The sequence below is a fragment of the Candidatus Omnitrophota bacterium genome (assembly GCA_028712255.1).
In the GTDB taxonomy this organism is placed as follows: domain Bacteria; phylum Omnitrophota; class Gorgyraeia; order Gygaellales; family Profunditerraquicolaceae; genus UBA6249.
This window is the reverse complement of the sequence record JAQTQJ010000012.1, coordinates 1-44,921: the sequence shown is the minus strand read 5'-3', so window position 1 is coordinate 44,921 and position 44,921 is coordinate 1. Positions and strand designations below refer to the sequence as shown.

The 44,921-nt window shown below is 39.3% G+C and carries 43 protein-coding genes, 3 tRNA genes and 1 pseudogene; 2 read left to right on the top strand and 45 right to left on the bottom strand.

What is annotated here, in order from left to right; translation table 11 throughout:
• The 36 genes from PHC29_06540 to PHC29_06365 form a co-directional block, all read right to left on the bottom strand.
• Positions 1-305 (bottom strand): methionine synthase (locus tag PHC29_06540; protein MDD5109146.1); only part of this gene is annotated, 305 nt, incomplete at its 3' end.
• Positions 302-691 carry a hypothetical protein gene (locus PHC29_06535; protein ID MDD5109145.1) on the bottom strand — a complete coding sequence of 130 codons (390 nt, stop codon included), beginning with the start codon at positions 689-691 and terminating at the stop codon, positions 302-304. The genes PHC29_06540 and PHC29_06535, both read right to left, overlap by 4 nt.
• A gap of 120 nt (positions 692-811) precedes the next feature.
• Entirely contained in the window at positions 812-1,279 is a 468-nt protein-coding gene (locus tag PHC29_06530) for a TlpA disulfide reductase family protein (GenBank protein MDD5109144.1), read from the bottom strand.
• Positions 1,279-1,947: a cytochrome c biogenesis protein CcdA gene (locus tag PHC29_06525; protein ID MDD5109143.1), complete on the bottom strand. Its 669-nt coding sequence runs from the start codon at positions 1,945-1,947 to the stop codon at positions 1,279-1,281. Before PHC29_06525 ends, PHC29_06530 begins: the two co-directional genes overlap by 1 nt.
• Positions 1,931-2,242 (bottom strand): divalent-cation tolerance protein CutA, encoded by a 312-nt coding sequence (locus tag PHC29_06520; GenBank protein MDD5109142.1) that lies wholly within the window; start codon positions 2,240-2,242, stop codon positions 1,931-1,933. The genes PHC29_06525 and PHC29_06520 overlap by 17 nt, the downstream gene beginning before the upstream one ends.
• A 140-nt stretch (positions 2,243-2,382) precedes the next feature.
• Positions 2,383-2,613: a hypothetical protein gene (locus PHC29_06515; GenBank protein ID MDD5109141.1), complete on the bottom strand. Its 231-nt coding sequence runs from the start codon at positions 2,611-2,613 to the stop codon at positions 2,383-2,385.
• The gene (gene pgeF / locus PHC29_06510; protein ID MDD5109140.1) at positions 2,610-3,341 is read right to left on the bottom strand and encodes a peptidoglycan editing factor PgeF; all 732 of its coding nucleotides are present in this window, start codon (positions 3,339-3,341) and stop codon (positions 2,610-2,612) included. Before pgeF ends, PHC29_06515 begins: the two co-directional genes overlap by 4 nt.
• Complete coding sequence (locus tag PHC29_06505) at positions 3,328-3,552, bottom strand: DUF167 domain-containing protein (GenBank protein MDD5109139.1); 225 nt, start codon at positions 3,550-3,552, stop codon at positions 3,328-3,330. Before PHC29_06505 ends, pgeF begins: the two co-directional genes overlap by 14 nt.
• 114 nt (positions 3,553-3,666) lie before the next feature.
• On the bottom strand, positions 3,667-4,596 hold the full coding sequence (locus PHC29_06500) for a DNA recombination protein RmuC (GenBank protein ID MDD5109138.1): 930 nt from the start codon (positions 4,594-4,596) through the stop codon (positions 3,667-3,669).
• A 31-nt stretch (positions 4,597-4,627) separates the two neighbouring features.
• Entirely contained in the window at positions 4,628-5,347 is a 720-nt protein-coding gene (locus tag PHC29_06495) for an ATP-binding protein (protein MDD5109137.1), read from the bottom strand.
• Positions 5,348-5,363: 16 nt separating this feature from the next.
• Complete coding sequence (gene malQ, locus PHC29_06490; GenBank protein ID MDD5109136.1) at positions 5,364-7,253, bottom strand: 4-alpha-glucanotransferase; 1,890 nt, start codon at positions 7,251-7,253, stop codon at positions 5,364-5,366.
• Positions 7,254-7,337: 84 nt separating this feature from the next.
• A complete protein-coding gene (locus PHC29_06485; GenBank protein MDD5109135.1) occupies positions 7,338-8,150 on the bottom strand; it encodes a prepilin peptidase in 813 nt (270 codons plus the stop codon).
• Positions 8,151-8,164: 14 nt separating this feature from the next.
• Entirely contained in the window at positions 8,165-9,067 is a 903-nt protein-coding gene (gene aroE / locus PHC29_06480) for a shikimate dehydrogenase (protein MDD5109134.1), read from the bottom strand.
• Positions 9,064-10,569: a 2-isopropylmalate synthase gene (locus PHC29_06475; protein ID MDD5109133.1), complete on the bottom strand. Its 1,506-nt coding sequence runs from the start codon at positions 10,567-10,569 to the stop codon at positions 9,064-9,066. The genes aroE and PHC29_06475 overlap by 4 nt, the downstream gene beginning before the upstream one ends.
• A gap of 145 nt (positions 10,570-10,714) precedes the next feature.
• Positions 10,715-11,152 carry a prepilin-type N-terminal cleavage/methylation domain-containing protein gene (locus PHC29_06470; GenBank protein ID MDD5109132.1) on the bottom strand — a complete coding sequence of 146 codons (438 nt, stop codon included), beginning with the start codon at positions 11,150-11,152 and terminating at the stop codon, positions 10,715-10,717.
• A 56-nt stretch (positions 11,153-11,208) separates the two neighbouring features.
• Positions 11,209-12,201 carry a ketol-acid reductoisomerase gene (gene ilvC, locus PHC29_06465; protein ID MDD5109131.1) on the bottom strand — a complete coding sequence of 331 codons (993 nt, stop codon included), beginning with the start codon at positions 12,199-12,201 and terminating at the stop codon, positions 11,209-11,211.
• A gap of 143 nt (positions 12,202-12,344) precedes the next feature.
• On the bottom strand, positions 12,345-12,815 hold the full coding sequence (gene ilvN / locus PHC29_06460; protein ID MDD5109130.1) for an acetolactate synthase small subunit: 471 nt from the start codon (positions 12,813-12,815) through the stop codon (positions 12,345-12,347).
• Entirely contained in the window at positions 12,815-14,482 is a 1,668-nt protein-coding gene (gene ilvB, locus PHC29_06455; GenBank protein MDD5109129.1) for a biosynthetic-type acetolactate synthase large subunit, read from the bottom strand. The genes ilvN and ilvB overlap by 1 nt, the downstream gene beginning before the upstream one ends.
• Before the next feature lies 1 nt (position 14,483).
• On the bottom strand, positions 14,484-16,136 hold the full coding sequence (gene ilvD / locus PHC29_06450) for a dihydroxy-acid dehydratase (protein MDD5109128.1): 1,653 nt from the start codon (positions 16,134-16,136) through the stop codon (positions 14,484-14,486).
• Between the two features lie 68 nt (positions 16,137-16,204).
• Entirely contained in the window at positions 16,205-17,527 is a 1,323-nt protein-coding gene (locus tag PHC29_06445) for a class II fructose-bisphosphate aldolase (GenBank protein MDD5109127.1), read from the bottom strand.
• A 20-nt stretch (positions 17,528-17,547) separates the two neighbouring features.
• Positions 17,548-18,510, bottom strand: coding sequence for a 6-phosphofructokinase (pfkA, locus tag PHC29_06440; GenBank protein ID MDD5109126.1), 963 nt, complete (start codon positions 18,508-18,510; stop codon positions 17,548-17,550).
• A 107-nt stretch (positions 18,511-18,617) separates the two neighbouring features.
• Positions 18,618-19,874 (bottom strand): adenosylhomocysteinase, encoded by a 1,257-nt coding sequence (ahcY, locus tag PHC29_06435; GenBank protein ID MDD5109125.1) that lies wholly within the window; start codon positions 19,872-19,874, stop codon positions 18,618-18,620.
• A gap of 96 nt (positions 19,875-19,970) precedes the next feature.
• On the bottom strand, positions 19,971-21,140 hold the full coding sequence (gene metK / locus PHC29_06430) for a methionine adenosyltransferase (protein MDD5109124.1): 1,170 nt from the start codon (positions 21,138-21,140) through the stop codon (positions 19,971-19,973).
• A gap of 62 nt (positions 21,141-21,202) precedes the next feature.
• Positions 21,203-21,940 (bottom strand): nucleotidyltransferase family protein, encoded by a 738-nt coding sequence (locus PHC29_06425; protein ID MDD5109123.1) that lies wholly within the window; start codon positions 21,938-21,940, stop codon positions 21,203-21,205.
• A 78-nt stretch (positions 21,941-22,018) separates the two neighbouring features.
• A complete protein-coding gene (gene ptsP, locus PHC29_06420; protein ID MDD5109122.1) occupies positions 22,019-23,749 on the bottom strand; it encodes a phosphoenolpyruvate--protein phosphotransferase in 1,731 nt (576 codons plus the stop codon).
• Positions 23,746-24,015, bottom strand: coding sequence for an HPr family phosphocarrier protein (locus PHC29_06415; protein ID MDD5109121.1), 270 nt, complete (start codon positions 24,013-24,015; stop codon positions 23,746-23,748). The genes ptsP and PHC29_06415 overlap by 4 nt, the downstream gene beginning before the upstream one ends.
• Positions 24,016-24,017: 2 nt before the next feature.
• The gene (locus PHC29_06410; GenBank protein MDD5109120.1) at positions 24,018-25,259 is read right to left on the bottom strand and encodes a YvcK family protein; all 1,242 of its coding nucleotides are present in this window, start codon (positions 25,257-25,259) and stop codon (positions 24,018-24,020) included.
• Between the two features lie 99 nt (positions 25,260-25,358).
• Positions 25,359-25,829: a PTS sugar transporter subunit IIA gene (locus tag PHC29_06405; GenBank protein MDD5109119.1), complete on the bottom strand. Its 471-nt coding sequence runs from the start codon at positions 25,827-25,829 to the stop codon at positions 25,359-25,361.
• 55 nt (positions 25,830-25,884) lie between these two features.
• Positions 25,885-25,958: transfer RNA gene (locus PHC29_06400), tRNA-Gly, on the bottom strand.
• A 28-nt stretch (positions 25,959-25,986) separates the two neighbouring features.
• Positions 25,987-26,068: transfer RNA gene (locus PHC29_06395), tRNA-Leu, on the bottom strand.
• A 62-nt stretch (positions 26,069-26,130) separates the two neighbouring features.
• Positions 26,131-26,203, bottom strand: a tRNA-Lys gene (locus tag PHC29_06390).
• Between the two features lie 127 nt (positions 26,204-26,330).
• Entirely contained in the window at positions 26,331-26,891 is a 561-nt protein-coding gene (frr, locus tag PHC29_06385) for a ribosome recycling factor (GenBank protein ID MDD5109118.1), read from the bottom strand.
• A gap of 15 nt (positions 26,892-26,906) precedes the next feature.
• Positions 26,907-27,629, bottom strand: a complete 723-nt coding sequence (gene pyrH / locus PHC29_06380; GenBank protein MDD5109117.1) for a UMP kinase — start codon at positions 27,627-27,629, stop codon at positions 26,907-26,909.
• Positions 27,630-27,634: 5 nt separating this feature from the next.
• Positions 27,635-28,159 (bottom strand): elongation factor Ts, encoded by a 525-nt coding sequence (tsf, locus tag PHC29_06375; GenBank protein MDD5109116.1) that lies wholly within the window; start codon positions 28,157-28,159, stop codon positions 27,635-27,637.
• Between the two features lie 7 nt (positions 28,160-28,166).
• Positions 28,167-29,060: a 30S ribosomal protein S2 gene (gene rpsB, locus PHC29_06370; GenBank protein ID MDD5109115.1), complete on the bottom strand. Its 894-nt coding sequence runs from the start codon at positions 29,058-29,060 to the stop codon at positions 28,167-28,169.
• 153 nt (positions 29,061-29,213) lie between these two features.
• Positions 29,214-31,004, bottom strand: coding sequence for an ABC transporter ATP-binding protein (locus PHC29_06365; GenBank protein MDD5109114.1), 1,791 nt, complete (start codon positions 31,002-31,004; stop codon positions 29,214-29,216).
• 184 nt (positions 31,005-31,188) lie between these two features.
• Between PHC29_06365 and PHC29_06360 the strand changes: the two genes are divergently transcribed.
• Together PHC29_06360 and lpxB are read left to right on the top strand one after the other, a co-directional pair.
• Positions 31,189-32,106, top strand: a complete 918-nt coding sequence (locus tag PHC29_06360; GenBank protein ID MDD5109113.1) for a Gfo/Idh/MocA family oxidoreductase — start codon at positions 31,189-31,191, stop codon at positions 32,104-32,106.
• A complete protein-coding gene (gene lpxB / locus PHC29_06355; GenBank protein ID MDD5109112.1) occupies positions 32,094-33,230 on the top strand; it encodes a lipid-A-disaccharide synthase in 1,137 nt (378 codons plus the stop codon). The genes PHC29_06360 and lpxB overlap by 13 nt, the downstream gene beginning before the upstream one ends.
• Before the next feature lie 56 nt (positions 33,231-33,286).
• Here the strand turns inward: lpxB and PHC29_06350 are convergent, their stop codons facing one another.
• The 9 genes and pseudogenes from PHC29_06350 to PHC29_06310 form a co-directional block, all read right to left on the bottom strand.
• Complete coding sequence (locus PHC29_06350; GenBank protein ID MDD5109111.1) at positions 33,287-34,378, bottom strand: M48 family metallopeptidase; 1,092 nt, start codon at positions 34,376-34,378, stop codon at positions 33,287-33,289.
• Positions 34,379-34,627 (bottom strand): 50S ribosomal protein L27, encoded by a 249-nt coding sequence (locus PHC29_06345; protein ID MDD5109110.1) that lies wholly within the window; start codon positions 34,625-34,627, stop codon positions 34,379-34,381. It lies immediately after the preceding gene.
• Between the two features lie 70 nt (positions 34,628-34,697).
• Positions 34,698-36,092, bottom strand: coding sequence for an MBL fold metallo-hydrolase (locus PHC29_06340; GenBank protein ID MDD5109109.1), 1,395 nt, complete (start codon positions 36,090-36,092; stop codon positions 34,698-34,700).
• An 18-nt stretch (positions 36,093-36,110) separates the two neighbouring features.
• A complete protein-coding gene (gene carB / locus PHC29_06335) occupies positions 36,111-37,769 on the bottom strand; it encodes a carbamoyl-phosphate synthase large subunit (GenBank protein MDD5109108.1) in 1,659 nt (552 codons plus the stop codon).
• 71 nt (positions 37,770-37,840) lie between these two features.
• Positions 37,841-38,941 (bottom strand): glutamine-hydrolyzing carbamoyl-phosphate synthase small subunit, encoded by a 1,101-nt coding sequence (gene carA, locus PHC29_06330; GenBank protein MDD5109107.1) that lies wholly within the window; start codon positions 38,939-38,941, stop codon positions 37,841-37,843.
• 2 nt (positions 38,942-38,943) lie between these two features.
• Positions 38,944-40,545 carry a CTP synthase gene (locus PHC29_06325; GenBank protein ID MDD5109106.1) on the bottom strand — a complete coding sequence of 534 codons (1,602 nt, stop codon included), beginning with the start codon at positions 40,543-40,545 and terminating at the stop codon, positions 38,944-38,946.
• 146 nt (positions 40,546-40,691) lie between these two features.
• Positions 40,692-42,026, bottom strand: coding sequence for an HD domain-containing protein (locus PHC29_06320; protein ID MDD5109105.1), 1,335 nt, complete (start codon positions 42,024-42,026; stop codon positions 40,692-40,694).
• A complete protein-coding gene (locus PHC29_06315; protein ID MDD5109104.1) occupies positions 42,016-43,968 on the bottom strand; it encodes a hypothetical protein in 1,953 nt (650 codons plus the stop codon). The genes PHC29_06320 and PHC29_06315 overlap by 11 nt, the downstream gene beginning before the upstream one ends.
• Before the next feature lie 138 nt (positions 43,969-44,106).
• A pseudogene (locus PHC29_06310) lies at positions 44,107-44,921 on the bottom strand (glutamate synthase-related protein).

Sequence of the window (44,921 nt, the reverse complement as noted above, 5' to 3'; positions counted from 1 at the left end):
AAACCTCTTGCAAAATCCGGAGTTATCTTAAAATACTCCAGATCCTGAGCAATAATCTTCTCATAAAATAATTCTAACTCTTTTTCTTTGTCCCGTGCAACAAAACGTAATCCCGTATTATCGATTTTAAGCCCTGGAAGATTCTCGCTAAACTGCGCAATCATCCCTTCGCGGTTGTCAGCTTTAGGTAATTGAGGCCAGAAAGGAGCTTTAGGAAAATAATGTAAAACTAATTCTACCGCCTTTTGTGGATCAACCAAAGGAAGGCTGCCAATACCGGTTGCCAAGCCCTTCAAATTTATCATGCCTTTCCTCCAAGCCCAGCAATTACACAATCAACCAGAACATTGGCAAAAGTATCTTTAAAATCATAAACTGCCTTAAAATCCGCTAAAGAATCATCTTTTGTTTTGGATAAAAGCTTCATTTTAATCATATTAAAGACAATATTGCCGAAATCCTGCGTCTGGCTTATCCCCCAATATGCCAAGACCCTACAAGCCAGAGCCCCATATTGATTAATCGCATAATCCCGCAATCCACAGGTAAGCTCAGCACCTGAAACATGTGTTTTTCTTTTAAGCTTCTTCTGCGTGAAATTTAAGCCCTGAAGCACAAATTCGTAAGCATCCGGCTTATATCTTTTATCCTGGCTGCAGATTTCCTCAACTAAATCGTAAAATTTACTCATTATATTTAATCGTCATTCTGAGCCCGACATTGGTTCAGTGGCGAACGAAGAATCCCACTTGATTAGATTCTTCGTCGCTGACGCTCCTCAGAATGACACTATATGAATTATACATATCTTTCATTGAAATAATAACTTTTTATAGTCAACAGGTAAAACATGCTCATCCGAAATTACTTGCCCGGATTTAGTCATAAACACATAGGTTGGCACCCCAATAACATTATATTTGTTGGCAGCCTCCTCATCTGTATCCAAAAGCAATCCAAAACTAATAATGTGGCTCACAAAAAACTTACGTACTGCATAGCTTGGCTCTCCAACATTAACCGCAAAAACAGTTATCCCCTCTTTTTTCATCTGAGGATATAGCTGATTTAAAGTTTTTAACTCTTCGCGACAGTATGGGCACCAAGTAGTCCAAAAAAATAAAATTGTTGGCCTTCCTTTGTAGCTGGAAAGATTCACTGCTTTCCCATTTAGATCATTCAGTATAATATCTTGAGCAGAGGCTTTATTGAAAAAAGCTAAAACCAGAAAAATTAAGATAACTGAAATTAATACCCGGACTTTTTTAAAGAGCCCCACTAGAACCTCCTGATTGCAGTAAAAATAAAATATAGACCTGATAAAACAATAACTGAGGCGCAAATTCTCTTTATGCCAACCATCCAAACACCTGGCTTAGGTAATCTCGAAAAAACCGAACCAAAAGTTCCAATTAAAATAAATATCAAACCCATTCCATAAGAAAAACAAAATAATAAAAACCCTCCATAAAATATGTTTTTCTTAATCGACAAATATGCCAAAATTGAAGCCAAAACCGGCGTAAGACAGGGTGAGATCATTAATCCCGAAACAAGGCCCAATCCTAAAGCCGAAAGATAACTTCCTTTCTTAATAGCAGGGAGTTTTAAATTTGAGGCAAAATTAAAATGAAATATGTCAAACATAAAAAGCCCAAAAATCAATATGAAGACACCTGAAATAAGATTAACTATTGGGTTAGAGCTAAACTTACCAAAAATACTTCCGCTCAATACTGCAAGAATTCCCAAAGATGCATAAGTAATAGCAATACCTGTAACATAAGCTAGGCTTAAGAAAAATCCTTTGCTTCTCGAATTTTGCGCGTTACCGACAATAAAACCTGCACTAATCGGAATGAGTGGATAAACACACGGGGTAAGGCTAGCCAATACCCCTCCAAAAAAAGCAATCAGAAAATCAAACGGGCTACCTAAGAGATGCATCAATCCACCTTAAATATGACGAACTTCCGGTAACTATTGGAATGGCAATAATTTCCGGAACTTCATAACTATGCAGAGACTTAACTAATTTAATAATTTTGGATAATTTTGCCTTCTTGGACTTAATAACCAACAAGCATTCTTTAGCCCTGTCAATTTTACCTTCCCAGAAAAATAAAGAATCAACTTTATCTACAATATTGACGCAAGCAGCTAATTTAGAACTAATCAGGCTTATAGCTATGCACTGAGCCTCTTTTTTATTACTTGCAGTAACTAGAATAATGATATACATAATTTAAATTAATCTCCAATTTTTATAATCATATCATGAATAACTTCGGCATTCAAACAAATAAAGGCAAACAAAGGGACCGTTTCTATTTTTCTCGGGTCCAATTCTAGAAAAATAGAAACGGTCCCTTTGTTTCTAACTTAACTCTCCTGCACTTTAACAGATCTGATCCTGCCCAGTTGCGAACAAAGATCAAAAACTAAAGTGGGGTCCTCGGTAATCATATTTACTTTATAATTACAACTTTCTGTATCCTTTTGACAATCCACAATAGTCAATTCATTGCCAAATTCCGCTAAAGTGTTCTTGATAATTTTCGGTGAGCTGTCTTTTGCGTGCAAAATAAACTCCAATGCATATTTGGTTATCATTTAAGCATTATCACTGAAACTAGGCGGCCGGCATTATCAGCTTCTTTGCGAAAAGAAAAATAATTGTCATTATCGGAAAAAGTACAAATCTTGGGATCAAAAATGTTCTCTTCCCTAACTCCGGCATTAATTAGCTGCTGCTGGTTCACCAAAGCAATATCCATAAAAATACGGCCTTCCTGATTAGTTAAACCAAAGGGAAAATTACTTTTAAAATCCTTTTCTACTTCAAAACAGCAGGAACGAATTGAAGGGCCAAATCCCACAAACATCCTATGCGGGTGGCTGCCAAACTTATCCTGCATAACCCTGATTCCTTCAGCACAAATATTTTGCTCAGTACCACGCCAACCTGCATGCAGAATGGCTATTGCCGGCCTCTTAGGATCATAAATAAAAACTGAGAGGCAATCCGCACTTAAAATAGCAATAGAAACTCCTTTTTTATCAGTGAAAAAACCATCCGTATCGGCAAAGGAACTTCCATAATCTAAAGCCCCTCTCCCCTTATCTGCCTCAGTTACATACTTAACATTTTTCCCATGCACCTGTTGGGCACAAATAAGATTGCGATAATCGATATTAATAGCATCAAGGAATTTTTGGCGGTTTTTGAGGGAGTTTTTGGTATCCCCATAACATAAAGACATGTTACCATCCTGCCTTTTACTAAAGGCAGCAGTCACTAAATTTATCTTAAATTTTTCTAATGGGTTATAAGGTTGCATCTATTTCTACCAATTTATTACGAGATTTCTCCCCGCTTTTGATATTTACCTGATATTTCTTTATCTTAAAATGCTTACTCACCAAATCAATTAATTGACTGTTGGCTTGCCCATCAACTGCAGGCTTAGTCAGATGGACTCTCAAATTACTCCCAATCTCTTCGACATAATTACGGCTTGAACGCGGGCAAACACGAACATTAAAAATCATAAATTATTTTTTTAATTACCACTTGCTGTCATTCTGAGGAGAGGCGAAGCCTCGACGAAGAATCTCTTGAGATCCTTCGTCCGCCTACAGCGGACTCAGGATGACAACAACTATTTAAGTCTCTATAGATTTAGTATCCTGAATATTAATCAGGCGTTCAGAGACCTTTTCAAAGCGTTTCTGCGCGTCGTTATACTTGGTACTAGCGTTAAACAGGTGGTTACCCAAAATATTAAAATCTTCCTTAAATTTATTTGTTTCAATGGAAAGTGCGCTCAAACTTTTTAAAATTACCTTGGCATTCTCCTCTACTTTTAAACCGCGTAACCCTAAACAAATCACCTGTAAATACGCATAAAATGTATTTGGAGAAACAGGAATAACTTTTTTTGCCATGCTATAAGAAAAAATGTCCTCTTTGATAATTACCTCATAATAAACATTCTCCGCAGGAATATACATTAAAGCAAAATCATAAGTATTCTCCGCTGGTAAAATATATTTTGCGGAAATTTCATTGATACGGTTTTTTATATCCTGAATGAATTTTTTACGAAAAAGATCTTTTGTTGGTTCATCAGAGGCCTCGATCATCCTCTGAAAATTCTCTAAACTAAACTTGGCGTCAACCGGAACCAACCGCTCTCCCAAACGGATAACTGCATCCACAGTATCAGCACTTTTAAAACTATATTGCACCTGGTAATGCTCTTTGGGCAAAACCTGGGAAAGTAAATTTTCCAGAAATGTTTCACCCATAGAGCCGCGGAATTTCGGGGCGCGCAGAAGTTCTTGTAAGCTTGAAATATCACGGCTGATCAAAATAATCTGTTTATTAGTCTCCTCTAGTTTTCCCAGCTGCTCTTTAACGTTACCAAAAGCGCTAGTTGCACTGCCTAAATTAGCCCCAATAATCTTATTGGCCTCCTGCAGGGATTGATTCATCTGATTCAGACGCTCATTAACCTGAGAGGATATCTTAAGAGCTATTCCGATAACAAAAACGCCAATTACTAAAAATATTAAAACTATAAGCCATATCATAGTTATTAGTATAGCAGAATAAATACTCCTCTCAAAGTAAATACTCCGGCCTTATCCTCTTTATGCTTCTAAAAATATTGGTCTTTATATCCGGGCAATCTTTTTTCAGCTCTTTGATAATTTCAGTAATCTTAGTACGTTTGGAAGTGACGGAATTTGGACAAGTGCATTTATGATGTGGAAAATCTAATTCCTTAGCCATTTTCACAATCAAATCTTCATCCACATAAGCCAGCGGCCGAACAATGGTTATTGCCCCCTTAAAAAGCACTTGTTTGGGATTCATTGACGATATTTCACCATTAAAAAACATATTCATTAGGGTAGTTTCAATAATATCATCCTTGTGGTGACCAAGAGCAAGTTTAGTGCATCCAAAACGCTTAGTCACTTCAAAAAGCGCCTTACGCCGGTTCCATGAACACCAGAAACAAGAGATATCTTTACGGCTTTTACCTTTCAATATATCTATTTTCTCAATATGATAATCTACGCCTATCTTTTTAAAATACTCTGCAAGGATTTTCGGATGATGACAAGGATACCCCATATCCACATGCACAGCCAATAGTTTATATTTAATTGGCACAAACTCTTGCCTATCCTTTAAGAACTTAAGCAAAGTCAAGCTGTCCTTACCCCCGGAAATAGCCACCGCTATTTTATCGCCGTCGGTAATCATCTCATAATCCATGATCGCCTTACCCATACTTTTAGAAATATAATATTTCGCGCCCTGCAAAATACCCATATATTTTTACTTTAAGTTAAATCCTCTCCGAAATAGTAATCATTTTGCGGATCTGTTGATTAAGCGGATGAACCAGTAACTTCTCCAGACTAAGCGGCAGGCGTAACGACCAGTTTTTTGGGCTAATTATTCCCGGAACATTTATACGATACTGATAAGAATCACCTTTAAATATATCTGCTAATCCTAAATAATCCGTGATTAAATTAATACAGAATATTGCCTGAGAACCTAAGATAAATTGGGTTACTTTAGCTAATAACTCCTTACTAGCGGTCTCTGTCATTACGCCGGAGCAACCCAGAATCTTCCAGAGTTTTTCTTTTTCACCATAGGTATTTTCATAAAGATCAATAAAATCTCCTACCTCTTCTCTTCTTTTGCCTAATTCCAATAACAGTTTATCCACGCTATCAATCTCTTTTTTCCAACGTAACCTGCCATGTAATGAAAGAGCAGTATCAAAAAGTTTTAAACTAACACTAGTAAAATCAATTTTTCGCTCATTACACTTTCTCATAAACAAACACTCATCTACCGTGCCCGCTTCATACTTCCACCAAGCTTTCCAATTCGTTGTATCATGGGTTGAAAGCATGGTTACCCCAAGCTTACGATACTCCTGCGGTAATAAAAAATCATGCCGCCTGTTCCAATCCTTTACCCAACGCTGGACGTCATTACCAGGAATACCAAATTCTAGTAAAGTATCAGTGCAGCATTTAGGTATCATACCCAAATCTTCTGCGCAAAGTAGCATTTTAGTATTTTCTATTAAGATTTTTAAAATCCTCTGCCCATGCTGACACCAGAGACCCTCATCAGAAGGATCAAATTTACCATTTAGCCCCTGGTTCTCCTCTGGATCATTATAAGGAATGCTCCAGATACGGAAAAGCCCAACCACATGGTCAATGCGCAAGATACTATAAAACTCTTCTGCATATTTTAATTTTTCTTTTATGTAATGGAAGTTATCTTTGGCAATATTTTCCCAATTATAAGTAGGCATACCCCAGCGTTGGCCCTTCGCGCAATACATATCCGGAGGAGCCCCGACTGCAAAATCAAGCTTAAAGAATTGCGGATGGCTCCAGACATCGGCGCTGTCACGGGAAACTAAAACCGGTAGGTCCCCTTTTAAAAGAATATTATTTTTTTTGGCATATGCGCTTACCTCTTTAAATTGCTTAAAGAGTAACCACTGCAGCCACATCTGGAAGGTAACCTCTTCTATGTTCTCCTGCTGGAAATCTTGTAAAGCCTGCTGCTGACGATCCTTAAATTTCTCTCCCCATTCATACCATGGCTTGCCTTGATGATGATCTTTTAACACTTTAAAAAGCGCAAAATCGCTCAACCAATAAAAATTCTTTCGCTGGAATTCTTCAAAATCTATCCCCTCGCTTAAATCGGTGGCCAGAAAAGCATCCCAAAGTAGCTTAAGCTTCTTCTCTTTTACAGAATAATCAACATAATGAGGCCCTTTATCGTCATCCTGAAGGAGACCTACGGCCGACTGAAGGATCTCTTCTGCACCGAGATTCTTCCCCTTCGCGCTGCACGGGTCAGAATGACGCGCTTTTGTATACTTTCCAACTAATTCAGGAAAATCTCTTAGAGAAATATAGGACGGCTCAAGAGCAAAGGAACTTAGAGCATCATAAGGACAAAATAAAGAACCAACTTCATTCATCGGTAAAAGTTGGACTATGGAATTAGAGGTAGACTTTGCCCAGTCAATAATTAGTTTTAAATCACCAAAATCACCAATACCAAAACTATTTTTTGAATAGACGCTAAAGAGCGGAATCAAAACACCAGCGCGTTTTTTAAAACCAACCTCCTTCCAATTATCCTTGGATATACTTTTAATGAGGGTATCTTGAAGGTTTAATTCGGGCATATTTGATTAACTATAAGCTAGACAAAAGTGACAGCCACAAAAAGCATGGCAGACACTTTTGTAGAAACGCAAAATTTTGCGTATCTACATTATAGGAAAAATTAACTGAATTATTCTATTTCCCCAAAATAAAGATAATAATGCAGCAATTGAAAGAAAGGGGCCGTATGGTATGGTATGATCTTTTTTTGTAACTAAATTTATAATCCCGATAACTATTCCTAAAAATGGAGCTAGAAAAAAAGTAAGCAGCACCAATTTCCATCCCACAAAAGCACCAATCATCGCCAAAAGCTTTACATCCCCTCCACCCATCGACTCGGTTTCTCCTCCGATTGCCGGACGCTTGAGCAATTTAAAATAAATCAAATCAAAAATAGCGCCAGTCAAATAAATTATCCCGCCACCTACGATTATACCCTTTAAAGATTCTATCATAGGAATAAAAGTAAATCTTACCGGGCCAAAATTAAAACCGGTAATGGAAACCATAATAAAACCGATAATCATTCCTCCTACTGATACTTCATCCGGAATAATACGGTGGGGAATATCCACAAAGGTAGCGATAATCAAACCCCAGATCATAACCATATACAAAAAGAAGCTGTAGTTTAGCCCGAAATGATTAAAAAGCGCAAGCATTAAGAATGCGGTTAGGAACTCAACCAACAAATAACGTAAAGATATCCTTTCTTTACAAAAACGGCATTTCCCACCAAGCAAAATAAAACTTATAAAAGGAATGTTATCATAACCGGGTATTCTTTTTTGGCACTTCGGGCAATGCGAACGCGGCCAAACTACAGATTCACCTTTAGGCATGCGATGAATGCAAACGTTTAAAAAACTGCCAACAATAGAACCAAAAATAAAAACAATTACTTGGGTAATCATTTTTTCTCCTTTTTTTACTCCCTGCCTACCGGCAGGCAGGCTTTCAAAAGCGCCACTTTCATCGTCTCAACAGGAGCAACTCTGCCGGTAAAATATTTAAAAGCAAAGACTCCCTGATACAAAAGCATGCCTAAACCGTTAGAAAAATTTAAATTGCGCGCTTTAGCTAAAGTAATTAATTTTGTTTCAAGAGGATTATAAATAAGGTCATAAACAAATAAACCTTGATGCAAATCGCTAGGATCAATTAAGCATGGATCTGTCGTGCGCATACCAACCGCAGAAGCATTAACTAATAAATCTTTATTTCCTATTTCTAAATCTGCAATTCGGCTGGCGACGTTAAATTGAGTTTCAGGAAAATTTGAATTTAAATTTTTAAAAAGGCTTAAAGACTTGAATTTATCGATATCATAAATACAAAGCTCATCAATTTTCATCCTGGCTAAAGCAAAACAAACTGCCCGAGAAGCTCCTCCGGCTCCAATTACCGCTACTTTTTTAGGTTTAACCTTTAATTCCTTAAGATGGGCGGCAAATCCTAGATAATCCGTATTAAAGCCCTTTAATCTTCCGGTATAATCCACTACCACCGTATTAGCTGCGCCGATTTCCTTTACCCCTGAAGATTTACTATTTAAAAATCCAAGAATCTGTTCTTTATAAGGATGAGTAACATTAAACCCGCAAATATTTTTTTTCTTTAAGTTACCTAAAAAAACCTTGAGCTGATTGGGCTTTAACTCGAATAATTTATATTTGGCTTTTATTTTTAATTTAGAAAATGCGGCATTATGCATGCTGGGAGATAGGCTATGTTTGATGGGAAAACCTACTAAACCGTACACCCCCACACCAATTGCGCCTTTTTTTCTATTACAATTGGTGTGGGGGTAAAGTTTCGGCTCTGAGGTCATCTATTCTCTAGTTTATTTGCAGCATCAATATATGCCTTAACTGCCGCTTCAACTATATCCGTGCTTGCTCCGCGCCCGCTAACAATAGAATCCTTAATTTTAAGCTTAAGGCTTACCTGGCCCAAAGCATCCTTACCGGAAGTAACTGCCTCAAGGCGGAAATCTTCTAACCTTGCTTTATATCCGGTAACCTTATCTATAGCTTTAAAACAAGCATCTACCGGGCCGTCACCAGAGGAAACTCCAGAAATATTCTTTCCACCTTTAATCAATATTACTTTTGCTTCCGGCTTAATTTTAGTCCCAGAATGAACCTCAAAACTATCCAATTTCCAGACAGGCTTGATTAAGCGGATCTCATCCTCGACGATAGTTCTTAAATCATCGTCAAAAATATCTTTCTTTTTATCGGATAAGTCTTTAAAACGGCTAAAAGCTTTATCTACCTGGCCTTCATTTAAATGTAGGCCTATTTTCTTTAGCCTCTCATTAAAAGCATGCCTGCCGGAATGTTTTCCCAAAACCAACCCCTCTATTTTAAAACCTACATCTTCCCCGCGGATAATCTCATAAGTAGAACGCTCTTTAAGAATACCATCCTGATGAATCCCGGATTCATGCCTGAAGGCATTGCCTCCGACGATAGCTTTATTGGGTGCAACCACAAAACCAGTGAGCTTACTCACCAGCCGAGAAGTTCCATAAATATTTTTTTTGTTTATACCTGTTTTCAATCCAGCATAAATATCTCTTCGGGTATCTATACTCATTACTATCTCTTCGAGAGAAGCATTACCCGCTCGCTCACCTATTCCGTTAATCGTGCATTCGACTTGGCGGGCGCCATTTTTAACCGCCGATAATGAATTAGCAACCGCCAGGCCCAAATCATTATGGCAGTGCACAGATATAACCGCTTTATTAATGTTAGGCACATTATTTTTAATTTTCTGAATCAAGAGGCCATATTCCTCAGGCTCAGTATAACCTACCGTATCCGGGATATTAACTGTAGTTGCTCCCGCTTTAATCACCGCTTCAACTACCTGATAAAGAAAATCTTTTTCGGTGCGCGAGGCATCCTCCGGAGAAAATTCAATATCGGGGCAGAATTTCTTAGCATAACTGACTGATTCCACGGCAAGGCGTAAGATCTCATCTTCGGCCTTTTTTAATTTATACTGCATATGTATCTTTGATGTAGCCAAAAATACGTGGATACGTGCCCGCCTTGCAGGCCTGGTTGCCTGAACTGCCGCATCAATATCCTTCTTGATTGAGCGGGCCAAACCACAGATAATTGAGGATTTAATAGTTTTTGCAACTGCATGCACTGCCGCAAAATCACCCTTAGAGGAAATGGGAAAACCTGCCTCAATTACATCAACCCCCAGGTCGCTAAGCGCACGAGCTACCTCCAGCTTCTCTTTATAGTTCAAGGAAGCTCCCGGCGCCTGCTCTCCGTCCCTTAAAGTTGTGTCAAAAATTATTATTTTTTCCATATCTATTAAAAACTCAAAATCCTAACTGGAATCTTGGGACCGTTTCTATTTTTCTAAATTTAGAAAAATAGAAACGGTCCCGTGTTTCATACTCACTTCTTTAATCGAATACTAATCAACTGCTTTAAGTAACAGAAAACAACACTCACTGATTCATACCGAAACATCCCGAAAGGGGACTGCCTCTTTGACAATGCCACCTCTGATAACCATCCGAAGGAGATACCTCATACCATATACTATATCCAGAACTACTATCTGGCGTTTTGCCTCCGCTAGTACATCTTCTAGCCCAAAGTTGCGCAATCGTCGGAACTGAAAAAAATATTCTATACCGATAATATGAATCAGAAGAACAAGTATCGCTAACGCCTACGTCGCTATTTTGCATACTTTCAACCGAACCATTAGTCCAATAATATTCATATACAGCTTGCCGCATCGAGCCTAAGCGCGTTTTAGCTTCAGCAACACGACCATACTCAACCATATTAGCATATTGTGTCAAAGCAATGCTAGCCAATATCCCAACAATAATGATTACGACAATTAATTCTACTAATGTAAATCCCTTTCTAATCATAATCTCCACTAAAAGAATTTTTATACTACTGATAATTTGTCCAACTTATAAATATATTATTTCTTCATCCACGGCATCATCTCCCTTAATTGCTTCCCTACTTTTTCGATTAAGTGTTCATCCCCTGCCTTAATCAAGCTATCAAAATTCTTACGGCCGGTTTCATTCTCCTTTATCCACTCTCTGGCGAATTTTCCGGACTTGATTTCCTTAAGAATCTTTTGCATTTCTTTACGTGTTTTCTGCGTGATGATCCTTGGCCCACGGGTTAAATCGCCGTAGCAGGCAGTATTTGAAACACCTCTGCGCATCCCGGAAATACCACGCTCCTGAATAAGGTCAGTAATTAGCTTTAACTCGTGCAGAACTTCAAAATAAGCAATCTCCGGCTGATAGCCTGCACCAATCAAAGTATCAAAACCTGCTTTAATTAGTTCGCTGACTCCTCCACAAAGCACTGCCTGCTCGCCAAAAAGGTCAGTTTCAGTCTCTTCATCAAAAGTCGTCTCAATTACTCCGGCGGTAGTTGCTTTAAGCGCTAAAGCATAAGCTAAGGCTAAATTCTTAGCCTGTCCTGTTGCATCCTGATAAATCGCAATTAACGAAGGCACACCTTTGCCTTCTTCATACATCTTTCTCACTAAAGCTCCGGGCCCCTTAGGCGCAACCATAAATACATCTACGTTCTTCGGAGGCTTAATCTGTTTAAAACGGATGTTAAAACCATGTGAAAAACAAAGCGCTTTACCTTTTTTTAAATTAGGTTTGATTGACTCCTTATAGACTTTAGCCTGCACATGATCCTGTGTAAGAATCTGAATGATGTCCGCAGCCTTTGCTGCATCAGCTGCGCTAACAGGAGTAAATCCATCTTTTTTTGCTTGTTCAAAATTAGGAGTACCTTCCATCTCAGAGACTACCACCCTTAATCCTGAATCGCGCAAACACAATGATTGGCCACGTCCCTGTATACCGTAACCGATTATTGCTATAGTTTTATCCTTTAATAAATTTAAATCTGCATCCTTATCATAATAAATCTTTGCCATTTTAAATCTCCCTTCTGAATATTGTGTCATTCTGAGGAGCGGTAGCGACGAAGAATCTAAAAAACTAGATCCTTCCCCCTTCGCTACGCTCAGGGTCAGGATGACATAATTTGGACAGTAATGCGCAATGACATTAAAAATAACTATTCAATTGCCAATTTTCCTGTCCTGACTAATTCCTTAATCCCGAATTTACCCAGCTCCTCAAGAAGAGCTTTTATCTGATGCTGGTCTCCAACCGCTTCAACAATTGCGGTATCAGCTTTATGTTGGACGATTTTACCTACAAACTTATTAAAAATTACTTCAAGCTTAGGCTTATCTTTTGATGTGTAATTTATTTTTGCCAAAACCAATTCACGGTCAATATACTCTCTTTTAGTAAAATCCGTAACCGTAATTACATCAATTAATTTATTCAACTGTTTATTAATCTGCTCTAAAACTTTCTCATCCTTTGCTTCAACCACAATCGTCATATAAGATACCCCCGGATCAAGGGTTTCACTAACTGCCAAGGAAGCAATATTATAGCCCCTGGCGCTAAAAAGCCCGGCTACCCGCGCAAGCACTCCGAATTTATTTTCGACTAATACTGATATGGTATGGCGCATTATGCTAACCCTTCAATCATTTCGTTTATTGCTTTTCCCGCTGGAACCATAGGATAAACATTTTCTTCCGGCGCAATACGAAAATCTATAAACACGGTATTATCAATCTCTATTGCTCTTTGCAATGCCGAGCGCACCTGGGATTTTTTTGTTACTTTAATCCCGACTGCCCCATAGCTCTGCGCCAACAGAACATAATCAGGGCTGGTAATCGGCGTATAAGAATAACGTTTTTTATAAAATAACTCCTGCCATTGCCTGACCATGCCCAGAAAACCATTGTTAAATATTAATACTTTCACATTTATTTTATTTGCCACACAAGTGCCCAGCTCCTGGATATTCATTTGAATTGAACCGTCTCCGGCAATATTAAAAACTTCTCTTTGCGGACAGCCCAATTTTGCTCCCATTGCCGCAGGCAATCCAAACCCCATTGTTCCCAATCCGCCGCTTGAGATAAATGTGCGCGGAGTTAAATATTTATACCATTGACATGCCCACATCTGACTTTGGCCTACTTCAGTACAAATTACCGCATCTCCTTTAGTTAAATCCCAAAGCTGCTCAAGTATATATTGCGGTTTTATCATTGCGCTATCATCTTTATAAGTTAACGGATACTTCTTTTTCCAGCTCTCAATTGTTTTAAGCCATTCGCCAGTATCGGGAAGCTTATCAATCTGGCTAATAAGTTCGTCAATAACATCCCTGGCATCTCCGACAATAGGAATATCTACCCGGACATTCTTGCTGATTGATGAAGGATCAATATCAATATGAATAATTTTTGCCCCACGAGCAAATGCATCCAGCCTCCCGGTTACCCGGTCATCAAAACGCGCACCTATTGCAATAATTAAATCCGATTCCATCACCGCGTGATTTGCGTAAGCAGTGCCATGCATGCCCAGCATACCTAAAAATAATTTATGTGTCCCGCAAAAACCACCCAACCCCATAAAAGTAGTGGTTACGGGAGCCTGAATTTTTTCCGCTAGTTTTTTAAGTTCTAAATTCGCTCCGGAGGTAATTATCCCTCCGCCGGCATAAATAATTGGTTTTTTGCTGGTTGAGATTAATTTTACAGCTTTCTTAATCTGCCCGGGATGGCCAGAATAGTTAGGTTTATAACTGCGTAGATCTATTTTTTCCGGCCAAATAAATTCTGTGTCTGCTCTTTGAACATCAACGGGAATATCAATAAGCACAGGGCCCGGGCGGCCGCTGGAAGCAATAAAAAAAGCCTCCGCTATGATCCGCGCTAAGTCCTTAACATCTTTAACCAAAAAATTATGCTTAGTTACCGGACGGGTAATTCCGGTTACATCCGCTTCCTGAAAAGCATCATTACCGATTAAATGTGTGGCGACCTGGCCGGTAATAGCGACCATGGGAATAGAATCCATGTAAGCCGTGGCAATTCCCGTAACCAGATTGGTTGCTCCCGGGCCGCTTGTAGCAAGGCAGACTCCCACTTTGCCGGTTGCCCGGGCATAACCGTCTGCGGCGTGTGCCGCCCCCTGTTCATGGCGAGTTAAAATAAATTTAACGTCAAAATCATAAAGCTGGTCAAATATAGGTAAAACCTGACCTCCGGGGTAACCAAAAACTACCTCAACGCCAGCTTTTTTTAAAGATTCTAATAATATCCTTGCGCCAATCATTCTATTTTAAAATTGCTCCCTTATCCGCTGAAGTCACTAATCTAGAATAACGGGATAAATAGCCGGTTTTAATCTTGGGCGTAACCGGTTTCCACCCCTTAAATCTCTTCCCTATTTCTTCCTTACTCAACCTAACTTCAATTTTACGATTAGGAATATCAATATTAATTGTATCACCATCTTTAATAATTGCAATCGGGCCGCCTGCCGAAGCTTCCGGAGATATATGCCCGATACATGGGCCTTTAGTCCCGCCTGAAAAACGGCCATCTGTGATTAAAGCCACGGAATCGCTTAAGCCTAATCCCACGATTGCCGCCGTTGGCGCCAGCATCTCACGCATTCCCGGGCCGCCCGCAGGCCCTTCATAACGAATAACAATACAATCGCCTTTTTTGATTTTGTTATCCATGATCGCCTGCATTGCCTCTTCTTCGCGGTTAAATACACGGGCCCGTCCGGAAAACTTCATCATCTTCTCACTCACTCCGGACTGCTTTACCACTGCGCCATTTGGCGCGATATTGCCATATAAAACCGCAATGCCGCCTTGTTTATGATAGGCACGGGTAAAGGGGCGAATCACTTCTTCATCAAAAATAGTCGCCTTATCTGCAATCTCAAATGTTTTCTCGCCGCTCACATTTAAAGTATTATTCAATTTTGATTTCAACCTCTTTAATACAGCAGGAATCCCGCCCGCATACTCAACATCTTCCATAAAATGTATACCCGCAGGCTCAATCGCCGTAATATGCGGCACGCTTTTACTGATTTTATCAAATGTCTTTAGATCCAAATCAATCCCTGCTTCATGAGCGATACTCATCAGATGCAAAACCGTATTGCTTGAACCGCCTAAAGCCATATCTACCACAATAGCATTTTCCAAAGACTGCCTGGTAATAATATCGCGCGGTTTAATATTCTTCTTCACTAGCTCCACAATCCGCTCGCCGCTTGCCTGGGCAATTCTGCGTTTTTTGGCCGATCCTGCCAGAGCTGTGCCGCAACCGGGAATAGACAACCCAATAGTTTCAGTTAAACATGCCATAGTATTGGCAGTATATAGGCCCTGGCATGAGCCTTGTCCTGGGCATGCCTCCATTTCTAAACATGAAAGCTCGGCAGCAGAAATATCGCCTTTCTTTGCCCTGGCCATACCTTCATATGTATCATGCACAAAAGCTAATTTTCTTTTATTGAAACGGCCTGAGATCATCGGTCCGGCAGTAACAATGATTGCCGGAATATTCAGGCGGGCAACCCCCATAAGCATGCCCGGAGTAATCTTATCGCAATTAGTCAAGCAAATAATCCCATCTAGCTGATGCGCATTACAAACTGTCTCAATGGTATCGGCGACAATTTCCCGTAAGGCCAAAGGATAACACATTCCCAAGTGGCCCATAGCAATTCCGTCGCAAATTCCCGGTACACCAAATAGAAACGGCACGCCTCCTCCATAACAAACACCACGTTCAATAAATCTTTCCAGGTCACGCATCCCGATATGCCCGGGAATAAGATCAGTAAATGAGGATGCTACACCGATAAAAGGCCGGCCTAAATCTCTTTTAGATAAACCGGTAGCATGTAAAAGCGCTCTATGCGGCACTCTCTCCAAACCTTTTTTTATCTGATCTGAACGCATATATCATCCCCCTCTTATAATTTAAATCCTGGGGACGGTTCTCTTAAAAAGAGAGCCGTCCCCAAATTTTAGTCCGCGCCTTCGCCGTCATGAACCACCCCGATATCCTGGCGTTTACGCGTAATTACCCGCTTTAAAGTTACATATTTATCTACTAGTGCTCGATTATTTACGGCATTGAACTGCTTAAAGAGAAAATCAAACTTAGCTTCAATCTCTGCAGCAATTTTATCACGCACATCGCTGGCCAAAGACATAATTTCTTTTTTAAACGGGCCTAATGCTTTTTTACGCGCCTTATAAAAAAATTGCTCTTCAGTTTCCCCTACTTTTCTTTCGCTGACAGCATTAACCTTTAGCCAATCATAAATCTTATTCTTTAAATCAACAGGAAAATATTTACTGTCAAACATCATATTCTGAAATCCGGTTGCTAAATGCACTTCTAATGTATTATTTTCCGGAAATTTGTGAAACATCTCTTCCGGTAAGGTTGAAGCACCATGTTGCACCGCTCCACCAATACCGAATTCTTTTTGCGCAATGCCGGATAAATTATTTAATGTTCCAAAATCAAGTTTTACTTCAGCAATAGAACCATCAGCTTTAACTACTCCGCCATGGGATGTGCCGGTCTGCACAGAAATTTTACTTATACCGACTAATCCTTTACGTAATCTTTCTTTATAACCTTCCATAAAAGCACGAAGATCCTCAGCAGTAGAATTTTGATGCCCTACTTCACCAATCTCTCCACCCACAGAAACAGTCACGCCTTTTGGCTCAATGCGGCGGATAAACTGGGTTAATTTAGCGCAAACCTCATAATTATCCTTCTGCTGCTTCTTGATATCCTTTTTTGATAAATCTACCAGCGTCGAAGAATCAATATCAATATTATAAAAACCTCCGGCAATACTATCTGCGATCATACTCTGCAATGCCTCCAGCTCCTTATCAGGATTTTCTTGGAATTTCTTAGCATTAACCTGACAATGATCTGCCTGAATAAATACAGGACCAGTATAATTTTCCTTTATCGCCGCAGCCATTACAACCGAGGTATATTCAACCGGAGCTTGGGCCGTATAACCCATTTCAGATTTAGCAATTTCAAAAATAAATGCTCCGGAATTATTCTTCTTGGCAGTGCGGAATATCGCGCGGGCCAAATCATAAGTCATACTACGTAGATTCATCGCCGGCACAGTAAAACCGCTAAATTCTTCCTTGCCGCGAGCCATATAAAGTTCATGAATACTGGATGGATAAATCCCTTTTTTGTAGGCGATATCCAGAATCTTCTTCGCTAATTTTTTCTTTAACTCTACCTCGTCGGTTAAAATCAGGTCCATTACAATTTTATCAATTTCAAGCGGTTTTCTTCCCATTTTGACTCTCCCCCTATTATTTAAGTTAAAACTTTAATTAAATTATAAAAATTATTAAATTTTAATTCTTTTTTCTTTATCGCAGTCTCAAAAGGAACCTCTATAATCTTACCTTCACTTAACCCTAAAGCAATATCCTTTTTACCGGCAATTAAGCAATCAACTGCCGCCTTACCAAGCCCCAAAGCCAGATCCCGGCTAAAAGCTGTTGGCCTGCCGCCTCTTTGAACATGGCCTAAAACCACAGTCCGGGTTTCTAATCCGGTTATATCGGTAATTTGCCTGGCAATAGAGTCAGCCTTACCTGCTCCCTCAGCAAGCACAATGATCCAGCTCATTTTCCCGATCAAATTACCGTGCACGATATCATGGCACACTGCATTAAGATTTATTTCCTTCTCCGGGATAAGTACATCTTCGCATCCTCCGGCAAGGGCAACGGTCAAAGCAATATAACCTGATTCTCTACCCATTACCTCGACTACAAATATTCTCTCCATACTGGTAGCAGTATCGCGAATTTTATCGATTGCATCCAAAGCGGTATTAATTGCCGTATCCGTACCGATAGTATAATCTATCCCGTTTACATCATTATCAATAGAAGCAGCTATACCGACACAAGGAATTTTGTATTTTTTATAAAACTCATGCGCCGCCGCAAAAGAACCATTACCTCCGATAACTACTAAACCATCAATATTATTTTTCTTAATTGTCTCAAATGCGCGCTTCTGTCCCTCTTCAGTCCTAAACTCGACGCAGCGGGCAGTTTTCAAGATTGTTCCGCCTTGGCTGATAATTCCGGAAACAGAACGCTGATTCAAACTTTTTAGCTCCTCATTAATCAATCCCCACCAACCACGAAAAACTCCCATTACTTCCAGTTTCTGACTAATCCCATAGCGCACCACAGCACGGATTGCCGGATTCATCCCTGGAGCATCGCCGCCGGTAGTTAATACTGCTATTTTTTTAATCATTAATTAATCCTCAAGGCTCTAAAACCTAAAACAAGCTGTTAGTTTTAAGCTATAAACTGTAAGCTTACCGCTTATGGCTTACAACTTATTTAGGGTTTATCATAAAATCAGGTGCCCATCTCCCAACTTGCCAAATATTTCTTTTGTTCCGGAGTCAAAACGTCAATCGAAATTCCCATAGATTTAAGCTTAAGCCTGGCAATATTCTTATCAATATCTTCCGGAACTACATAAACCTCTTTATTCAATTGGCGGTAATTCTTAGCCATATATTCTGCGGAGAGGGCTTGGTTAGCAAAAGACATATCCATAACGCTTGCAGGGTGGCCTTCGGCTGCCGCTAAATTAATCAAGCGGCCTTCCCCTAAAACGTAAATCTTACGATTATCTTTTAAGGTATACTCATCGATAAAATCTCGCGTTGCTCTCTTGGATTTTGATATTGCGGCTAAACCTGGAATATCAATTTCAACATTAAAATGCCCGGAGTTCGCTACAATTGCCCCATCCTTCATAAGAGCAAAATGTTGGCGACGGATAACATTAATATCGCCGGTAACCGTAACAAAAATATCCCCGCTCTTAGCCGCTTGTTTTATCGGCATGACTCTGAAACCATCCATCGTTGCTTCCAGGGCCCGCAGAGGATCAACTTCAATAACAATTACCTTGGCTCCCATGCCATTTGCACGCATGGCCACCCCCTTACCACACCATCCGTAACCGCAAACGACAAGATTAGCTCCGGCAATTAATTTATTCGTCGAACGGATAATTCCATCGAGAGTAGACTGTCCTGTGCCATAGCGATTATCAAAAAGATGCTTGGTCAAAGCATCATTAACCGCAATTATCGGATAACGTAACTTTCCTTCGCAGGCTAAGGCGCGCAGGCGGATTACTCCTGTCGTAGTTTCCTCAGTACCGCCGATAATATTAGCATGATCCTGAACTGGACGTTGATGGATAGTACTGACCAAATCTGCACCATCATCCATAGTAATATCCGGCTTAATTGCCAATGCGGATTTCATATGTAGATAATAAGTTTTAGTATCTTCTCCTTTAATCGCAAAAACACCAATCTTTAAATCCTTAACTAAAGAAGCAGCCACATCATCCTGTGTTGAGAGAGGATTAGATGCGCACAAATACGTATCTGCCCCGCCTGCTTTTAAAACATCAGCGAGTACTGCAGTTTCAGTAGTAACATGCAAACAACAAGCAATTTTTAATCCTTTTAAAGGCTTCTCTTTAGAAAATCTCTGCTTAATTAAATTAAGTACGGGCATATTCTCAGATGCCCATTCAATTCTCAAAGCGCCTTTTTTAGCTAAATTTACATCCTTAATGTCGTATCTCATAGAAACTCCTTTTTAGAAAATGCGAAATCCTAAGATAAGCTGTAAGTTTTAAGCTATAAGTTGTAAGCTTAACGCTTACGGCTTATTTAATATTTTCTATATCTTTGCCGCTTGTTTTTTTAAATCTCCTGCTTTATCTGTTTTCTCCCAAAGAAACTCCGGCTCCGACCTGCCAAAATGCCCGTAGCTGGCTGTCTTCCTATATATGGGCCGGCGTAACTTTAATGATTCAATAATGCCTTTAGGAGTAAGTTGAAAATTTTTCCTTACCAATTTTACCAGAGCCTCCTCCGAAATAACAGATGTCCCTTCAGTTTTAACCATAACTGATAAAGGTTCCGCATGCCCGATTACATAAGAAAGCTGAATAAGGCATTTCTCTGCTAAACCGGCTGCCACAATATTTTTAGCAATATAACGGCACATATATGCTGCAGAGCGGTCAACCTTGGTAGGATCTTTACCAGAAAATGCCCCGCCACCATGAGCAACTGCACCACCATAAGTATCAACAATTATTTTTCTTCCAGTCATACCAGTATCGGATTGCGGCCCGCCAACGACAAATTTTCCAGTCTGGTTAACATAATATTTGGTATCTTTGTCCACCCAACCGCGAAGTATCGGCCCGGCAACCTGACGGATAATTTCCTGCCTGGCTTTTTCAGTAATCCGCTTGCCACTCTTATCCAGGATATCTTCGGTATGTTGTGAAGCCAATACCACTGAATCCACACGAACAGGCTTCCCACAATCATACTCAACAGTAACTTGTGTTTTTCCGTCTGGGCCAAGATATTTCAAAATATTGTTCTTACGAACTTCGGTCAAGCGCATAGAAAGTTTTTGCGCAAGCATTAAAGCAAGCGGCATTAACTCTTTGGTTTCATTGCAGGCATAACCAAACATTATCCCCTGGTCCCCTGCTCCGCCGACATCAACCCCTTGCGATATATCCGGTGATTGCGAGTGAATAGCATTAAGAATGGCACAGGTATGAAAATCAAAACCATATTTAGGATGATTATAGCCAATCTCTTCAATAATCTTTCTGCTTATATCATGAACATGTATAAAACCGCGCGTGGTAATCTCACCACCCACAATTAATAACCCCATCGTTACATAAGTTTCACAGGCAACACGAGAATAAGGATCAGTTGCTAAACAAGCATCCAAAATTCCGTCTGAAATCTGATCACATAGCTTATCCGGGTGGCCTTCAGTTACCGATTCTGAAGTAAAATAAAACTTTGAAGCTGACATATTTCCTCCTTGTGTACAAACACAACACCGGCGCAATTCCGCTTAGCGCCGGGTGTGCTTGTTTAGGCAAAACCCTTTTTTGCCGCGTTTAAATATTTATAATCACCGATATCAAACCAACTACCTCCAAACACATACCCATAAACATCTATTCTGTCTTTAAGCCAGGCAATATAACTGCCAGTAGCATCTGCCTTTATCTTTCTATTCTGAATATATTCCTTGATCAAACCTAAACAATCTTTAGGCATATAATACAAACACATAGCTACCAGAAGACTTTGAGGTTTTTTTGGTTTTTCTTCAAAACTAATTACCTTCTTACCAATATCTAATTTCACTACACCATAACGACTGGCATCATTTTTTTCTTTCAGTTTATACAGACCAATACTTACAGCAGAATTTTTTCTTCTGGAGAAATTCAAAAACCCCTTTAAAGGACCGTTAAACAAATTATCCCCTCCTACAACTAAAAGATCATCCCGAATTTTTAGTTTCTTAATTACAAAATTAATATCCCCAATAGCCCCCAACCTATCGTGGTTACTCTTAGTTAAATCATCTACCAGAGTAATCTTTTTGGGTGATTTAACTGATTTTATCCATACATCAAAAACATCAATAAACTTACTATTAGTTACAATATAAATCTCATCAATAGCAAAAACTTTACTTAATTTATCGAGTATATATTTTATAATCGGCCTTCCTCTTACTTCCAAAAGTGGCTTAGGGTACTCTCTGGTTAAAGGATAAAGCCGGGTGGCATATCCGGCAGCTAAAATTAATGCCTTCACCGCGCACCTTCTTTCATAATTAATTTATCAAACCATATGGCTTTAATAGTTGAATATTTAGAAGGTATGGGGTTCACTTTATTTTAAAATCTCCTCCAGTTTATTCTGAGCAAACTCCTCTACCTGAGTACCAGTTGAGAGTTTCATCGCTTCAACGGCAAATTTTTGCGCGGATTTAAATCCTACAGCGCGGATTATATATTTTAATTCCGGAATAATCTGCGGTGGCATACTAAACTCATCAAGCCCCAGGCCTAAAAGAATAAGCGCCAAAGACGGATCTCCTGCCATTTCACCACACATAGCTACTTTAATTTTAGCATTATGCGCGGCGTCAATAATAACCTTGATTAACCTTAAGATTGCCGGATGTGCCGGTTCATAAAGATAAGCAACCTTCTCATTGGCGCGATCAACTGCCAAAGAATACTGGATCAAATCATTTGTACCGATACTAAAAAAGTCCGCTTCTTTAGCTAAAATATCGGCAGTCAATGCTGCCGAAGGGACTTCAATCATCACTCCTACCTTAATTTTATCATTAAAAGCCAGTTTCTTCTGTTTTAACTCCTCTTTGGCCTCATTAAGTAGATGATTAGCCTGCCGCAACTCCTCTATCCCAGAAATCATCGGATACATTAACTGAAGGTTACCATGCACTGAAGCCCGAAGTATAGCACGTAACTGCAATTTAAATATATCCGGGCGCGCCAGGCAAAATCTAATCGCCCTCCATCCTAAAAATGGCTGCATTTCATATGGAATTTTAAATTGAGATAAGAATTTATCTCCACCTATATCTAAAGTGCGGATAACTACCGGGTGAGGATTCATCTCTTGAGCAACATACTTATAAGCCTGATAATGTTCATCTTCACTAGGAGAATCTTTACGGTTCATATAAAAAAATTCTGTGCGATAAAGCCCTATCCCTTCGGAGCCATGCAGTTTAACGGAAGACACCTCGTCAGGAAATTCGATATTCGCATTTATCATAATCACTCTGCCATCAGTAGTAACCGCACTTAAATCTTTGACTGATAGAAATCTTTCCGCAATACCTTTTAATTTTTCAAGTTTTTGCCGGTAATCACTAAGCGTTTCTTCATCGGGATTAACAATTACTATTCCCATATTGCCATCAACAATAAGGATATCTCCCGGATTAACCTTGGCAGTAATCGTTTCCAAACCAACTACGGCGGGTATCTCAAGAGATTTGGCCATAATCGCCGTATGCGAAGTTTTTCCTCCGATATCGGTAACAAAAGCTGCAACACTTTTAGTATGCATTGCCGCAGTATCTGAAGGAGAAAGGTCATGGGCTACAATAATGGCTTTTTCTTTAACATCTCCCAAGCCCTTCTTCTCTTTACCCAGAAGATTTCTCAGTATTCGTTTACCGACGTCATTGATATCCGCAGTACGTTCCTTAAGATATTCATCTTCAATTTTTAAAAACACGCTGATATATTTCTTTAAGACTTCTGAGAAAATATAGGCGACATTAAGCTGTTCTTTCTTAATGCGCGATATTACCTCCTCAATAAGCATGCGGTCTTCTAAGACTAAAAGATGCGCATCGAAAATCTGAGCCTCCTCTTGGCCCATATCCGAGCTGATTCTTTTTTGCAGCTCTATAATCTCGCGGCGCGTCTTAATCAAGGCTTCCTCGAAAAGCTGAATCTGGACAGGAATATCTTCCCACTTGATCACTTCACGCATGACAACAAACTCTTCGCTTCCAAGTTTATAAACTGGGCCAATACTTATGCCGCCGGCGGCGGCTATTCCCTTTAACTGAATCATAGCTCTTCCTCGTTACTGATTATCTTCTCCAGCTCTTCCAGTGCTTTTTCTGCATCAGTGCCATCTGCTTCAATAATAATCAGGCTCCCTTTTTCTGCTCCGAGCATAAGAATACCCATTATCGATTTACCATTAACCTCTTCCTCGTCATGGCGCACAGTAATACGGCAGTCAAATTTATTGGCCACCTGCACAAATATAGCAGCAGGCCGAGCGTGTAATCCTTGCTTATTCTTTACAATTAATTCTTTTTTAATTAAACTCATTTTTATATCTCTTCAATAAAACTTAAAATTATTTTCGCCAATTTTTCCGCGTCATGACGGATTACTCCGTCAGCAATCATACTAAAATCTTCTTCAACAAGCCGGTATCCAAGCCCCTCGACCTTCTTACGGTCATTAATTACAAGAGCCGAATTATCTTTAGAATATCGCCTTAATACCTCTTCTGGAACCTCGCCATTATTCACCAGGCAATAATCAAGAATACGGGGATAGCTATGCTTTACCAGTGCCTTAATATGATCAGAGGCACTATAACCGTCGGTTTCTCCCGGCTGAGTCATTACATTACAGACATAAACTTTTATCGCCTCAGATTCGGCGATCGCCTTAGCTATCTCCTTAATTAATAAATTAGGAATTATGCTCGTATATAAAGAACCCGGGCCTAAAACAATAATCTGAGCCTCTTTAATCGCTTTAAGCGCATCCGGTGTAGCAAGCGGCAACTCCGGAGTAAGGCTGACTTTATTAATAGCCTTTCTGGCCTTAGGGATTTGATCCTCCCCTACTATAGTTGAGCCATCATGAAAATGGGCCACCAAAGCCACATCCCCCAAAGTCGAAGGAATAACCTGGCCTCGTAAAGCCAAAACTTTACTGGTTTCTTTAATTGCCTTCTCAAAATCACCGGTTAAACGAGTCATTACCGTAAGAAAAAGATTTCCAAAGGAGTGGCCAGAAAATTCTGAATTTTTATCAAAACGAAACTGAAAAAGATCGCGCATCAATGCCGGGGCATCAGCAAGAGCCACCAAACAGTTACGGATATCGCCAGGAGGTAAAACATCAAACTGCTGCCGTAAACGTCCGCTTGAACCTCCATTATCAGCTACCGTAACTACAGCCGAAATATTCGAAGAATAATTCTTTAACCCGCTTAAAAGAACCGATAATCCAGTCCCTCCGCCTATGGCAACAATGTGCGGGCCACGGCTTAATTGTTTTTTTTGATATAAAATATCAATCAGCTCATTTCCTCTTGATGACGGGACAAATACGGCAATAAAAGAACGCATCATCCGTTTAATCCCCAAAATCAAAATTATAATTCCCGAAATTACAATCAAGGCGTCCAAAAATTGGACTAACCAAAATTCTTCACTGCGTAGATTAGCGGTCCCTAAAATTAAAAGAACTACACCAAAAGCACTTAAAGCCACCCAACGCTTAATGCCAATGCCCGGATAAAACCATTTTAAGATTCCAAAAGACTTATCTCTCATACGCCTATATTTATTTTAAAAACAAAAGGGACGGTTCTGTTTTTCAATCAAACTAGGCGACGGAAAAACAGAACCGTCCCCTAGATTCTTAATACAAAATCAAATCTTTTTTTCGTCTTCCTGCGTGATAATCTTAATAACGGATTTATCATCCGCGCAGGTGCGCAGGGTATCACGGAAATATTTATCCTTTAATAGGCGTGATATCCTGGCTAAGGCCTTAAGATGCGGGCCGGCAGAATCCTGTGGGGCAACAAGTAAAAAGAAAATATAAGCTAATTCTCCGTCTAAAGAATCAAAATCCACGCCTTTTTTGGAAAGGCCAAAAGCCGCCACTAATTTATTCACACAATCGCATTTTGCATGCGGAATGGCAATTCCTTGGCCGATTGCAGTAGAGCCAAGGGCTTCCCTAGACATAAGAGAATCAATTAACTTATTGCGATTGCGTTTTTCTACATCGCCTGCCTCAATCAAAAGATCGACCATTTCTTTAATTACATCTTCTTTCTTGGTAGATTTTATATCGGTGAGAATAGCTTTTTTGGAAAGAAAATCCATTATCTGCATTTGTTTCTCCTTTTTTGAATGAGTCCGTTATTAATTTTGACAGCGGACGAATTAAAGCGGGAGACGGGATTCGAACCCGCGACATCAACCTTGGCAAGGTTGCGCTCTAGCCAGCTGAGCTACTCCCGCAAGTTATCTTTAGAATTGCTTACTTTTTTGGGCGGAAGAGGATTTGAACCTCCAAGGGTTGCCCCAATAGCTCCTAAGGCTATCGCGTCTGCCAATTTCGCCATCCGCCCGTCATTTACGGCAGATACTCCCCTTCTTAATTCTTAGTTCTTAACTCTTAGTTCTGAATTTATGAGCCTCCCGCGACTCGAACGCGGCACAACCACATTAAAAGTGTGGTGCTCTACCGGATGAGCTAGAGGCCCAAAAGCTAACTCTAAAAAAAGCTGTAAGCTGTAAGTTTTAAGCTTATAGCTTATAGCTTATAGCTTATAGCTTATAGCTTATAGCTTATAGCTTATAGCTTATAGCTTATAGCTTATAGCTTATAGCTTAAAACTCCAATATTTCCTTCTCTTTACTCTTTAAGAGCTCGTCAATCTTAGCAATATATTTATCAACTATTTTTTGCAATTCATCGACACCGCGAAATTTTTCATCCTCAGAGATAAACTTATCTTTTTCTAGCTTCTCTACCGCTTCTTTTGCGTCTCTCCTGATTGTACGCATAGATACACGGCCATCTTCGGACATTTTATGCACTAGCTTTGCCATTTCAAGGCGTCTCTCTTTGGATAATTGTGGAACAGTAATTCTAATTACCTTACCATCATTAGAAGGACTAACCCCAAGGTTAGATTTTAAAATCGCCTTCTCAATCTCAGCAATTGCCGTAATATCCCAAGGCTGGATAACAATCAAATGCGCATCAGGAGCGGATATTGCCGCCAGCTGTTTTAACATGGTCAGAGTCCCATAATAATCGATATGCAAACCTTCAACTAAACTTGGAGATGCCCTACCTGTCCTTACTTCATGAAATTGACGATTCATTGATTCAAAAGCCTTTTTCATCTTTTCTTCTGTATTAAACAATATTTCTTTAATAGACATACTACTTACCTCCAATTATCTAACAACCGTACCGATATTTTCACCCAAAATTACCCGCCTGGTATTACCCAGGCGATTAAGATTAAAAATAACAATGGGTAGTTTATTGTCCATACAAAGGCTAACTGCCGTTGCATCCATTACCTTTAAACCTTTTTTAAGCACATCTATATATTTTAAACGGCTAAATTTTTTAGCATTTTTTACTTTCATCGGATCAGCAGAATATACACCATCAACTTTAGTAGCTTTAAGAATAGCATCGGCATTAATTTCCATGGCACGTAACGCTGCGGCTGTGTCAGTAGTAAAATAAGGATTCCCGGTACCTGCCACAAAAATTACCACTCTGCCCTTTTCTAAATGCCGTATCGCTCTCCTTCTAATATAAGGCTCCGCTATCTTTTGCATCTCAATGGCGGTCATAACGCGAGTAGGCACGCCGCTTTTCTCCAAAGTATCTTGTAAAGAAAGTCCATTGATTACAGTAGCTAACATCCCCATATAATCTGCGACACTACGGTCCATATCCAACCCACGGCAATCAGTATTTTCTTGGCCCCGCAAGATATTACCTGCACCTAAAACAACAGCCACATCTACCGCCATATCTCTAATTTCTTTAATCTGGGCCGATATGGCTTTAAGAACCTGCGGATCTATGCCATGCGGTTTCTTTCCCGCAAGCGCTTCACCGCTTATTTTAAGGACAATCCTTTTATAAACTGGTTTTACCATTTATTTTATTCGCCGATCTTATAACGGGTAAACCTGCGGATAACCACATTTTCGCCGATTTTTGAAACGATGTTGCCTAAATAATCCTTGATCGTCAGAGTTGGATCTTTTACAAAAACCTGTTCTAGTAAACAATTATTTTTATAGTAATCTTCTTTGCTCTTTTCATGCTTTAAGACCTCCTCCGGAACATCCTCTTTCTTAATATACTCCGGACTAGTCGCGGCAATCTGCATAGCCAGGTCTTTGGTAAATTTAATAAACTCCTCATTTCTAGCAACAAAATCCGATTCGCAGTTAACCTCTAGTAGAACCCCAATTTTGTTACCATGATGTATATAAGAATCGACCCTGCCTTCTTTAGCCGCACGGCCCTGCTTTTTAGCAGCGACTTCCAATCCTTGTTTGCGTAATAATATAATTGCCTGCTTTATGTCTCCCTTGGCTTCCTCTAGGGCTTTTTTACAATGAGCAACACTTGAACAGGTTAAATCTCTTAACTCCTTAATTGCATCAACTGAACTCTTCATTTTAAAATTACCCCTTTTTTCTTAATTTTGGCTTTAAATCCGCAGCTGGTTTCAAATGCGCCCTTTTTGTTGCTGCAGCATTATCAGTAAGCGGATGGCTATCTTCAACAATCTCTTCAATCTCTTTTATTTTAATCTCCTCTTCCGGTAAAACCTCAACCGGAATATCTTGCTTAGCCTCCTCTACCTTAACCCCTTCTTGAGTAAGATATGACAAGAATTTTTTTCTGCCTTCAATAATCGTATCGGCAATAATCGCCGCTACCGTGCGAATAGATTTAGTAGCGTCATCATTACCAGGAATAGGATAATCCACCAAAGAAGGATTAGAATTAGTATCAATTAACCCGATTATCGGGATACCCAATCTACGTGCCTCTCGCACCGCAGTCTCTTCTTTTTTAGTATCTACGACAAATACCGCCTTGGGCATCCGCTCCATAGGAACAATCCCTGAGAAGTTTTTATTCAGTTTAGCCAGTTCTTTTTCTAAAAGCGCAACCTCTTTTTTAGTTAATTTCTCAAATGTCCCGTCTGTGCGCATTTTTTCGATATCTTTTAGCCGATTAATACTCTTCTTTATAGTGGAAAAATTTGTAAGCATTCCGCCCGGCCAACGGTCAGTAACATAATACATTCCGCTGCGTATAGCCTCCTGCTTAATTACATCCTGAGCCTGTTTTTTAGTCCCCACAAAGAGTACAAATTCACCCTTAGAGGTTATCTCAGTTAAAAAATCCCGAGCAGCATTAATACATTCCTCGGTCTTTTCCAGATCGATGATATAAATACCGCTTCTTGAACCAAAAATAAATTTTTTCATCTTCGGATTCCAGCGTTTAGTCTGGTGCCCAAAATGTACCCCTGCTTCTAGAAGTTGCTTGATTAATTCTGATGGCACGTTTCTACTCCCCCTTCTTTCTTCTCTTTATTGGTTAATATATATTTCTTATCTATTGTTGCAGAAAACAACAATCCCAGCTCAAAAAATAAGCCCAGATTTCAGGATAAGAAGTTAATCGTGTAATTATAGCAAAATTTTATCCATTTGCAACTATTTTTGTAACTCTTGGGCCTCATACAACCGCTTATACAAACCATTGTGTTCCAGCAGTTGGCTATGCGTTCCTTGTTCAACAATCATTCCTTTATCTAAAACTACAATTCTGTTTGCATTTCTTACCGTAGAAAGCCGATGTGCAATCATAAATACCGTTCTCCCAGTAACTAGCTGATCAAGGGCCTCCTGTACAATGCGTTCAGAGGCAGAATCTAATTGCGAAGTGGCTTCATCCAGAATCAATATCGGAGCATCCTTTAAAAGAGCGCGCGCTATAGCAATGCGTTGACGCTCTCCGCCAGAAATCTTAACTCCTCTATCACCAATAGTCGTCTCATACCCTTGAGGGCATTTAAGTATAAAATCATGTGCGTGCGCCTTCCTGGCTGCTTCTTCAATCTCTTCAGTAGAAGCATTGAGCTTACCATAAGCGATATTAGAACGGATTGTGTCATTAAAAAGCATGGTTTCCTGATTGACTATGCCAATTTGGTTACGTAATGATTTTAAACTAAATTCCCGGATATCAACTCCGTCGATAGATACAATCCCTTTCTGAGGATCATAAAATCGCGGAATTAAATCTACCAATGTACTCTTACCTGAACCGCTAGGCCCGACAATCGCCAGCATCTGGCCATGCTCTATATCTAAAGTAATTCCCTTTAAAATCTGGGCATCAGTATAACTGAACCAAACATCGCTAAATCTGATATTCTTCTTAAAATTTTCCATAACCCTTGGTTGCAGCGCCTCTTTTACGCTAGCTTGAGTTTCCAATACCTCATGTATGCGCTCGCTAGCGGCCAAGCCCTGTTGATTCAAAGCATTAACCTGACTTAATTTTTTAAATGGGCTAAACAATGAAAAAAATGAACCTATAAAAAGCCCAAATACTCCAAAAGAAATCCTGCCGGCAATAACCTCATGCCCGCCCCAGAAAACAACACAAGCTCCGGCTACTGCTATTAAAAGCTCCATAGAAGAATTAAGTAAAAGCGAACGCTTGATTGTCCTCATACAGATTTTAAAATAATCTACATTTACCCGGTTAAATTTATTAACCTCATACTCCTCCATATTAAAAGCCTTAACGATTCTGGCTCCCATAATCGTCTCATATAGCAGGGAATTAGTATCGGCAATCTTTTCCTGGGAACGTTTGGAAAGCTTTCTTAAGGCCTTACCGACTTTTATAATTGGGAAACTAATCAAAGGTAAAAACACAAATGAAATCAAAGCCATCTTAAAATAGATAAAGAAAATAAAGGCAGCAAAAATTACTACCTGCAGGCTCTGATAAATCAAATCCGTTGAACCATAAGAAACGGCATTTTCTACGATTTTGGCGTCGTTAGTAATCCGCGACATCAACTCTCCGCCGCGTTTATGGGTAAAATAATTAAGAGATAGTGACTGAATCTTAGCGTAAAGCTGGCTCTTGATATCCCGGATCACCCGCTGGCCGATATCCGACATAAGATAACTTTGGAAAAACCCAAAAACTCCTTTTAAGAAAAGCAATAGCAGAAAACCAATCACCATATAGTTGAGCATAACACCCGGAGGAATATTGTTTATTTTATCTACAAAATTAGCCAGAAAATCCGGTAATTTAGTAGGGACAATAATCTTTTTATGGGTCAAAACTATATCAACCAATGGCAGCATCATCGTATAAGTTACCCCGTTAAATACCGCAGAGAACCCCATACAAACGATAGCAGCAAAAAAAAGCCCCTTGTAAGGCTTCACAAATTTCAATAATTTTAAGTAATCCTTCATGATTATTCCTTCCTGTAAGGGCATTATTTTAGCATATAATCTAACTCTGGCAAACCTTTTTATTGCATTATTGCCTTACAAAAACCAGGGGACGGTTCTCTTTTTTAAGAGAACCGTCCCCTTTATTTTAACACAGCACAAAATTTTAATTGCAACAAAACACACACTTTGCTATGATTATGGAATGAGTAAACTTAAAATTGGTGTAATCGGAATAGGACATTTAGGCAGTATCCACGCTAAGATATATAAGGAAAGTCCAAATTGCCAACTTGTGGGTGTATGCGATACTAATTCGGAATCACTAAACCGGACTTGTGCCGATCTGGGAGTACCAGGATATAGCGATTATAAAGAACTTTTTGGTAAAGCAGATGCGGTAAGTATTGCTGTTCCTACAGTATTGCACCACAAAGTGGCCGTAGAATTCCTTAAGGCAGGCATACATACCCTAGTTGAGAAACCTTTCACCTTAACCCTAAAAGAAGCTGACGACCTGATTAAGATCGCCGACAAAAATAAGCTTATTCTACAGGTTGGGCACATTGAAAGGTTCAATTCTGCTTTCGCAGCTACGCTTAAAATCATTAAAATGCCCAAATTTATTGAGTGTCACCGCCTTTCAAGCTTCCCTAACCGCTCTTTGGATGTAGGCGCAGTACTTGATATTATGATTCATGATATTGATATTGTACTGGGGCTGGTAAATTCGCCGCTAAAAAGAATTGACTCTGTAGGAGTAAACGTGCTGACTAAATTTGAGGACATTGCCAATACCCGCCTGACTTTTAAGAATGGCTGCGTTGCTAACCTCACCGCCAGCCGAGTATCCGATGATCCTATGCGCAAGATCCGCATCTTTCAGGAAGATACCTATATATCCCTAGATTATAAAAACGCCCAAGCCTCGGTTTACCGAAAAATCGGTTTGCAGATAACTAAAGAGAACCTGCCCATAGAAAAAGAACAACCACTGCAAAAAGAACTGGAATCATTTATCTCCTGTGTAACTAATAACACTACCCCTCTAGTTTCTGGCCCGATAGCCCGTCAGGCGTTGGAAGTTGCTCTAAAAATCCAAAGACAAATATGGAACAGATAAAAAAAATCTTTATCGTTTGCGGCGAGCCTTCCGGAGATCTTTTGGCAGGGAATCTTGCCAGCGCAATCAAAAACCTTAACCCAAACATAAAAATTTCGGGCGTAGGAGGTACAAATTTAGCCTGCGCCGGATGCGAAATTTTCTATAATATTAAAGAACTTTCAGTCATGGGGTTATTTGATGTTTTAAAGAAGCTGCCGAAATTCTTTAAGTTAAAAAAAATAATTTTGGAGAAAATTTACGCCGATAAACCTGATGCCATAATTTTAGTTGATTTCTCCGGTTTTAACCTGCGCCTTGCCAAAACCATCAATAAACGCATACCTGTCATCTATTATGTCAGCCCGCAAGTTTGGGCTTCAAGAGAAAAAAGAATAAATAATATAAAAAAGTTTGTCTCCAAGATGTTTGTGCTCTTTAAATTCGAAGAGGAATTTTATAAACAACGCTCAATAGAGGCAACCCGCGTAGGCCATCCTTTAATAGATCTAGTAAAACCAACTCTAACAAAACAGGAATTTTTGGATTTTTTTAGGCTTTCTCCTAATAAAAAAATCGTTGCCCTGCTACCCGGTTCACGCAAACAGGAAGTTCGATTAATCTTGCCCATAATGCTTAAGACTGCCAAAATTATCAACAAAATAAACCCTCAAACACAATTTGTTATCGCTAAAGCTCCTAATTTAAATACTCAAATATACCAAGACGCATGCAAAAAATTTAATCTGGATTTAAATATTATCGATGGAAAAACTTACGACTGCCTTGATATAGCCCAAGCAAGTATGGTCTGTTCTGGAACAGCCACCCTAGAAGCGGCAATCATCCAAAAACCTTTTGTAATCATATATAAAACTAACATTCTAAATTACTTACTTTATCGGCCACAGGTAAAAATACCTTACATTGGTATGGTTAATATCGTAGCCGGCAAACAGGTTGTTCCGGAGTTTCTTCAGTTTAATGCTGACCCAAAAAAAATTGCTGCCTCAATTCTAAAATTCCTGAAGGATCCGCTTGCCGCAAAAATTTTAACAGAAGAACTGTCAATTGTAACAAACAAACTCGGAGCTCCGGGAGCAGCGAGCCGAGCCGCAAAGTTAATTCTTGATTTCTTGAAATAAAGGGACCGTTTCTATTTTTCTCGAATTGAACTCAAGAAAAATAGAAACGGTCCCTATTATTTCTTGGCTAATTTTATACGTTCGTCAATCGGAGGATGGGTAAAAAAGAAAAACTTGATCAATGGGTGCGGGTTTCTGTCGGCAAGATTCTGATTAGCAAGCTTCTCCATCAACGAGATAAATGCTTCATTAGAACCGGTAACCTTCAAAGCTAAATTATCTGCTTCTTTCTCAAAGAAACGGCTGATAAATGCCTCTAGCGGCTGCATAATAATCCCGAATAATATAAAATAAAGAAAAACCAGCGGCAGACTTGCTATCTGTTTAAGAGATTCTAAGTTAAATGCTGTTAAAACAATACCACTAGTCCTAAAAATTAAATAGAATAACCCTAAAGTCACCAAGGAATTTACAATAATCAACTTTATTATATGCCCAAGCCGGTAATGAGCAAATTCATGCGCCAAAATCACCTCAATCTCATCATGGCTATATTTATCTTTTAAGGTATCTGCCAGAAGCACCCGCCTACTTTTCCCCATACCGGTAAATGCCGCATTTGCCTTGAGCGTTTTTTTACTGAAATCTATTTCAAAAACATCCATCAATCTAATCTGCATTTTAGAAGCCAAATTAAAAATTCTTTGGCGTAAAATTTCATCATCGAGTTTCTTATATTTAAAAAACAACGGAATAATTAATACGGGAGTAAGCTTTGCCAAAACCAGGCTAAAAAATATCCAAAAGATAGAAGTAACCAGCCACCATTGGTTAAATCTTCCGAAGATCCAATAAAAAGACAAAACTAATATTAAAGAAATTATATACCCTAATATTGCAGATTTTAATTGATCCATCCACCAAGCCCCTAGTTTCTGATTGGTGAGATTAAATTTATGTTCCAGAAAAAAACTAGCATAGAAATTAAGCGGTAAATTTAGTAAATAATATAACATCCCTACTATTAAGAGGAACAAGGCGACAAGTAGATAACTTGGCAGGTTTATATTCCTAAGTAAAGACTCCAGGGACAAAGAAAACCCTGATCCTAAAAAAATCAGAATCAGGGTTATGCTGTAAACTAAATCAATAATGCTTAAAGTGTACTTACAATGAGAGTAACTTTTGGCCACTGCAGTAGCAGCCATTTATTTCTTGGTTGTTTTGGCCAGTGGAGCAACGTTAATAAATGTGCGTACCTTGCCGTGGCTGGTTTTCTTACGGGTAAAGTAAACCTTACCCGCACAAAGAGCAAACAATGTTCCCGGCCCACGAACATTTATTCCTGCCTTATAAGTATCCACACCGCGCACCAAAATTTCTCCGGTTTTAACCAATTTTCCACCGCTTGATTTAAGTGCCTTATCTTTTTTGGGAGTAGAAAAACCACCTATCATTTTAATCCTTCCTACCTGCAAATAAGCAGGCTTATCGTTTTATATGAGCAATAATAATACCACAAAATCCCTAATTAAGCAATACCTCTTCATCTTTATCCGGGATATGCACGTCTAGCCCCTTTTGCATCAATATCTGAGCAAGGGCCTGGGACTGTTCAAGTTCGCCATGTACCAAAAAGATCCGTTTAAGTGGTAGGCATCCTGAAACAAAATCCAATAGCTCTGTCTGGTCGGCATGCCCGGAAAAAGCATTAATTACTACTACCTCCGCATTAAGTTCGTACTCTACTCCGAATATTTTTACCAAACGATTTTTCTCGACTATCCTTCTGCCTAAAGTATCCTGCGCCATATATCCGACAACCAGGATCATATTACGTGTATCCTCGATATTATTCTGCAAATGGTGCAATATTCTTCCGGATTCACACATACCGCTTCCAGCAATAATAATCATCGGACGCTTATCAAAATTCAAAGCCTTGGATTCTTTTTGCTCCCGGATAAAACGCAAATTCAATAATTCAAACGGATTATCACCTTTATCAAATGCACGCTTGGTCTTATCATTTAAAAAATCAATGTGATACTCAAACAGATCGGTAATATTGGTGGCTAGCGGGCTATCCACATAAATAGGCACAGAAGGAATAAGCTTATCCTTAAGTAATTCATTCAGGAAATAAATTACCTCCTGCGTGCGCTCCAGAGTAAAAGAAGGAATTAAAACCTTTCCCCCGCGCCTTATAGCCCGGGCAATTGCTTCTCTTAATTTTGACTGCGCCTCTTCAATTGGCCGATGAAGGCGGCCCCCATAAGTAGACTCCATGATTAAATAATCAAGCCCCTTAGGAATTACGGGGTCACCCAAAAGAGGAAGATTCTTTCTCCCCAAATCTACCGCATAGCCCAGGCGAAAAGTTTTCTGCTCGTCTTTAATATCCAAAACAACGGTTCCTGAACCTAAAATATGCCCAGCATCTAGAATGGTTGCGCAAATATCGCGGGCTATACAAAACTTCTGATTATAAGCAATCGGGCGGAAAATTTTAGTGGCACGGGATGCCTCTTTTGCAGTATACAAAGGTTTACGCAAAGGCATATTTATGCGTTTATTGATTTTATTTACGTAGCGCACATCCTCTTCTTGAATCTTTCCCGAGTCAATCAACATAAGATCCGCCAAATCCTTAGTTGCCGAAGTAGTATAGATCTTGCAACGTAATCCCTGCTTAATTAGATTGGGAATATTTCCGCAATGATCGATGTGCGCATGCGATAAAACCATGGCATTAATCGTACGCGGATTATAATGAAAAGTTGTATTGATTCCATAGAAGGCATCACGATGCCCTTGAAAGAGGCCAGCGTCAAGAAGAACCTCTGTCTTACCAGCCGTAATCAGATGGCTAGAACCAGTAACAGTTTTTGCTCCTCCTAGAAATTTTATCTTAACTGACATAATTTTCTCTTTGCTTGTTTATTCGTAGGTAGAATAAAAATACGGGGTGTAAGCCATAAATTCTGCCGCACATGTATCAACCAACTTAAAATCCGCCGTTATACCCATGGATTTTCTTAAATTATAAACACCTACCTCATCTTGTGATAAAATTTTAGCCAATTGTTTATCACTAAAACCATATTCCTTAGCATGCTTAAGTAATTCATAAGTTATATTATTTTTATTTGCCAATAACTCTCTCTCGCAATCAATAATCTCTTTAATATTATGCAAAAACCAGGGGTCAATTTTAGTCAGATCGTGAATTGTTTCGATATCCAGCTTGGCGCGGAAAGCATCCCCAATATAAAAGATCCTCTCTGCGTTAGGCTGCTTCAACTTACAATAAATCTCATCTAAAGTTTCTTTTTCTACTTTTATATCTTCTAAATTATTAAAAACAATGCTTTCTAATCCAAATTTTTTAATTTCCAAAGAACGCAAGCCCTTCTGCAAAGATTCTTTAAATGTACGGCCGATAGACATAGCCTCTCCTACCGACTTCATTGATACTCCTAATGTATCATCTGCCAAAGCAAATTTTTCAAAAGTAAAACGCGGTATCTTTACCACGCAATAGTCGATCGCCGGCTCAAAACAAGCGCATGTGGACTTAGTAATATCATTGGGTATTTCATCAAGAGTATAACCTACTGCAAGTTTAGCAGCAATTTTGGCGATAGGAAAACCGGTAGCTTTCGAAGATAATGCCGAGCTACGCGAAACGCGGGGATTCATCTCGATGATTACCATTCTGCCAGTCTTAGGATTAATAGCAAACTGAATATTGGAACCGCCGGTAGCAACCCCAATTTCGCGAATGCAGGCAATAGCAGCATCACGCATCTTTTGATACTCTCTATCCGTTAATGTCTGAATAGGAGCAACTGTAATACTGTCTCCGGTATGTATACCCATAGGATCTAGGTTCTCAATAGTACAGATAACCACTACATTATCTTTTAAGTCGCGCATAACTTCCAACTCAAATTCCTTCCAGCCAATCAAAGACTCCTCAACCAGAATCTCACCTATCATACTGGACTCTAATCCTCGTTTAGCTAAGACCTTAAAATCTTCCATATTATAAGCAATTGATCCCCCTGCTCCACCCATAGTAAAACTTGGCCGGATAATTATAGGAAAACCTATATCTTTGGCTATACCAATTGCCTCTTCTAAATTATGAGCCTGATCGCTTTTAGGCAAATCCAATCTGATTTTCTTCATTGCTGCTTTAAATAACTTACGGTCTTCGCCTTTTTTAATTGCTTTTATATCGGCTCCGATAGTCTCAACCTTATATTTTTTTAATACTCCTAATTTGTCCAATTCCACGGCAGTATTTAAAGCAGTCTGTCCGCCAAGAGTAGGCAGAAGCGCATCCGGCCTTTCCTTAGCAATAATTTTTTCTACTATCTCTGCCGTAATAGGCTCAAGATAGGTCTTATCGGCAACCTCCGGATCAGTCATAATTGTCGCCGGGTTGGAATTTACTAAAATAATCTTATATCCTTCCTGTTTTAAAACCTTACAAGCCTGGGTACCGGAGTAATCAAATTCACAGGCCTGTCCGATAACGATAGGGCCGCTTCCTATAATTAGAATCTTTTTTATATCAGTTCTTTTAGGCATATTTTTAAAAACAGCCGTAAGTTTTAAGCTATAAGTTGTAAGCTTAATACTTACCGCTTATAGCTTACAGCTTATTTTGAATTTCTGGTTTTCCACTCTTTCATCAATTCTATAAATTCAGCAAATAAATACTGCGCATCATGCGGCCCGGGAGAAGCTTCAGGGTGAAACTGTACACAAAATAGAGGCAGCTTTTTATGGCAGAACCCCTCTGAAGTGTCATCATTTAAATTTACATGCGTTAATTCAATATCTTTTTTGTTTAAAGAACCCGTATCTACACAAAACCCATGGTTTTGACTAGTGATAGAAACCTTACCAGTTCTTAAATCCTTCACCGGATGATTTGCTCCATGGTGGCCAAATTTTAACTTATAGGTTTTGCCTCCTAAAGCAAGCCCAAGCATTTGATGCCCCAGGCAAATCCCAAAAATTGGAACCTGACCAATTAAATTGGCAACTGTTTTAATTACATAATCAACTGCTGCCGGATCTCCCGGCCCATTAGAAAGTAAGATGCCATCTGGTTTCTCTTCTAAGATCTCCTTAGAACTTGCTTGCGCGGGCACAACCGTAACATTACATTTAAGTGCCGCCAACACCCTTAATGTATTAAGTTTTACCCCGCAATCTAAAACTACAACCTTATATTTATTTTCTTTAGACTGTGAATAAACATATTTTTTGACAATAGCAACTTCTTTAACTAAATCCAAACCCACTAAACCTGGGCTTTTTCTAGCTTTATTTATTAAGCTATTCCTATCTAAATCCTGCGTTGATAAAATCGCTTTCATAGCGCCTTTTTCTCTTATATGTAAGGTAAGCGCCCGAGTATCAATCCCTTCAATTGCCAAAATATTATTTTCTTTTAAATAATCCCCCAAATCCTGGTCTTTTCTCCAATTACTGGCCAGATTACTGTATTCTTTAACTACAAAACCATTTAAAAAAGCTCTACGGCTCTCCACATCTTCTTTATTAATCCCGTAATTGCCGATCAAAGGATAGGTCATGGCCACAATCTGGCCACGATAAGAAGGATCAGTGATAATCTCCTGGTAGCCGGCCATGCTGGTATTAAAAACAACTTCACCCAAAGCTTCGCCGTTTGAGCCAAAAGAGCGCCCTTTGAATATTAATCCATCCTCTAAAACAAGATAGGCCACCATAATTATTTTTTTTCTGCTGCAGCGCGGATAAATTCTCTAAATAGAGGGTGCGCCGCATCGGGTTTGGATTTGAATTCGGGGTGAAATTGCACGGCAATAAAATAAGGATGTTTCTTTAATTCCACGATCTCAACCAAATTTTTCTTCTGATAAATACCGGAAAAGACCACACCTTTGCACTCAAGTTTTTTACGGAATTTATTATTAAACTCAAACCTATGCCTGTGCCGCTCAAATACAATTTTTTTCTGATAAACCTTCCAGGCCAGAGTATTCTTTTTTATCTTACATGGATAGGCACCCAGGCGCATCGTGCCCCCCATATCTTTAATATTTTTCTGCTCAATTAAAAGGCTAATTACCGGATTCTTTGTTTTGGGCTTAAACTCAGTAGAATTTGCATCTTTTAAGTCGCATATGGCGCGTGCAAAATCCATCACTGCACACTGCATTCCCAAGCAGATCCCCAAAAAAGGAATCTTATTTTTACGCGCAAAACTAACCGCTTTAATCTTGCCCTCTATGCCTCTGCACCCAAACCCTCCGGGCACTAAAATTGCATCTACTCCCGTAAGCAACTTCTCAGCCCCATGTTTTTCAATATCCTCAGAATCAATCTTTTTGACCTCAACTTTGACTTGGTTACTGATACCGCCATGAGTAATGGCTTCATAAATAGACTTATAAGCATCTTGTAACCCAATGTATTTGCCTACTACCGCCACCTGAACTGTCTTTTTAGGAGAAAACAGGCGTTCTACCACATTTTTTTCCCAATCCTTTAAATCGGATGGCTTAGAGATTAATCCAAAGTGACTTAAGATTATTTCATCCAAAATCTGCCCCTTAAAAACCAGAGGAACCTGATAGATTGATTCCACATCACGCGATTCGATAACTGCTTCTTTTCTTACATTACAAAACAGGGATATTTTTTCCTTAACATCATCAGAAAGAGGTTTTTCGGTACGGCAAACCAATATATCCGGCTGTATCCCAATCTCACGTAAAGTTTGCACGCTATGCTGCGTAGGCTTAGTTTTTATTTCATCAGCAACTTTTATATAGGGAACCAGGGTAAGATGGATATAGAGAACATTCTTTTCTCCGGCATCCAATTCAAATTGCCGAGCCGCCTCCAAGAAAGGCAGGCTTTCAATATCTCCCACGGTTCCGCCAATCTCAATCAAGACGATATCAGCCTGGCTGACTTGAGCAACCTTTTTAATCCTATCTTTTATTTCACCTGTAATATGGGGAATAACCTGAATGGTTTTACCTAAATAATCACCGCGGCGCTCACGCGAAATTACAGCATTATAAACCTGGCCGGTAGTAGCGTTATTAAACTTGGTCATCTGCGCCTTGGTAAATCTTTCGTAATGGCCCAAATCTAAATCAGTCTCTGCCCCGTCATCAGTAACATAAACCTCTCCATGTTGATAAGGATTCATCGTGCCCGGATCAACATTGATATAAGGATCCAATTTCATTAAGGTAACTTTAAGGCCGCGAGATTCCAAAATTTTACCGATAGAAGCGCAAGCTATTCCCTTTCCCAAGCTTGAAATTACACCACCGGTTACAAAGATATATTTGGTCATAGGTTTATATGGAGAAGGCGTTTGGTGCCCAGATATTTGGGCCCCTAAACGCCTTTGTTTTATTAACTATAACAAAAACAATTAGGAATGTCAAATTATTTTTAAAATAAAGGGGACGGTTCTCTTAAAAAAGAGAACCGTCCCCTTTATTCAGGTAAATGCAAAAATTCCTTGCCTTCCTTCCAAGGGTTAAGATAACGTTGAATACTTAAACTATTATCTTGAGCAAGGTCAACCAGGCGCCTCTTTTCTACAGGAGAAACTACTTCAACCTTTGGCCTACGGATATCGGATTCATTCTCCTCCTTAACTATAGCAATACTTTCATCACTTAGCGCAACTACCGCGCCAACTGGCCAAAGTCCTAAAAATTTAAAAAACTTATCCAATAGCTGAGGATCGAATGATCCCCCTTCATTTCTATTCATTATATTATAAACTAAATCCGGGGAGTAGTCTTGTTTATAGCTACGCCTTTGCGAAAGGGCATCATAAACATCACAAATAGAAACAATCGAAGAGGCGATATGTTGTTTCCTCAATAAGGGTAGCCTTGGATAGCCTGAAGAGTCATATTTTAGATGGTGCTCAAAGCTAACCACTACTGGTAACATACCCAAGGTATCGACATACTTAAGCATTATTTCTGCGCCTAATATAGTATGGCTTTTAATACTGCCAAATTCAGAATCGGAAAGTTTACCGGCTTTATGTAATATTTTCCGTGAAATGGATATTTTACCGATATCATGGAACATGGCTGCAACGCCAATATCCAAAACATCCGCTTTATCGAAACCTAACCGTGAAGCAAAATACATAGAAAAGATAGAAACATTGAGCATATGTGTATAGGTTTCCACATCATATCTCTTCAGCGTAGCCAGTTTGAGCAGTTCATTACGCTGTGTATCTAGGTTTTCCAGAATATTATTGAGTGAAAACTTAAGCGCAAGGTGATCGATTTGTTCGGAGTTAAGCACTCCGCTTAAAGCCTGGTTAACTTTGTCTGCAGAAGAATCATAAAGGCTAAGCTGAGCCAGCCCAAAGGCTTTCTCTTCATTTTCATCATCAACTTTTAGCTTACTTATCTTAATATGATTTATTCCGGAAACTGTAAGCATTTCCTGGGGGTCACCTTTAAAAACCTCCTTAGGCCTGGCAATTAAACTTACAAAGTTTTCAAGTTCCTCTTTAGTCAACCCGATAAGAAAACCAAGCCTTTCGATATTCCTCTCTTTTAGATAAAGAATCGATGGACGCAGAAACTTGCTCAAATCAAAAAGAATTTCCTTTTCAAAAGCCAGCTCTTCTCCAACAATCCCAATAACCATCTCCTGACGAGTAGAAAAAACACTCTCAAAAGCTATATAAGTATTATCCAAAGATTTGGTATACATAGGGTGCTTAGGCCCGTACATCTTAAGGGCCTGGAGGCAATTGAGTAAATCCTTAAAAGCTGTCTGAATATCAGCAGACATTCCACTCTCCTAAAATCTGTTTTGCTTTATTACGCAACTTTCTATTCCAAAAAAATCTCTTTTTAGCTAATTCACGAATCCAGCTTGCTGCTTTGGTAATTTTTAAATCAAAAACGATCTGCATATTTTCTATTAAAAGATTATTCCTCCTGCCCCAAGGACTGGGAATCTTAAACAATAAATCCAACGCAGCAAGCTGGCCTTGGTCGTCCAACATTAAAACAGAAAACAAATTTTTCCTAAGCGACAAGGAATTCGTCCCTAGCTGACGTAAAAGAAAATCAACATCCACTTTTTCAAATTTACGCATGGCTTTTAGTGTTTCAGATTTAATCAATTCATTAGCTGAAGAATAGATATATTCCAATACAGGCAAAGCCATCCTTTCATCAAGCTGGCTTAAAGAATCAATTAAATCTCCAAGAAAATCCATGTCTGTAATTTTTTGCTCTAAACGCGGGTAAAAAACATCCATCTGCTGAGGAAACAATTTAAAAAATAACATTAAAACCTGTTTGTTGATTTTTCCAGAACTAGGCCCCGTTAGAACCCCGGCATCTAAGGGAGCAAATATTTTATCCAAGTAATAGTTAATATCTTGAGTGGCTGATGAAACCATATCCAAAAGAAATTCCTGCTGAACAGGCAAAGACTGGTTTAAAACGATATTCTCGATAAATGCAGAAAGTTTATTTTCAAGCTCGATACATACCTCCATACCATCATTCTTTTCTCTAGCCAGAAAACTATGGAGTTCTTTTAAGAAATCGATATCATTATCTTCAAATATTACGGGTAATTCTTTTTCTAACAACTCTGCGATAAACTTCAAATTATCCTGATCCTCGCTAACTGAAAACAGGCTCAAAAGTATATAATGGTAATTTTGACGAAGCACTTTTTTATCGAAGGATAATATTCCAGAGGGAGTAATTCCCTTAACCAAAGATTCCAAGATATTCCGGTATACCGGGGATATATCTTCTCCCTGGGGACTAGTCAATAGATTCTGGACTCTTCTTACTGCGCTAGGATTATTCTTTAGGCGTTCAGCTCCATCCGTTCTACTCAAAAATTTTTCAGTAATCTTATGCGTATCTCTGTGCTCAGAAATCTTGGAGAAAAGATTAAGGCTTAAAGCATCAAAATTATCCTCATGTAAAATTCCTTCCCAGAGAAAAGCGCTGAAATCTTCCTGATCCAAACAATCGAAAATTGGCTTGAGCTTCTCCAGTTTTTCTGCATCAAGAAATTTTTTATTATGCATGAGCCATAAAAAAACATCCTTTGCACATTTATCGAATTTTTCCTTATTTCTTTCTTTTAAACAAAACAAGAATTCATTAATATTAGCCGGAAGATCTTCGCCTTCACAGATATCTTTGCCACTGCTCTGTTTAATAAGCTGTCCAAATTCATCGGCGATTCTCTCTAGTTTAACAGTATCATCGCTATATACGGCTTCTTTAAGCATATACCCCCAGAGATCATTACACTCACTTCCTTGCCCATGTAAAAAAACAGAGTAATCCAACTCCTCGATTGTTAAATGCACGGGTTTACTCTTGCCCAAGATAGCGTTAATGCCGCCACCTTTGAAAACATCTTTCTGAGGCAAAGAAACTACCGAAAGAAACTGGATCAACTCTTCAAGCGTTATACCACTTCTAATTTCAATGGTTTTAATTTTACGCTGGTGCAACAGATGGGCTAATTCTTCAAAAAACCCGCTTTTAGTCAGATTTTTTCCACCAACCACAATTCCGGAGCTAGTAATTCCGATATTAAGCGGATCTAAAACGGCAAGGGCTTCCTCAAGTTTAACTTTGAAATTTTCGACGGATTTAATAAAGTAAGGATGGTCTTTAGAATAAGAAAAAGAGTTGGTAAGGGTGACTCTTAAAGCACGGAAGAAACCTTCTAATATTTTTTCGTTGTCCACGAAAGCTATTCTACAACCAAAAAACTACTCCTGCAACTAATAAATACGGACAGTAAAAAAGGGACCGTTTCTGTTTTTCTAGTTATAAAAGATGAAAAATAGAAACGGTCCCTTTTTTAGAAACGGTCCCTTTTTTACCTACTCTTTCAATATTTTCTTAGCCTTATCATCAGAGGCATCCGTGATAAAGGTTATTTTTGTTTCTTTTTCTGTCTCACGATTTGCCGAAAAAATATCACTACGGGTAATTGAACTAAGCGTAAATCTTCTTGTCCCAGCCATTAACTGCTGCAGGCCCGCTGCCAATTTATCAGCCAGAGTCCAAAAGGCAACTGCTCCTAATGGCACATTTTTCATTTCATCTTTACCAACCTTTTTCTGAAGGTCATAGTAGCCGGCAAAAAGTTCCTCTGGAGTTGAGCCAAATTCAGCCACAGATGCAGGAAGCTTGTCCCAGCTACCACTCACCTTGGCTTTTACCGATGGATTTAATACTCCTTCGATATTTGAACCCAGATACGCCGGAATCATTAGCGCCCGCCCCATACAGACTAACTTTGTATAGGGTGCTCCCAATGATAACGCTTTAAATATATGATCTTCACGGGCCAGACCTCCGGCAAAAGCCATATCCACTACTTTCTGTCCCTTCTTACGTAAAATCTCTGCGTATTCATAAGCCTTAGAATGTAATAATATTGAGGGAACTCCCCATGTCTCCATCATATTCCAAGGGCTCATTCCTGTGCCGCCGCCAGACCCATCAATAGTAAGTAGGTCAAGTTTGGCTTCAGATGCATATTTTATAGACATAGCCAATGCTTCCATGCCGTAAGAACCGGTCTTTAACGATATCCTCTTATAACCGATTTAACGTAAGTATTTAACCGCCTTCATAAAACTCTCATTGACCTGTTTCTCTGAAGAGAGGCTTGTATAACCTAAACGGCTGT

Bases quoted from the DNA above. Each gene is read 5' to 3' on its own strand.
- PHC29_06535 (MDD5109145.1), bottom strand. From the start codon at position 691: ATGAGTAAATTTTACGATTTAGTTGAGGAAATCTGCAGCCAGGATAAA.
- PHC29_06525 (MDD5109143.1), bottom strand. From the start codon at position 1,947: ATGCATCTCTTAGGTAGCCCGTTTGATTTTCTGATTGCTTTTTTTGGA.
- PHC29_06520 (MDD5109142.1), bottom strand. From the start codon at position 2,242: ATGTATATCATTATTCTAGTTACTGCAAGTAATAAAAAAGAGGCTCAG.
- PHC29_06515 (MDD5109141.1), bottom strand. From the start codon at position 2,613: ATGATAACCAAATATGCATTGGAGTTTATTTTGCACGCAAAAGACAGC.
- pgeF (MDD5109140.1), bottom strand. From the start codon at position 3,341: ATGCAACCTTATAACCCATTAGAAAAATTTAAGATAAATTTAGTGACT.
- PHC29_06505 (MDD5109139.1), bottom strand. From the start codon at position 3,552: ATGATTTTTAATGTTCGTGTTTGCCCGCGTTCAAGCCGTAATTATGTC.
- PHC29_06500 (MDD5109138.1), bottom strand. From the start codon at position 4,596: ATGATATGGCTTATAGTTTTAATATTTTTAGTAATTGGCGTTTTTGTT.
- PHC29_06495 (MDD5109137.1), bottom strand. From the start codon at position 5,347: ATGGGTATTTTGCAGGGCGCGAAATATTATATTTCTAAAAGTATGGGT.
- malQ (MDD5109136.1), bottom strand. From the start codon at position 7,253: ATGCCCGAATTAAACCTTCAAGATACCCTCATTAAAAGTATATCCAAG.
- PHC29_06485 (MDD5109135.1), bottom strand. From the start codon at position 8,150: ATGATTACCCAAGTAATTGTTTTTATTTTTGGTTCTATTGTTGGCAGT.
- aroE (MDD5109134.1), bottom strand. From the start codon at position 9,067: ATGACCTCAGAGCCGAAACTTTACCCCCACACCAATTGTAATAGAAAA.
- PHC29_06475 (MDD5109133.1), bottom strand. From the start codon at position 10,569: ATGGAAAAAATAATAATTTTTGACACAACTTTAAGGGACGGAGAGCAG.
- PHC29_06470 (MDD5109132.1), bottom strand. From the start codon at position 11,152: ATGATTAGAAAGGGATTTACATTAGTAGAATTAATTGTCGTAATCATT.
- ilvC (MDD5109131.1), bottom strand. From the start codon at position 12,201: ATGGCAAAGATTTATTATGATAAGGATGCAGATTTAAATTTATTAAAG.
- ilvN (MDD5109130.1), bottom strand. From the start codon at position 12,815: ATGCGCCATACCATATCAGTATTAGTCGAAAATAAATTCGGAGTGCTT.
- ilvB (MDD5109129.1), bottom strand. From the start codon at position 14,482: ATGATTGGCGCAAGGATATTATTAGAATCTTTAAAAAAAGCTGGCGTT.
- ilvD (MDD5109128.1), bottom strand. From the start codon at position 16,136: ATGCGTTCAGATCAGATAAAAAAAGGTTTGGAGAGAGTGCCGCATAGA.
- PHC29_06445 (MDD5109127.1), bottom strand. From the start codon at position 17,527: ATGGGAAGAAAACCGCTTGAAATTGATAAAATTGTAATGGACCTGATT.
- pfkA (MDD5109126.1), bottom strand. From the start codon at position 18,510: ATGATTAAAAAAATAGCAGTATTAACTACCGGCGGCGATGCTCCAGGG.
- ahcY (MDD5109125.1), bottom strand. From the start codon at position 19,874: ATGAGATACGACATTAAGGATGTAAATTTAGCTAAAAAAGGCGCTTTG.
- metK (MDD5109124.1), bottom strand. From the start codon at position 21,140: ATGTCAGCTTCAAAGTTTTATTTTACTTCAGAATCGGTAACTGAAGGC.
- ptsP (MDD5109122.1), bottom strand. From the start codon at position 23,749: ATGATTCAGTTAAAGGGAATAGCCGCCGCCGGCGGCATAAGTATTGGC.
- PHC29_06415 (MDD5109121.1), bottom strand. From the start codon at position 24,015: ATGAGTTTAATTAAAAAAGAATTAATTGTAAAGAATAAGCAAGGATTA.
- PHC29_06410 (MDD5109120.1), bottom strand. From the start codon at position 25,259: ATGAGAGATAAGTCTTTTGGAATCTTAAAATGGTTTTATCCGGGCATT.
- PHC29_06405 (MDD5109119.1), bottom strand. From the start codon at position 25,829: ATGCAGATAATGGATTTTCTTTCCAAAAAAGCTATTCTCACCGATATA.
- frr (MDD5109118.1), bottom strand. From the start codon at position 26,891: ATGTCTATTAAAGAAATATTGTTTAATACAGAAGAAAAGATGAAAAAG.
- pyrH (MDD5109117.1), bottom strand. From the start codon at position 27,629: ATGGTAAAACCAGTTTATAAAAGGATTGTCCTTAAAATAAGCGGTGAA.
- tsf (MDD5109116.1), bottom strand. From the start codon at position 28,159: ATGAAGAGTTCAGTTGATGCAATTAAGGAGTTAAGAGATTTAACCTGT.
- PHC29_06365 (MDD5109114.1), bottom strand. From the start codon at position 31,004: ATGAAGGATTACTTAAAATTATTGAAATTTGTGAAGCCTTACAAGGGG.
- PHC29_06360 (MDD5109113.1), top strand. From the start codon at position 31,189: ATGAGTAAACTTAAAATTGGTGTAATCGGAATAGGACATTTAGGCAGT.
- lpxB (MDD5109112.1), top strand. From the start codon at position 32,094: ATGGAACAGATAAAAAAAATCTTTATCGTTTGCGGCGAGCCTTCCGGA.
- PHC29_06350 (MDD5109111.1), bottom strand. From the start codon at position 34,378: ATGGCTGCTACTGCAGTGGCCAAAAGTTACTCTCATTGTAAGTACACT.
- PHC29_06345 (MDD5109110.1), bottom strand. From the start codon at position 34,627: ATGATAGGTGGTTTTTCTACTCCCAAAAAAGATAAGGCACTTAAATCA.
- PHC29_06340 (MDD5109109.1), bottom strand. From the start codon at position 36,092: ATGTCAGTTAAGATAAAATTTCTAGGAGGAGCAAAAACTGTTACTGGT.
- carB (MDD5109108.1), bottom strand. From the start codon at position 37,769: ATGCCTAAAAGAACTGATATAAAAAAGATTCTAATTATAGGAAGCGGC.
- carA (MDD5109107.1), bottom strand. From the start codon at position 38,941: ATGGTGGCCTATCTTGTTTTAGAGGATGGATTAATATTCAAAGGGCGC.
- PHC29_06325 (MDD5109106.1), bottom strand. From the start codon at position 40,545: ATGACCAAATATATCTTTGTAACCGGTGGTGTAATTTCAAGCTTGGGA.
- PHC29_06320 (MDD5109105.1), bottom strand. From the start codon at position 42,026: ATGTCTGCTGATATTCAGACAGCTTTTAAGGATTTACTCAATTGCCTC.